Here is a 52,324-nt window from a genome sequence, read left to right as displayed (position 1 = left end):
GCTGCCCCCGCCGAAGTCGAGGCCGAGGCCGAGTGGAAAATCCACGTCCGCCCCCATGCCGAGGCCATGGGCAACGGCAGCGAGCCGGTGCTGCTGCTGCGCGAACTGGCGCGGCTGGGCGGGCGCTGCGTCGCGGTCGATTGCAGCCATGTCCCCGCGCTCGACCTGCTCGATGCCGCGCAGGGCTACCTCGGCTGGACCTTCGCCCTGCCCGCCGCCGTGAGCGAGGCCGAGGCCCAGGAAGTGTTCGATTTCATCGGCGACGACTGCGCCCTCGCCTTCGGTGCCGGCCAGCCGATCCCCGAGCCGCGCATAGCGGTCGTCGCTCCCCCGGTCGTGGCCGAGGCCGCGCCGGTCGTCTCGGAGACGGCGGCCCCGCGCGCCCCGGCAGCCGAAAGCCCGGCCGCCGCGCCCGCGCCGCCGGCAGCCGGACAGTCGATCCGTATCGACCTCGCCAAGCTCGACAAGCTGATCGATTCGGTGGGCGAACTGGTGATCGCCCAGGCGATGCTGGCCCAGCGGCTGACCAACGAGAACGTCACCGGCATCGACGAGATGGGCCTGCTCGAAACGCTGACCCGCGACATCCAGGAATGCGCCATGTCGATCCGCGCCCAGCCGATCGGCTCGGTGTTCAGCCGCGTGCCGCGCATCCTGCGCGAACTGGCGACGACGACCGGCAAACACACCCGCCTTGAAGTCTCGGGCGAATCGACCGAGCTGGACAAGACCGTGATCGAGAAGCTGGGCGAGCCGCTCACCCACCTGATCCGCAACGCGGTGGACCACGGGATCGAGAGCGCCGAGGAGCGCCTTGCCGCCGGCAAGCCCGCCGAGGGCACGGTGAGCCTTTCGGCCGAGCATCGTTCGGGCCGCATCCACATCCGCATCGCCGATGATGGCAAGGGGATCGACCAGGCCCGCGTGCTGGCCAAGGCGATCGAGAAGGGCATCGTCTCGCCCGACGCCCAGTTGAGCCGCGAAGAGATCGACCACCTGATCTTCGCGCCCGGCTTCTCCACCGCCCAGGCCGTGTCCAACATTTCCGGGCGCGGCGTGGGCATGGACGTGGTGCGCCAGGCGGTGAAGGACCTGGGCGGGCGGATCACGATCGAGAGCGAACAGGGCAAGGGCACGGCCTTCATCCTGACCCTGCCGCTGACGCTGGCCATCTCGGAAGGGATGATCATCAACATCGGCGATCAGGCGCTGGTCGTGCCGCTGGCCAACGTAGTGGAAAGCCTGCGCCCCGACGCGAGCGAGGTGAAGGGGCTGGGCCACGGGCAATCGATGCTCAACGTGCGCGGCAAGTTCATCCCGGTCGTGCCGCTGCACGATTTCTTCGGGGCGGGCGATGCGCCCGACGGCGCCCGGGAAGGCGTGCTGATCGTGGTCGAGACCGAGGCGGCGGGCAAGGCCGCGCTGCTGGTCGACGGGATTTCCGACCAGCGCCAGTTCGTGATCAAGAGCCTTGAGACGCATTACCGTTCGATGGAAGGCGTGGCCGGGGCGACGATCCTGGGCGATGGCCGAGTGGCGCTGATCCTCGATGTCGACAGTCTCGTGGCCGGGGCTGCCGCCTGCGCCCGCGCGCCGCTGCGGGATGCCGCCTGATGCTGGCAGAGACCTTCGATACCGGCGCGATGAGCGGGATCAGTCCGGGGATCTATTCCCCGGCCGATTTCGCCGCAATCAGCGGCATCGTCCATGAAACGGCCGGGATCGTCCTGCCGCCGACCAAGTCGATGCTGGTCTATTCCCGCCTCGCCCCGCTGGTGCGCGGCACCGGCACGGCGACCTTCGCCGCCTATGTCGAGCTGATCCGGCGCGACAAGCGCGAGCGGACCCGCGCGATCGAGGCCCTGACCACCAATCACACCTTCTTTTACCGCGAAGCTCATCATTTCGAGCATTTCACCGCCGAGGCGCGCCCCGAACTGGTCCGGATGGCCCGTGCCGGACAGCCGGTGCGGCTGTGGAGCGCGGGCTGTTCGAGCGGGGAGGAGACCTGGTCGCTGGTGCTGAGCCTGCTCGGGACCGACCGGGCCGAGGGCCGCCAGATCGCCCAGAGCGATACGCTGGTGCTGGCGACCGACCTTGCCAGCCACGTCCTCGCCAGGGCCGAGGCCGCGACCTATCCGGCGGGCGAGCTGGATGCCCTGCCCGCGCCGCTGCGCGAGGGCTGGGTGGAGCGCGCCGGAAGCGATGCCCGGATCGCCGCCGAAGCGCGCGGGCTCGTGCGCTTCCGCCTGCTCAACCTGCTGGGGCAATGGCCGCTGTCGCGCCCGTTCGACGCGATCTTCTGCCGCAACGTGATGATCTATTTCGACCTGCCGACCAAGGAGCGGCTGGTGAGCCGGCTGGCGGACCAGCTGAAGCCCGGCGGTTTCCTTTACATCGGCCATTCCGAGCGGGTCAGCGGCCCGGCCGAGCGCGACCTGGATCAGGTCGGCCCCACGATCTACCAGCGGAGAGCGGCATGAGCATTCGGATCGTCATCGTCGAGGATTCGCCGACCATGCGCGCGATCCTGATGTCGCGCCTCTCCAGCGAGCCCGACATCGAGGTGGTGGCGACGGCCGCCAACGCCGCCGAGGGCCGCGAGCTGATCCGCCAGTTCGATCCCGACGTGGTGACGCTCGACATCGAGATGCCGGGGATGAACGGGCTCGACTTCCTCGACAAGATCATGGCGCTGCGCCCGACCCCGGTGATCATCATTTCGGGGTCCACGCAGGAGGGCGCGGCGACCACGGCCGAGGCGCTCGCGCGCGGCGCGGTCTCCTGCTACGCCAAGGGCCAGGGCGCCAATGCCTTCGGCAGCGACGGCAAGCTGGCCGCGCTGATCCGCGAGGCGGCGCAGGTGACGTTCACCAAGCCCGTTTCGCGCGCTGCCACGCCGCCTGCCTCCAGCTCCGCCGCCCCGGCCCATACCGGCGCCGCGCCGAAGCTGGTCGCGATCGGGGCTTCGACCGGCGGGGTCGAGGCGCTCCATTCGGTGCTCTCCGCCTTTCCGGCGAATTGCCCTCCGACCGTGGTGGTCCAGCACGTCAACGCCCGCTTCGCCCCCTCGATCGCGCTGTCGCTCGACCGGGCCTGTGCGCCGCGCGTGCTGCTGGCCGAGCCGGACCTGCCGCTGCGCGCGGGCCACGTCTATCTCGCGCCCGGCGACGAACGCCACCTCACCGTGGGCGGCACGGGCGGGCAGTTTCATGCCCGCCTGCGCGCCGGCCCGCGCATCGCCGGGCACCTCCCCAGCGTGGACGCGCTGTTCTTTTCCGTGGCCGAGCGGATCGGCGCCGAGGCCGCGGGCATACTGTTGACCGGGATGGGCGCCGATGGGGCCGAGGGACTGCTCGCCCTGCACCGCGCCGGGGCCTTCACCATCGCCCAGGACGAGGCGAGCTGCACCGTGTTCGGAATGCCGCGCGCGGCGATCGCGCTCGGCGCGGCGCGGGTCGTGGCGCCGCTGGAGACGATTTCCTCGCAGCTGTTCCGGCTGGCGGCCTGACGATGGCGTCCGCTCCCTTCACCCCCGCGACGACGCGGATCACCGTGATGCAGGGCCAGGCCCGGGTCAGCGCGGGGCCGCGGGTGGAGCTTTCCACCGTGCTCGGCTCCTGCGTGGCCACCTGCCTGTTCGATCCCGAGGAGCAGGTTGGCGGGATGAACCATTTCCTGCTCGCAGAGCCGCCGGCGGGCGGCGCCGGGGTGGACGAGCATTACGGCGTCTACCTGATGGAACTGCTGATCAACGAGATGCTGGCCAATGGCGCGGCCAAGCACCGGCTGCGCGCCCATCTTTACGGCGGGGCCAACCTCTACCCCGGAATGGAGGCGATCGGGACGGCCAATGCCCTGTTCGCCCGCAACTTCCTCGCGCGTGAGCGGATCACGCTGGTGCGCGAGGACATGGGCGGCAATGCGGCGCGGCGCGTCGACTTCCGCCCCGCCTCGGGCATGGTCCGCTGCCGGACCGTGGCCAACACCCTTGCCCATGACGAACGGCCGAGCCTGCGCCCGGTCGTATCCTCGGGCGAGGTTGAACTGTTCTGACCCCTGACAGCACGATGAGCGAGACCATGACCAAAATGACCCGTATCCTGACCGTGGACGACAGCGCCTCGATGCGGGCGCTGCTCAACCATGCCCTTTCCACCAGCGGCTTCGACGTGGCCCAGGCCGACGATGGGCAGAGCGCCCTCGAATGGCTGCAGCTCAATGAGGTCGACGTGGTGATCACCGACATCAACATGCCCCGGCTCGACGGCTTCGGGCTGATCGAGGCGCTGCGCGGCGGCACCCGCCACCGCGACCGCCCGATCCTCGTCCTCACCACGGAAAGCTCGGACGAGAAGAAGAACCGCGCGCGCCAGATGGGCGCGACCGGGTGGATCGTGAAGCCGTTCGACGCGGCCAAGCTGGTCGCCGCCGTGCGCCGCGTGGCGCACTGAGACCCGACACATTCAGGAGAATGACCATGCTGCGCGAACTCATCACGTTCCAGGTCGAAGGGCAGATGTTCGCCCTCGACATCATGGCGATCCGCGAGATCCGGGCCTGGACCCCGGCAACCCGCCTGCCCCGCGTGCCGCACTACGTGGCCGGCGTGGTCAACCTGCGCGGCACTGTGCTGCCGGTGATCGACCTTGCCGCCCGGCTCGGGTGGAACGCGGTCGAGGCTACGCCGCGCCACGCGATCATCGTCACCCAGATCGGCAGCCGCCAGACCGGGCTGATCGTCGAATCGGTGAGCGACATCGTGACCATCGACCTCGACACCTTGCAGGCTCCGCCGACCACGGCCGAAAGCACGGTGGTGCCGTTCCTCTCCGGCCTCGCCGCGCTCGATGACCAGATGGTCATGGTGCTCGACCTTGCCGCGCTGGCCGATGGCGAAACCATGGCCGAGGCGGCCTGAATGTCGGCAATGATGCCGCCGCCCGACCCGGCCGCCAGCCTGCCGCTGGACAGGATCGAGCCGCACCTGCGCGAGGCCGCGCGAATCCTGACCGAGCTGGCGGCCGAGATCGAGGCGCTGGGCGCCCGCCTCTGTACCGATCCGGCCGTGATCGCGCGCCACCTCACCGAATTGCAGGCGATCGACCAGATCGCCCAGAAGCAGCAACAGCTGGCCGCCCTGCTGCTGGCCGACTGCCCGCACGCGGCGGTCGATGCGATGGGGATGGACGCAGTCAGGCAGAGGATCGGACAGACCCTCGGGCCGCGCCGGGTCTGACGGCGCGCGCCTCAGCCGCCGCTGAGCGAATAGCCGCGCACGAGGTGATCATAGACCGCTTCGTGCAGCGGGTTGTTGAACAGCAGGCCGACCCGGTCCTTTTCCGACCACAGCACCGAGGCGGGCAGGTTGGCCAGCGTCGGGAAGGAAATCAGCACGCGCTGTTCCTCGCGCAGGGTCCAGCCGCGCCATTCGAGCATGCAGCCAGCGAGCGACAGATCGAGCACTTCCACCCCGGTCAGTTCCACCCCGCCGGAGCGGACCTTCGCCATCAGCAGCGGGCTGTTGGCAGGCCAGGAAACCGCGGAGTGGACGAGCATGGGAAGTTCTCCTTGGGGGGCTCGGAGAGCCGGTTCGACTGCCCGCACAGAATTGAACGAACGGCGTTTGCAAAGGGCTGAAGGGCGCGGGTAACCGGGACTGAAGAGATAGGGTCAAGATGGCGTTAACACCGCCCTCCGGGCCTTGCGGGGGGCGCAAATCCGGGCTTTTCCGCGGCGGCCATCGTTGCGGGGCGGCGGCGCTGCCCGGTTGCAAAAGACGCGCCGGAAACCACCCAAGGGTGAGAGCAAAGAAATTAACCGGACTTGCCAACCATGTCGCGGCTGGCCGTGCCAGATCCCGAACTTGCCAGCCACGGCCGATTCCGCGCGCTGCGCGCCCGCCCGGGGCGCGTCAGGACGCAATTACATTGGTCAGTCCGTCAGGGACGGAATCAGCGCTTGACCTGACAGGCGATGCCGCTGGCCTTGAGCGAGGCGCACAGGGCATTGGCGGCGGCAAGGTCGCCCGCCACGGCCTGGAGGCGGTAGACCGTGCCGATATCGGCGCTGCCCTCGACCACCCGGTGCTTGACACCCTTGAGCGCCGCGTTGTTGCCGGACAGGCGCTGCCACCCGGCCTCGGCCGTGGCGAGCGAGGAATAGGCGCCAACCTGTACCCCGATCCCGGCAGGCTCGGCCGGGGCCGCGACGGCAGTTCCGGCATTGGCGCCCGCATTCAGCGAGGGTCCGGGAACGGGAACGGGCGCGGTGCCGTCACCCAGCTTGGGCGCAGGGCTCTTGCCCTCGGACACGACATAGGCCGAATCGCCGGTGCCAGCGTAGGTCTTGCCGCCCTGGTCCTGCGGCACGGTCTTGTAAGGCCCGGGGGACTTGATCACCCCGCCTTCGGCCACGACGTCTCCCGCCGGAGCGCGGAGCTTGAAGACCCATAGGGCGCCGCCGACGAGGCCAAGCAGGACCACCCCGAACAGGGCGAAGCGGATCAGCTTGCCGCTGTCGATTCCGCCGTCCTCGTCATCGTCGTCGGCCGATTCGAGCCAGGGCAGACGCTCGTCCTCGTCCAGCGCGAGGGCGGGCTGCGGCGCTGCGTCGAAGGCGTCCTCCGCCACGCGCTGGGCCTCGTCGCCCGGAAGATTCCCCTGATGCATCGTCGGTCCCTCAATACGCTGTGACAGCGCGCCGCCCGGTCACATTTCCTCGACGGCTTCGACTCCCAATAGCGCAAGGCCGTTTCGAAGTAGTTGCCCGATCTGCAAGGCAAGGAAAAGCCTCGCCCCGGTCAATGTTGCATCCGAAGCGACAATAAACCGCTTGTCCGGACGGTCGTTGCCGAGATTCCAGTAGGAGTGGAAAGCGGCGGCAAGGTCACCGAGGAAGAAGGCGACGCGGTGCGGCTCGCGCGCGGCGGCAGCGGCTTCGACCAGACGCGGGAACTGCGCGGCGAGCTTGACGAGGCCCTGTTCCTCGTCGCCCAGCAGGGCGAGATTGTCGGCCGAGGGGGTGAAGCCTTCCGCTTGGCCCTTGCGCAGCGAGGAGGCGATCCGGGCATTGGCGTACTGGACGTAGAATACCGGGTTGTCCTTGCTGGCCTCCACCACCTTGGCGAAGTCGAAGTCCATCTGCGCCTCGGGCTTGCGGGTCAGCATGGTGAAGCGCACCACGTCCTTGCCCACTTCGCGCACCACGTCGGCCAGCGTCACGAAAGTTCCGGCGCGCTTGGACATCTTGACCGGCTCGCCATCGCGCAGAAGCTGGACCATCTGCACCAGCTTGACCTCGAACGGCTTGGGCTTTCCGGGCTTTCCGTCTTGGCCCTCGGCCCCGGTCATGGCGGCGACGGCGGCCTTGATCCGCTTGACCGTGCCGGCATGGTCCGCGCCCCAGATGTCGACCAGCGCGTCGCATTCCTGCGCCTTCTGGAAGTGATAGGCGAGGTCGGCGCCGAAATAGGTCCAGGTTCCGTCCGACTTCCTGATCGGGCGGTCCTGATCGTCGCCGAATTTCGTCGAGCGGAACAGCGGCAGCTCGACCGGCTCCCAGTCTTCCGGGGTCTTGCCCTTGGGCGCCTCGAGAATGCCGTCGTAGACCAGATCGTGCGCGCGCAGCCACGCCTCGGCCTCGTCGACCTTACCCGAGGCCTGCAGCTCGGCCTCCGAGGCGAAGACCTCATGCTCGATCCCGAGCAGGGCGAGGTCCGAACGGATCATCTCCATCATCGCGGCGACAGCGCGGGTGCGGAACAGGACCAGCCATTCGCTTTCAGGCGCTGTGACGTACCTGTCGCCGAATTCGGCCGCGAGGGCCTGCCCGGCCGGCACGAGGTAGTCGCCCGGGTACAGCCCCTCGGGAATTGCGCCAACGGCCTCACCGAGGGCCTCGCGGTAGCGGATGTGGACCGAGCGGGCGAGGACCTGCACCTGCGCGCCGGCGTCGTTGACGTAGTATTCGCGGGTGACCTTGTGCCCGGCATATTCGAGCAGGGCGGCCAGCGCATCGCCGACCACGGCGCCGCGGCAGTGGCCCATGTGCATCGGCCCGGTCGGATTGGCCGAGACATATTCGACGTTGACCGTGGTGCCGCCGCCCATGGCCGAGCGGCCATAGTCTGCCCCGAGCGCGGCGATGGCGACCAGTTCGGCCAGCCATGCGGCGGGGGCGAGGCGCAGGTTGATGAAGCCCGGACCGGCGATCGATGCTTCGGTCACTTCGGGGATCTTCGCCAATTCGGCCACCACCGCCTCGGCCAGCGCGCGCGGGTTCATGCCCGCGGGCTTGGCAAGGACCATGGCCGCGTTGGTCGCCAGATCACCGTGCGAGGCATCGCGCGGCGGCTCGACCGTGACGGCGGCGCGGTTCAGCCCGGCCGGGAGGGTTCCGGCGGCAACGAGCGCATCGAGCGCATTGGCGATATGGTCCGCGAAGGCGGCGTGCAGGGTCTTGGTCTCGGACATGGCCGCGCGGTTAGCCGTTTTGGCCAACCGGGGAAAGCCCCAGAGAGAATGGTCGGCATCGGCCCGCTCCCCCGGCCCGACCACCTACGGTAAAATCTGGGTGGTTGGGCCGGGGGAGCGGGCCGGTGCCGCAAGCCCTTGGCGGATGCCAAGGGCGCACTCAACTTAACGCGTGGCGTTGTAGGCCAGTTGCTTGTCGTCCAGCTGGAAGCCGACCAGCACCTCGAAGGTCGCGCGGGCGACGGCGGCGCGAACGTCGGGCTGGCCGAGGGGATCGACCGCGGCATCGGAATCGCCGGCGCGGCGCTTGCGGGTGATGCGTTCGCGGATCTCGGCCGGGAGCGTGGCCTCTGCCTTGTCGATAAAGGCGCTGCCTTCGGCATGGGCCTGGGCGCGGGCCTGGCCGGCGGCGAAGTTGATCGTGACGCTGCCGACCCGCTTGGTGACGACGGCGCGGCCGCCGCGCATGACGGTGACGAAATAGGGCAGCGTGACCGAGCGCGCGGCCGAAGTGTCATTGCGGCGGGCGAGGACGTCGAAGCCGACCGTGGCCGAGACCTTTTCGGCCTGATCGTTGCAGGTTGAGCGCAGGTTGGTCATCGCCGCGACGAGATCGATCGCATTGGCGTCGGTCGAACCGGGGACGCTGAACAGGGTAATGTCGCCCGTATAGTCAGGGATGCCGACCGCCGGGCAGGCGCCGTGGACCGCCGTGATCCCCACCCCTTCATCGACCACGATATCGCCCTTGGTCTTGCAGCCGGCGAGCGCGAGCGCCCCGGCAGCGACGGTGGCAGCGGCGATCAGGCGAGTGCGAGAGGTCATCCTCGGTGGTTCCTTGGCATTTGCGTCTGGCTGCCGTGGCAGCAATTGCGTGTTGCTGCCCTAGCGGGGCGCGCCGGGAAGCGCTAGGGGGCTGACCATGAATGCCGCATTTCCGAACACCGATTCCGCGCCGGCTGCGCTGCGCCTGCTGATCGCCGCGCCACGGGGCTTCTGCGCCGGGGTCGACCGCGCGATCGAGATCGTCGAGCGGGCGCTGGCCCGGTTCGGCGCGCCGGTCTACGTGCGGCACGAGATCGTCCACAACCGCTACGTGGTCGACGGGCTCAAGGCCAAGGGCGCGGTTTTCGTGGAAGAGCTGGACCAGGTGCCCGACGGCGCCCCGGTGATCTTTTCCGCGCACGGCGTGCCCAAGTCGGTCCCCGAGGCGGCAACGACGCGCGGCCTTGCCTGGCTCGATGCCACCTGCCCGCTGGTGAGCAAGGTTCACCGCCAGGCCGAGCGCCAGATCGAGGCCGGGCGCCACATCCTGTTCATCGGCCACAAGGGCCATCCCGAGGTGATCGGGACCATGGGGCAGGTGCCGGATGGCACGATCAGCCTGATCGAGACCGAGGCGGACGTTGCCGCCCTCGCCTTCCCCGCCGATGCCCCGCTGGCCTATCTCACCCAGACCACGCTGTCGGTCGACGATACAGCGGCGATCATCGCGGCGCTCAAGGCCCGCTATCCCGAGATCGCCAGCCCCAAGGCCGAGGACATCTGCTATGCCACGTCCAACCGGCAAGCCGCGGTCAAGGCGATCGCCGGGCAGTGCCAGCTGGTGCTGGTGATCGGCGCGCCCAATTCTTCGAATTCGATGCGGCTGGTGGAAGTGGCCCAGCGCTGCGGCGCCGATGCGCGGCTGATCCAGCGCGCGGACGAGATCATGCCCGAGTGGATCGAGGGGGTCGCAACGCTCGGCCTTACCGCCGGGGCCTCGGCGCCCGAGGAGCTGGTGCGCGAAGTGGTGGCGCGAATCGCCGCGATCCGGCCGGTGGACGAGGAAACCGTGGTCACCGCCGAGGAGAACATGGTGTTCAAGTTGCCGCGCCAGCTGGTCGACTGAAGCAGGCAGGGGATTCAAGACGCATGGCGGTTTACACCCAGCTCGGCGCCGAGGAACTCGGCAGCCTGATCGGCGAATTCGACGTGGGCACGCTGCGTTCGGCCAAGGGCATTGCCGAGGGCGTGTCCAACTCCAACTGGCTGATCGAGACGACCGGGGCGCAGGGCCACGAGCAGCACTTCATCCTGACCGTCTATGAGGAACGGACAGAGGCGCGCGACCTGCCCTTCTTCCTCGGCCTGATGGACCACCTGGCCGATCACGGCTGCCCGGTACCGGCGACGATCCACGACCGCGCGGGTCAGGCCTTCCGCGAAGTGCGCGGCAAGGCCGTGGCCCTGATCGAATTCCTGCCCGGCGTTTCGGTGAGCGCACCGACCGCAGGCCAGGCGCGTGCCGTGGGCGGGGCGCTGGCGCGGATTCACCTTGCCGGCGCCGACTTCACGCTGGAGCGGGCCAACGGCATGGGCCCGGCGGCCTGGCAGGACCTGCTCGGCGGCTGCGGTCATGACGGGCTGGTCTCGATCGACCCGGCGCTGGCCGCCATCGTCGAGCGCGAACTGCCGGCGGTGATCGCGGCCTGGCCGGAGGATCTGCCGCGCGCGGTGATCCATGCCGACCTCTTCCCCGACAACGTGCTGATGCTGGGCGACGAGGTGAGCGGCCTGATCGACTTCTATTTCGCCTGCACCGACCTTGCCGCCTACGACGTGGCGGTGACTCACGCCGCATGGTGCTTCGATGCGACAGGATCGCGGTTCGATCCGGTGCTGTCGGCGGCCCTGCTCGAGGGCTATCAGGCGGTGCGGCCGCTGTCCGGCGCCGAACAGGCCGCCCTGCCCCTGCTGGCGCGCGGCGCGGCGCTGCGCTTCCTTGCCACCCGCGCCTATGACTGGCTCAACACGCCCGACGGGGCACTGGTGACGCGCAAGGACCCGATGGCCTTCGCCCGGCGGCTCGAATTCTATAGCGCCAACCCCGCCGTTTTCGCGTGAACACGGTCGAGATCTTCACCGACGGAGCCTGCAAGGGCAACCCCGGCCCCGGCGGCTGGGGCGCGATCCTGAGGACGGGCGAGCACGAGAAAGAACTCTCGGGCGGCGAGGCGCAGACCACCAACAACCGCATGGAATTGATGGGCGCGATCATGGCGCTGAAGGCGCTCAAGCGGCCGTGCAAGGTCAGCCTCCATACAGACAGCAAATACGTGATCGACGGGATCACGAGCTGGATCTTCGGCTGGCAGCGCAATGGCTGGAAGAATGCGGCGAAGAAGCCGGTGGCCAATGCCGAGCTGTGGCAGGAGCTGATCGAAGCGAAAAAGCCGCACCAGGTCGAGTGGATCTGGGTCAAGGGCCACGACGGCCATCCCGAGAACGAGCGGGCCGACAAGCTGGCCAGCGATGCCGCCCTCGCCCAAGGCGCGAAGCGGCGCGCCTGACGCCGGGCCCCGCGCAAACCGAAAGTTAACATTGCGCCGTTAAGACGCCGGGCATGTCGACGTTCACGATGTTGATGCTGGCCTTCACGGTAATGCTCGGCCTGACCGTGCTTGAAAAGCTGCGCCATGCCGGCCCGACCGACTGGCTGCGCAACCTGCAGGCCTTTGTCCTCGACTTCGGCATCTCCTACCTGGTCTATCGCTACTGGCCGCAGTGGGTGGGCGGATCGCTGATCAGCGCCGCTGCCCTGCCGTTCTGGCTGGGCCTACCGCTCTTCTTCCTCATTCGGGACTTTTCCGAGTGGCTGTTCCACTATGCCCAGCACAAGCTGCCGTGGCTGTGGGCGATGCATTCGCTGCACCATTCCGACCCGGAAATGACCGCGCTGACCACCAACCGCCACTTCTGGGGCGACCGGCTGGTCAAGTCGCTGACCGTCTGGCCGATGGCGACCATGTTCATCGACCACACCGACGCGATCCTGCAGACCTATATGGTCGTCTCGCTTTACCACTACTTCGTCCACGCCAACCTGAAGGTCGATTTCGGGCCCCTGTCGTGGCTGCTCAACAGCCCGGCCTACCACCGCCGCCACCACTCACGGCTGGTCGAACACTACGACACTAATTTCGCCGCGCTGTTCCCGATCTTCGACGTGATCTTCGGAACCTACCGCCGCCCCGACGGCTGGCCGCCCAGCGGGCTTGACGAGGGCCCGCCAAAGTCTTTCGCGGAGCTCGCCGCCTGGCCAGTCCGCGATCAGGCGAGGGCCATGATCCGGCGCTGGCGCGGCAAGGGCGCCGAGGCCCCCGCCGCGCAGGTCAGCGAGGCCTGAGACCCGACCATTCGCCGAGAAAGGCGAGGACATCGGCGCTTTCCTCGATCGCCTTGTTGGTCGGCTTGCCCGAGCCGTGGCCGGCGCGGGTCTCGACCCGGATCAGGTGCGGCTTCGGCCCGAGATCGGCCGCCTGCAGCGCGGCGGCATATTTGAAACTATGGCCGGGCACGACGCGGTCGTCGGTGTCGGCCGTGGTGACGAGGATCGCCGGATAGGTTTTGCCCGCGGCAATGTTGTGATAGGGCGAATAGGCGCGCAGCACACGGAAATCGCCTTCGCGCTCGGGATAGCCATAGTCGTCGACCCAGTAGCGCCCGGCGGTGAAGCGGTCGAAGCGCAGCATGTCCATCACGCCCACCTGGGGGTTGGCGGCGGCGAAGAGGTCGGGGCGCTGGTTGACCACCGCGCCCACCAGGAGCCCGCCGTTCGAGCCGCCCTGAATAACAAGGCCGCCCCCGGGCGTGACCCCCTCGCGCAGGAGATATTCCCCGCCGGCGATGAAATCGTCGAACACGTTCTGCTTGTTGGCCAGGCGCCCGGCATCGTGCCAGGCCTTGCCGAATTCACCGCCGCCGCGGATGTTGGCCATGGCGAAGGCCCCGCCCGCCTCGAGCCATGCCATGCGTGCCGCGGAAAAGCCCGGCGTGAGCGAGACGTCGAACCCGCCGTAGCCGTAAAGCAGGGTCGGCACGGCGCGGCCAGCCTCGGCGATATCCTTGCGGCGGACGAGGAACAGGGGGATCTCGGTCCCGTCCTTCGACTTGTAGAAGCGCTGCTCGACCGCGTAGTCCGCCGGGCGGAAGGTCAGCTTCGGCTCAGCGAAAATGGTCGTCTTGCCGCTGGCGAGGTTGAGCCGAAAGATCGTCGACGGACGGTTGAAGCTGGTGAAGGCGTAGAAGGTTTCCGGATCGCCCGGGCGGCCGCGAAAGCCGCTGGCCGTGCCGATCGTGCCAAGGGTAATCTGGCGGGCGGGCTTTCCTTTCAGATCGACGATCACCGCGCGGGTGCTGGCGTTGCGCAGGTAGTTGAGGATCAGCTTGGTGCCGACGATGGTCGCCTGCTCCAGCTTGTCCGCGCCTTGCGGCACGATCTCGGTCCAGCGGGATTCGGGTGTGGCGAGATCGATCGACACGAGCCGGTAGCGCGGAGCATCGGAATTGGTGACGAACCACATCCGGCTGCCCAGGCTCTCGACCGGCTGCCAGTCATGCTCGAAGCCGGAAACCAGGGTGCGGATCGGCCACCCCCCCTTCCTGCCGGCCTTCAGGTGCGCGGTGAGGTCTATCACCCGCACTTCGTTGCGGGCGTCGGTCCCGGTCGAGCTGGTGATGATCGCCCAGTGCCCGTCGGCTGTCACCTTGGCGTAGTGGCCAGTCTCGGGCTGATCGGGCGTGGCGAAGACCAGCTCATCGGCCGATTGCGCAGTGCCGAGACGGTGGAACCAGATCGCCTGGTTGTACGTCCGCTGCTGGAACGCCTGACCCTCGGCCGGCGGCGGGAAGCGCGAATAGAGGAAGCCTTCGGAACCGACCCATGAGAGGGCAGTGAACTTGGCCCAGCGCACCTCGTCGTCCATGGGCTTGCCGGTGGCGACGTCGAGGACCCTGAGCACCCGCCAGTCCGACCCGCCATCCTGCACCGAATAGAGCAGGAAGCGCCCGTCGTGCGAAGGCTTCCAGTCGTCGAGCGCGGTCGCCCCGTCCTTGGCCCAGCCATTGGGATCGAGCAGCAGGCGGCCCTTGCCCTTGAGGCTTTCGCGCACCCAGAGCTGCGCCTGGTTCTGCAGGCCTGAATTGCGCGTGTAGAAGTAGCGTTTTCCGCCCTTCATCGGCAGGCCGAACCGCTCATAATCCATGAGCTCGCGGATGCGTCCGGCAAACCAGCTGCGCGTCGGAAGCGTAGCGAGATAGCGCTGGGTCACCGCATTCTCGCGCGCGACCCAGTCAGCCACCTCGCCGTCAGTCCTGACGTCATTCTCGAGCCAGCGGTAGGGATCGGCGATCCTTTCGCCGAACAGGGTCTCGACCAGATCGTCGCGGCGGGTTTCGGGATAGGCCATCCGGGATTGAGAAAGGGACATCGGCACTCGGTCAGGCGCCTGCGCGGTAAGCGGCTCGGCAAGGAGGACAAGGTGCGCGGCAATCAGCGCACGGCGAAAGGGCGGCATCCGGGCTCCCGACATTATCTCGGAACATAGTGACAGCCCGCCGGGCCGGCGCAAGGGGTGGGGCGAGCATTTCCCTACCGGATGCTTCGCCTAAGCCGGTTCGAGCAGAACGGAAAAAGGCGGCTGCGTTGCCGCAACCGCCTTTCCCGTTTCCGTTCGGAAGAAGCCGATCAGGCCGCTTCGAATTCGTCTTCGTCAGCCGTGTAGACCGGGCCCGAATCCTGGCCCTTGGCCGAGGTGTCGCGATCGACCAGTTCGATCACGGCGATCGGCGCGGCGTCCGAAGCGCGGATACCGGCCTTGATGATGCGGGTGTAGCCACCGGCGCGATTGGCGTAGCGCGCGGCCAGGACGTCGAACAGCTTGGTAAGCTGGGCATCGTCGAGCAGGCGGGCGTGGGCCAGACGGCGGTTGGACAGGCCACCACGCTTGGCGAGCGTGATCAGCTTTTCGAGATAGGGACGCAGCTCGCGGGCCTTGGCGGTCGTCGTCGTGATCTGCTCGTGCTTGATCAGCGAGGCCGACATGTTGCGCAGGAGCGCAAGACGGTGGGACGAGGTACGCTGCAGCTTGCGGCCGCCGTGCTTGTGACGCATGTTCTTTCTCCGTTCGTTAGGGGCCCGTGTGAGGTAGCCCAGACCTGGCAGCTATCGGGGTGGCTGCCCGTTCACCCTTGCAGGAAGGGCGCCGATTGCCCGGCGCCCGTTCCGATCGTGTCAGCCGAGAAGTTCCTGTTCGAGCTTCTTGGCCATTTCCTCGATGTTCTCAGGCGGCCAGCCCGGGATGTCCATGCCGAGGCGCAGGCCCATCGAGCTCAGGACTTCCTTGATCTCGTTGAGCGACTTGCGGCCGAAGTTCGGCGTGCGGAGCATCTCGGCCTCGGTCTTCTGGACCAGGTCGCCGATGTAGATGATGTTGTCGTTCTTGAGGCAGTTGGCCGAACGCACCGACAGCTCGAGTTCGTCGACCTTCTTGAGGAGGTAACGGTTGAGCTGGTTGGTGTCGCCCTCTTCGGCCGGCGCAGCAGCCATGCCGATCATCGGCGAGGTGCCGACCGGGGTCACGTCCTCGAAGTGTACGAACAGCGAGAGCTGGTCCTGAAGGATGCGCGCGGCATAGGCCACGGCGTCTTCCGGGGTGACGGTGCCGTCAGTCTCGACCGTGAGGCTGAGCTTGTCGAAGTCAAGCTCCTGGCCGATACGGGCGTTGTCGACCTTGTAGGACACCTGGCGCACCGGCGAGTACAGCGAATCGACCGGGATAAGGCCGATCGGCGCGTCCACCGGACGGTTCGACACGGCCGGGACATAGCCCTTGCCGGTGTCGGCGGTGAGTTCCATGTTGAGCACCGCGCCCTCGTCGAGGTGGCAGATCACGAGGTCCTTGTTCATGACCTCGATGTCGCCGGTCACGGCGATGTCGCCGGCCTTGACCTCACCCGGGCCGACGGCCGAGAGTTGCAGACGCTTCGGGCCTTCGCCCTGCATCTTGAGCGCGATCTGCTTCACGTTGAGGACGATGTCGGTGATGTCCTCACGCACGCCGGCGAGCGAGCTGAACTCGTGCAGGACGGTGTCGATCTTGATCGAGGTGACCGCCGCACCCTGGAGCGACGAGAGCAGCACGCGGCGCAGGGCGTTGCCGAGCGTCAGACCGAAGCCGCGCTCGAGCGGTTCGGCGACGAAGGTGGCACGGCGCTTGGGGTCGTTCCCGGACTTGATTTCCAGGTTGTTGGGCTTCTTCAGTTCCTGCCAGTTCTTGATATTGACAGTCATGGACTTCCCCTAGGGTGTGTTCTGGCGGGAAAAGCCGCGCGCCCAGCTGTGGCCCGCGGCTTCTCGAAAAGTGCAGCGGCCGGGTGGCCGCCGCCATAACTCGATCAGACGCGGCGACGCTTGGAAGGCCGAACGCCGTTGTGCGGGATCGGGGTCACGTCGCGGATCGAGGTGATCGTGAAGCCAACGGCCTGGAGGGCGCGCAGGGCGCTCTCACGGCCCGAACCCGGCCCCTTCACTTCGACTTCGAGGGTGCGCACGCCGTGTTCGGCGGCCTTCTTGCCGGCGTCGTCAGCGGCGACCTGGGCGGCATAAGGAGTCGACTTGCGGCTGCCCTTGAAACCCATCATGCCGGCCGACGACCAAGAAATGGCGTTGCCTTGGGCATCGGTGATGGTGACCATGGTGTTGTTGAAGCTGGCGTTCACGTGAGCGATGCCGCTGGTGATGTTCTTGCGCTCGCGGCGCTTAATGCGCTGGGGTTCGCGTGCCATGATGAATATCCTGTCGAAAAGCGGGAGAAGGGAAAGACGGGCCCGATCAGGCCTCCAGTCTTACTTCTTCTTGCCGGCGATGGGCTTGGCCTTGCCCTTGCGGGTGCGGGCGTTGGTGTGCGTGCGCTGGCCGCGGACCGGCAGGCCCTTGCGGTGGCGCAGACCACGATAGCAGGCGAGGTCCATCAGGCGCTTGATGTTCATCGCCGTCTCGCGACGCAGGTCGCCCTCGACGGTGTATTCGGCGTCGATCGCCTCACGGATGTGCAGGACTTCCTGGTCCGACAGATCCTGGACGCGGCGCGTGTGGTCGATGCCCAGCTTGTCGGCGATGTCCTTGGCCGACTTGGGACCGATACCGTGAATGTAGGTCAGCGCGATGATCACGCGCTTGTTGGTGGGGATGTTGACCCCGGCAATACGAGCCACTTGTATTCTCCAAGCTCCACAGGGCCTTGGCCATAAGCCAGCCCTATCTCAACGCGGGTTTCACGGGGCGGAACGGCAAAAGGTCCGGTCGGTGCGCATGACTGCAATCACCTGCCGGACTTGACCCGTTTCTCCGAGTGAAGGGCGCGCTTAAGCCGATTCGGGGCGCATGTCAACGCCATCGCGGCCAAAAGCGGCCGGGCCGGGAGCAAGGTCCGCAGCGTCTGTCCCGTGGCTGCGCCCGGGTCTGGTCCTGCAATATACCAAGCCGGAGCGCTCGTCAAAGCCCGCCGGTTTCGGCGTACCCCTTGCCGCTGGAGGCTCATCGGCAGCGGCCGGGCGAACGGGCCCGGCCGGCGTCACGCTCAGGCCTCGAGGATCTTCTCGATCGCGGCGGTCACATGGTCCATCTCAGCCATGCCGTTGACCCGGGCGACGATGCCGCGCGTTTCGTAGATCGGCAGGATCGGCGCGGTCTTGGCCCGGTACTCGGCCATCCGGGTGCGCACCGTTTCTTCGTTGTCATCGGGGCGGCGCTTGAACTCGGTCCCGCCGCACTTGTCGCAAACGCCGACCTGGCGGGGCTGTTCGAACTTGTCGTGGTAACCCTTGCCGCAGGTGCCGCAGGTGAAGCGGCCCGTGATCCGTTCGACCAGTGCATCCTCGTCGACCGCCAGTTCAATGACGTGATCGAGCGCGCGGCCACGATCGGAAAGGATGACGTCGAGCGATTCGGCCTGGGCGGCGGTGCGCGGATAGCCATCGAAGATGGCGCCCTGCCCCGGCTTGAGGGCATCCAGTTCCTCGCCGATCAGGGCCGAGACGATCTCGTCCGAGACCAGTTCGCCGCGCTCCATCACCGCCTTTGCCTGAAGGCCCACGGGAGTTCCCGCCTTGACCGCGGCGCGCAGCATGTCGCCGGTCGAGAGCTGGCGCATGCCGTGCCGTTCAACCAGGCGCTGGGCCTGAGTGCCCTTGCCCGCACCCGGCGGTCCAAGCAGAATGATGTTCATCGAATCCAGCTCCCCACTGTTTTGCCCGACCGTGCCGCGCCCGCGCCCCGCGGGCAAGTGCGACTTAGGTCCGACAACCGCCTTAACGAAGGCGCCCCTTCAGCTTCGCCTTCTTGATCAGGTCGCCATACTGGTGCGCCAGCAGGTGCGACTGGATCTGGGTGATCGTGTCGACGGTGACGTTGACCACGATCAGCAGCGAGGTACCGCCCGCGAAGAAGAGGTGAATGCCCGTCTGTGCGATAACCCATTCGGGGATCACGCAGACGATGGTGATATAAGCCGCGCCGAGCACCGTGACCCGGGTCAGCACGTAATCGAGATAGGTCGCGGTGTTCTTGCCCGGACGGATGCCGGGGATGAAGCCGCCGTTCTTCTTGAGGTTGTCCGCCGTCTCTTCAGGGTTGAACACGACCGCAGTATAGAAGAACGAGAAGAAGATGATGCCCAGCGCATAGAGCACCATGTAGAGCGGCTTGCCGTGCGCCAGGTACTGGTTGAGCGAGATCACGAAGTTGCCGAGCGTGGTATCGGGCGAGACCGAATTTCCGGCAAACTGGGTGATCGTCAGCGGCAGCAGCAGCAGCGAGCTGGCGAAGATCGGCGGGATCACGCCGGCCGTGTTGAGCTTGAGCGGCAGGTGGCTGCGATCGGCCTGCATCATCCCGCGCTGGGTGGCGCGCTTGGGATACTGGATCAGCAGGCGCCGCGTGGCGCGCTCGCAGAAGCAGATGCCGAGGATCAGGGCGACCAGCAGGACCACGAGGCCAACGATGGTGAAGGCGCTGATCGAGCCCGACCGACCGCCCTCGAACAGGTTGGCGATGAAGGTCGGCATCTGGGCGACGATACCGGCCATGATGATGAGCGAGGTGCCGTTTCCGATCCCGCGCGAGGTGATCTGCTCACCCAGCCAGAGCAGGAACATGGTCCCACCGATCAGGGAGATGACCGCGCCGACGCGGAACAGCATTCCCGGGGCGACGACCGCCTGCAGACCGCTCGAAGCGCCGTAGGCCTCAAGCCCCGAGGCGACGAACCAGCCCTGCACCGCCGTCAGCAGCACGGCGCCGTAACGGGTGTACTGGTTGAGCTTCTTGCGACCGCTCTCGCCTTCCTTCTTCATCGCAGCGAGCGAGGGATGCAGCGAGGCGGCCAACTGGACCACGATCGAGGCCGTGATGTAGGGCATCACGCCGAGCGCGATCAGGCTCATGCGCTGCAGACCGCCACCCGAGAAGGTGTTGAACAGGTCGAGGATGCCGCCCTGGGTCTTGCTGTACAGCGTCTCCAGGATCAGCGGGTTCACGCCCGGCAGCGGCACGAAGCTGAGGAACCGGAAAACGATCAGCGCGCCGATCGTGAACCAGATCCGGCTCTTGAGCTCGGTGGCCTTGGAAAAGTTGGCGAGGCTGAGATTGCTCGCAATATTGTCGGCGCGTGATGCCATGGGACCGTTGTGCCTCGTGGGTGCCGGAGGGGACCGCTGCGGCCCATATAGGGCACGGTTCAGCAATGTCGAACCCGCCGCAGCGGATTCATCCCCGGCCCGCGCGATAGAGCGCCGGCCGGGGAGAATGGTCCGGATTACTTCGCGGCGCGCGCAGCCTTGTTGGCGTCGCGGCGGGCAGTCTTCTTTTCGTGCTCGCTCGGGCCGGCTTCCGGCACGGTCACGCTGCCGCCAGCCTTTTCGACCGCCTCGCGCGCACCCTTGCTGACGCCTTCGACCGCGAAGCTGGCCTTGGCCGAGAATTCACCCTTGCCGAGCAGGCGCACACCGTCCTTGCCGCCGCGAGCGAGGCCAGCGGCCTTCAGCGCCGTGTGGTCGATCGTCGCCGAGGCGTCGATCTTGCCGGCGTCGATCGCCTTCTGGATCAGGCCGAGGTTCACTTCGGCATAGTCCTTGGCGAAGATGTTGTTGAAGCCGCGCTTCGGGATACGCATGTGGAGCGGCATCTGGCCGCCCTCGAAGCCGTTGACCGAGACGCCCGAGCGCGCCTTGGCACCCTTCTGGCCGCGGCCGGCGGTCTTGCCCTTGCCGGAGCCGATGCCACGGCCGACACGCATACGGCCCTTGCGGGCGCCGTTGTTGTCGCGGATGTCATTCAGTTTCATGTCAGTGCACTCGCTTTCGCTTTGGTCGCGCTTGATGGAAGTGGCGGCCCTTAGGCGAAGACGGGGGCGCTGTCATCCCCTTTTGTCACCGCTACGCGGGCGGCATTCCGGCGGCTATCGACCCAGCGCGCGCGTCGCCGGTTGAGCGGCCGGTCATAGTAGCGGTGGATGGCCCAGCACAGCAAACTGGTAGCAAGACCGATGGCCACAAGGCCCGCGCTCCACGCCGCGCCCTCGGGCCAGGCAATGCCGCGCAGCAACAGTATGCCCGGCCAGTGCAGCATGTAGACGACGTAGGACTGGTCTGCCCATATTTGGTCCCGCGGCCCGCCCCTTCGGCCGACCGAGACGAGGGCCTGCGGCAGGACCAGCACGGCCAGCAGGATATTGAGTTGTGGCCACCACCCGCCCTCCTCCGAACCGAGCAGTAGCGTACGCCAGGGAGAGAGGCAGACTGCCGCGACGATCAGGACTGCGAGAGCCTGCAAGCCTTCGGCAAGGCGCGGCGACACCGTCCACTGGTGCCGCGCGGCGACCATTCCGATAACGAAGGGGACGAGGAAGCTGGTCAGGACCAGTTCGGGATAGACGGCAATGCCAAGGGTATAGACGACGAACGCCGCGAACAGCGCCGCGATCGCGCTGGTGCGCTGAACCAGCGGCACCAGTAGCGGCGCGACGAGATAGAACTGCATCTCGATGTCGAGCGACCAGGCGGGCCCGACCGGCCGGACCGGCATCTGGGCATAGCCCAGCACGAACAGCGTCGAGAACGCTTGCCTCAGCGGCATGGCCGCAACAGCCGACAGGCCGCCATGATCGACCAGCGCCATCACGGCAACGCACAGAACCGCCGCGATGACCATGATCGGGGCGACGCGCCACCACCGGCTGATCGCGAAGGTCAGGCACGGCTGGACGGTGTTGCAATAGCGGCGGCTCCAGACCTGATGCACCCAATAGCCAGACAGGGCGAAGAACACGAGCACCGGGGCCTTGCCGACCTCGATCCGGGTGACGTGGTGGAACACCACGACCAGCGCCAGCCACAGCCTCAACGCGCCGGGACTCGACGGCAGGATCAGGCGGCGCAAGTGTTCGAACATGCCACCACTCTAGGGAACTATGCTTAAGAATTGGTGCGCTGCGACGCGATCTTGCCGGAGGCCGGAAACGAAAAAGCCCCAGCCTTGCGGCCGGGGCTTGATCTCATTGCTCTGGCAACGCCTCGGTCAGTCGACCACGGCCACCATGTGCGGCAGCTTGGCGATGGCGCCACGCACTTCCGCGGTGTCCTCCAACTCGACCACGCGGTGCATCTTGCCGAGCCCCAGGCCGACCAGAATCTTCTTCTGGCTTTCAGGGCGACGGATCGGCGAACCGATCTGCTTGATCTTGATCTTGGCCATCTCAGATTACTCCGTGATCGCTTCGGCCGCGGCTTCCGCCTCGGCAACCGTGCCACCGGCGCGGCCGAGCAGGTCGGCGACCTTCTTGCCGCGACGCTGGGCGACCGACTTCGGCGAAGTCTGGTCGGTCAGGGCGTCGAAGGTGGCGCGGATCATGTTGTAGGGGTTCGAGGTGCCGACCGACTTGGTCACCACGTCGTGGACGCCCAGGCTCTCGAAGACGGCGCGCATCGGGCCGCCGGCGATGATGCCGGTACCGGCCGGAGCCGAACGCACGTTGACCTTGCCAGCGCCGAAGTGGCCCTTGCCGTCATGGTGCAGCGTGCGGCCTTCCTTGAGCGGAACGCGGATCATCTTCTTCTTGGCCGAAGCGGTCGCCTTGGTGATGGCTTCCGGCACTTCGCGGGCCTTGCCGTGGCCGAAGCCCACACGGCCCTTGCCGTCGCCGACCACGACCAGCGCGGCAAAGCCGAAGCGCTTGCCGCCCTTCACGGTCTTGGAGACGCGGTTGATGTGGACGAGCTTCTCGATCAGCTCTTCGCCACCTTCCTCGTCGTTGTTGCCACGGCCACGACGGTCGTCACGGCGGCCACGGCCACCACGCTCACCACCGCGGTCGTTGCCGCCACGGCCACGGCCACGGCCGCGACCTTCGCGCTGCTCGCCGCCTTCGGCACCGGTCGCCTCGACGGCGACGCCTTCAATGTTGGTTTCGTCTGCCATCGTCAGAACTCCAGCCCGCCTTCACGCGCGGCATCGGCCAGCGCCTTGACGCGGCCATGGAACAGGAAGCCGCCGCGATCGAACACGACAGCGGTCACGCCCTTGGCCTTGGCGGCCTCGGCCAGCGTCTTGCCGACCAGGGCAGCCGCGTCGCAGGTCGCGCCGGGGCCCTTCGAGCCCTTGGTCAGCGTCGAGGCCGAGGCAATGGTCTTGCCTTCGGCATCGTCGATGATCTGCGCGTAGATGTGACGGCCCGAGCGGTGCACCGAAAGCCGCGGACGGCCACCAGCGCGCGCCTTGAGCGCGGTGCGAACCCGCCGACGACGGCGGTCGAAGAGAGAGAGCTTCGCCATTACTTCTTCTTCCCTTCCTTGCGGAAGATGTACTCGCCGCGGTACTTGATGCCCTTGCCCTTGTAGGGTTCGGGCTTGCGCCAGCGACGGATTTCGGCGGCAACCTGGCCAACCTTCTGCTTGTCGATCCCGCTGATCTCGACCGTGGTGTTATCCGGGGTCTTGATCTCGATGCCTTCCGGCACCGCGTAATCCACGTCGTGGCTGTAGCCGAGCTGCAGCTTCAGGTTCTTGCCCTGCGCGTTGGCACGATAGCCGACGCCGGTGATTTCAAGAACCTTAGTGTAGCCCTGCGTCACGCCGGTGACGAGGTTGTCGACCAGGGTGCGCTGCATGCCCCAGAAAGCGCGGGCCTGCTTGGTGTCGTTGGCCGGCTTCACCAGGATGGCATCGCCATCCACGGTGTAGCTGATCTCGTCACGCAGGTTGAGGGTCAGGGTGCCCTTGGGGCCCTTCACCGTCAGGACGCCGTCCGCGATTGCGGCGCTGACGCCGCTCGGGATGGAGACCGGCTTCTTACCGATGCGGCTCATCAGAACACCTCCGCAAGCACTTCGCCGCCGACGTTCTGGGCGCGGGCTTCGGCATCCGAAAGCACGCCGCGGGGCGTCGAGACGATGGTGATGCCAAGACCGTTGCGCACAACCGGGAGTTCCTTGGAACCCGAGTAGACGCGGCGGCCCGGCTTGGAGACGCGGGCGACGTGCTTGATCGCAGGCTCGCCCTCGAAATACTTCAGCTCGATGCGCAGCTGCGGATGAGCGCCGGTGGCGTCCTCCGAATAGCCACGGATGTAGCCTTCACGCTGCAGCACTTCGAGTACGCGGGCGCGCAGCTTCGAAGCCGGCGAGAGGACGGAGTCCTTCTTCGCCTGCTGGCCGTTGCGGATGCGGGTGAGCATATCACCCAGGGGATCGGTCAGTGCCATCGCTTGATCCTTACCAGCTCGACTTGGTCACGCCCGGGATCATGCCCTTGTTGGCAAGATCACGGAGCTCGACGCGGCAAAGGCCGAACTTGCGATAGTAGCCGCGCGGGCGGCCGGTGGTGTTGCAGCGGTTACGCACGCGGGTGGGGTTCGCGTTGCGCGGCAGCTCCGCCAGCTTGAGGCGGGCGATAAGGCGCTCGGTTTCGTCGAGCGACTCGTCGTCGGCCTGGGCCTTGAGAGCGGCATACTTCGCCGCGAACTTCTGAACGAGCGCCTTGCGCTTCTCGTTCTTGTTGATCGAACTCAGTTTCGCCATGGACTTAAGCTCTCTTCCTAGTTCAGGCAGCCAGCGAGGCTTCGGCTTCAGCCGGGAAAGGGAAACCGAAGAGGCGCAGCAGCTCGCGCGCTTCCTCGTCGGTCTTGGCGGTGGTGGTGACGATGATGTCCATCCCACGCACCTTCTCGATCTGGTCGTAGCTGATCTCCGGGAAGATGATCTGCTCCTTCAGACCCATCGCGTAATTGCCGCGACCATCGAACGACTTCGGGTTCAGACCACGGAAGTCGCGGATGCGGGGCATGGCGATGGTGATCAGGCGATCGAGGAACTCGTACATGCGTTCGCGGCGCAGGGTAACCTTGCAGCCGATCGGCATGCCTTCACGCAGCTTGAACTGCGCGATCGACTTCTTCGCCTTGGTGATCACGGGCTTCTGGCCAGCGATCAGTTCCATCTCGGCAGCGGCGGTCTGGACCTTCTTCTTGTCCTGGCTCGCCTCGCCCACGCCCATGTTGAGCGTGATCTTCTCGATCTTCGGGATCTCGAGCGCGTTCTTGTAGCCGAACTTGGCCTGCATCGCGGCAGCGATCTCGGCGTCATACTTCGACTTCATGCGCGGCGTGTAGTTGTCAGCCATCGATGGCCTCCCCGGACTTGACGGCGACACGGACCTTCTTGCCATCGCGTTCCTCGAAACGAACGCGGGTAGGCTTGCCGTCCTTGTCGGCCACGGCAACCTTCGAGATCGCCATCGGCGCCTCGTGGCGATCGATACCGCCCTGGGGGTTGACCTGGGTCGGCTTGCGGTGACGGGCAATCACGTTGACGCCCGAGACGACGACCTTGCCGTCCTTGGGCAGAACCTGAAGGACAGTGCCGGTGCGGCCCTTGTCCTTGCCCGAGCGAACGACGACGCTGTCGCCCTTCTTGATCTTGGCGCTAGACATTACAGCACCTCCGGCGCGAGCGAGATGATCTTCATGAAGCCCTTGGCGCGCAGTTCGCGGACCACGGGGCCGAAGATACGCGTACCAATCGGCTCTTCGTTCTTGCCGATGAGCACGGCGGCGTTACCGTCGAAACGGATCACCGAACCGTCGGGACGACGGACGTCCTTGCGGGTACGGACGATCACGGCGCGGTGCACGTCGCCCTTCTTGACCTTGGCGCGCGGCTGCGCCTCCTTGATCGACACCACGATGATGTCGCCAACGCCAGCGGTACGACGCTTCGACCCGCCCAGCACCTTGATGCACTGGACGCGCTTGGCGCCGCTGTTGTCCGCGACGTCGAGGTTGGATTGCATCTGGATCATTGATCCGGTTCCTTCTTACCTGGCTTTCCGAGAATGTCCCGGGAGTTCCAAATTTTTACCCGACTGGCTCAGATTTCCGCTTCAAGAGCGGCCGTCTTGCCCGCGGTCACCCGCTCGATCACCTTCCAGCTCTTCAGCTTGGAGATCGGCGCGGTTTCCTCGATGCGGACGACTTCGCCGGTCTTGAAGGCGTTGTCCTCGTCATGGGCGTGATACTTCTTCGAACGGCGGATGATCTTCCCGTAGAGCGGGTGCTTCACCTTGCGTTCGACCTTCACGACCACGGTCTTGTCGGTCTTGTCGGAGACGATGGTCCCGATGAGAATACGCTTGGGCATCGTTAGCTCCTTACGCCTTGGCCGACTGAGAACGCTCAGTCTGCAGCGTCTTGATGCGGGCGATGTCACGGCGCACTTCCTTGATGCGCGCCGGACGTTCCAGCTGGTTGGTCGCAGCCTGGAAGCGGAGGTTGAATGCCTCCTTCTTCAGATCGGCGAGGTCAGCGGTCAGCTGATCGTCGGTCTTGGCGCGAAGATCTTCAATCTTGGCCATTATTCGCCTCCGAGGTGCGAGGTGTCGCCGAGGCGGGCGACAACCTTGGTCTTGATCGGCAGCTTCATCGCGGCGCGGCTGAACGCTTCCGCGGCGAGCGGGCCGGCAACGCCGTCGAGCTCGAACAGGATCCGACCCGGCTTGACGCGGGCGGCCCAGTATTCGATCGAACCCTTGCCCTTACCCTGACGGACTTCGGCAGGCTTCTTCGAAACCGGCACGTCCGGGAAGACGCGGATCCAGAGACGACCCTGGCGCTTGATGTGACGCGTGATCGCGCGGCGGGCCGCTTCGATCTGGCGGGCGGTGATGCGCTCGGGCTCCATCGCCTTCAGGCCGTAGGAGCCGAAGTTCAGGTCCGAACCACCCTTGGCCAAGCCATGGATGCGGCCCTTGAAGGCCTTGCGGAACTTGGTCTTTTTCGGTTGCAGCATGGCTTAGTTCCTGCGGTCATCGCGCGCCGGGCGCACGCCGGAGGTCTGGGCCTCCATCATCAGCCGTTCCTGGGCCATCGGATCGTGGCCGAGGATCTCGCCCTTGAAGATCCACACCTTGATGCCGATCACGCCATAGGTGGTCAGAGCCTCGGCTTCAGCGTAGTCGATATGGGCGCGCAGCGTGTGGAGCGGCACGCGGCCTTCACGGTACTGTTCGACCCGCGCGATCTCGGCGCCGCCGAGACGGCCGCCGCAGACGACCTTGATGCCTTCGGCACCCAGGCGCATCGCGGACTGCATCGCGCGCTTCATCGCACGGCGGAACGCCACGCGGCGAATGAGCTGGTCGGCGATGCCCTGGGCGACGAGCTTCGCGTCGACTTCCGGCTTGCGGATCTCGACGATGTTCAGCTTCACGTCGCTGCCGGTCATCTTGGCCAGCTGCGAACGCAGCTTCTCGATGTCGGCGCCCTTCTTGCCGATGATGACGCCCGGACGAGCGGCATAGATCGACACGCGGCACAGCTTGGCAGGACGCTCGATCACCACCTTCGAGATCGCCGCCTGCGGCAGGGTCTCGATGATGAACTTGCGGATTTTCAGATCCTCGGCGAGCAGCTTGCCGTAGCTCTTGCCCTCGGAGTACCAGCGGCTGTCCCAGGTCCGGTTGATCTGGAGGCGCAGGCCGATTGGGTTGGACTTGTGACCCATGGTTTAGGCCTCCCCAGCTTCTTCGGTGGTTTCACGAACGACAATCCGCAGCCGCGAGAACGGCTTGAGGATGCGGGTCGACTTGCCGCGACCACGGGTGTGGAAGCGCTTCATCGTGATCGACTTGCCCACCGAGGCCTCGGCGACGACGAGAGCGTCGACGTCGAGGTTGTGATTGTTTTCGGCATTGGCGATCGCCGAGGCGAGCACCTTGCGGGCATCGACAGCCATCGCCTTCTTCGAGAAGGCGAGGATGTTCAGAGCCTCTTCAGCCGACTTGCCGCGGATCAGACCCGCAACCAGGTTCAGCTTCTGGGCCGAACCACGGATTTGCGTGCCGACCGACAGCGCTTCGTTGTCGCCAACGCGACGAGGGGACTTCTGCTTGCCCATTACCGCTTGCCCTTCTTGTCGGCGGCGTGACCGGGGAAGCTGCGCGTCGGCGCAAATTCACCCAGCTTGTGGCCGACCATGTCCTCGTTGACAGCAACGGGGATGAACTTCTTGCCGTTGTAGACGTTGAACGTCAGGCCAACGAACTGGGGCAGGATCGTCGAACGCCGCGACCAGGTCTTGATCGGGCCAGCGCGCGAACCCGCGTCCTGCGCTACTTCGGCCTTCTTCAGCAGGTGCAGGTCGACGAAGGGGCCCTTCCAGATGGAACGTGCCATGGTCGATTACCTCTTCTTCTTCGCGTGGCGCGAGCGGATGATCATGCCGTCGGTCCGCTTGTTGTGGCGGGTACGGGCCCCCTTGGTCGGCTTGCCCCACGGGGTAACCGGATGACGGCCGCCCGAAGTGCGGCCTTCACCACCACCGTGCGGGTGGTCGACCGGGTTCTTGGCGACGCCGCGGGTCAGCGGACGCTTGCCCAGCCAACGGTTGCGACCGGCCTTCGCCAGGTTCTGGTTCTGGTTGTCGGGGTTCGACACCGCGCCAACCGTACCCATGCAATCGCCGCGCAGGTAGCGCTGCTCGCCCGAGTTCAGGCGAACGATGACCATGCCGCGGTCACGACCAACGACCTGCACGTAGGTGCCGGCCGAACGGGCGATCTGCCCGCCCTTGCCCGGCTTCATCTCCACGTTGTGGACGATGGTGCCGACCGGCATCTGCGACAGCAGCATCGCGTTGCCCGGCTTCACGTCGGTCTTTTCACCGGCGATCACCTGGTCGCCCACGGCCAGGCGCTGCGGTGCCAGGATGTAGGCCAGTTCACCGTCTTCGTACTTGACGAGAGCGATGAACGCGGTGCGGTTGGGGTCGTATTCCAGACGCTCGACGGTGGCCGACATGTCCCACTTGCGACGCTTGAAGTCGACGAAGCGGTACTTCTGCTTGTGGCCGCCGGCGATGCCGCGCGAGGTCACGTGACCCTTGTTGTTGCGGCCGCCGGTCTTGCGCTTACCTTCGGTCAGCGCCTTGACGGGCTTGCCCTTCCACAGGGACGACTTGTCGACCAGGATCAGGCCGCGACGGGCCGGGCTGGTCGGGTTATAGTTCTTGAGTGCCATGGTGCGCGCCTCAGATCCCGCTGGTCACGTCGATCGACTGGCCCGGGGCCAGGGTCACGACGGCCTTCTTGACGTCGGAACGGCGATAGGGCTTGCCCTTCCACCGCTTGGTCTTGCCCTTCTGGGTCAGGGTGTTCACGCCGACGACCTTTACGTCGAACAGCGCTTCGACCGCAGCCTTGATCTCGGGCTTGGTGGCCTTGTCGGCGACCTTGAAGACCACCGCGTTGTGCTCGGAGAGCAGCGTCGACTTCTCGGTGATGTGGGGAGCCACGATCACGTCGTAGTGACGCGTGTCGATTGCGTCCTTAGCCATTGAAACGCGCCTCCAGCTTCTCGACCGCGGCGCGCGTCAGCACCAGCGTATCATGCTTCAGGATGTCGTAGACGTTCGCGCCGACGGCCGGCAGGACGTTGATCCCGACGAGATTGCGCGCGGCCTTGGCGAAGTTGTCGTTCACGCCTTCGCCGTCGATCACGAGAACCTTCTTGCCGAAGCCCGACTTGGCGAGCTGGGCAGCGAGGGTCTTGGTCTTGCCGTCGAGATCGAGGCTGTCGACTACGAACAGACCGCTCTGCGCCTTCGACGACAGGGCCATCTTCAGACCGAGCGCGCGGACCTTCTTGTTCAGCGAGATGTTGAACTCGCGAACGCGCGGACCGTGAGCCTTGCCACCGCCGATGAAGATCGGGGCCTTGCGGTCGCCGTGACGGGCGGTACCGCCACCCTTCTGGCGGCCGAACTTCTTGCCGGTGCGGGCAACGTCCGAACGCTCGCGCGCCTTGCGGGCGATGCCGCGACGGTTCTCGAGCTGCCAGGTAACGACGCGGTGCAGAATGTCAGCGCGGGGCTCGACGCCGAACACGGCATCCGACAGTTCGATGTCGCCCTTGGCGGCCGAACCATCAAGATTGATGAGCTTGACCTTCACGACTTAGCCCTCCTGGCCTTCGGTGGCTTCGACAGCCGCGACTTCCGCCGGGGTGTCGGCAGCAGCCGAATCGTTGCTGTTGGCAGCCTGCTTCAGGCCGGCGGGGTAGGGAGCCTCGGCGTGGCGCGAGACCTTGACGGCGTCGCGGACGAGCAGCCAAGCATTCTTCGACCCCGGGACCGAGCCCTTGACGAAGATCAGGCCACGCTCGTCGTCGGTGCGAACGACTTCGAGGTTCTGCTGGGTACGCTGACGGTCACCCATGTGACCGGCCATCTTCTTGTTCTTGAAGACGCGGCCCGGATCCTGGCGATTACCGGTCGAACCGTGGGCACGGTGAGTGATGGAAACACCATGGGTGGCGCGCATACCGCCGAAACCCCAGCGCTTCATCGCACCGGCGAAACCCTTACCCTGGGTCTGGCCGGTGATGTCGACCAGCTGGCCAGCAACGAAGTGAGAGGCGGCGATGGTCGAGCCGACATCGAGCAGCGCGTCGTCGGCGACGCGGAACTCGGCGACTTCGGCCTTGAGCGAGACTTCAGCCTTGGCGAAGTGCTCACGCTGCGGCTTGGCAACGTTCTTCTGCTTGGCTTCGCCGGCACCCAGCTGCAGCGCGACGTAACCGTCACGGTCGGCAGTGCGAACCGAAACCACCTGGCAGTTCTCCAACGAAAGAACGGTAACCGGCACGTGCCGACCGTCTTCCTGGAAAAGGCGGGTCATCCCCACCTTCTTAGCGATCACGCCTGTGCGCATGATCCGTACTCCTCACAGAGGCCCAAGGGGACCATCCCCAGGGGCGTGATCGGCCCTATGTGTGAAGCGCGCCCCGTCCGGGCCGAAGTGCCACCATTTGCCCGAAGGCTCGCGGCAGCGAGACGGGGGACGCTTTCCCGGCCCTTACGATCCATTGGATCAGGCCGGAGGTATCCCAATGTCCGCGGTGGAGGACCACCGAATCGACCTAAGCCGAAGGATAGCGACTCGCATGACAAGTCGCGAAGCGCCGCCCTTAGCGGGCATTGCGCCGTTGCGCCACCCCTCATTTTCGAGGGGAAGCGCAGCTGGATCAGGCCAGCTTGATTTCGACGTTCACGCCGGCAGCCAGGTCGAGCTTCATCAGCGCATCGACGGTGGCAGCGTTGGGCTGCACGATGTCGAGCAGGCGCTTGTAGGTGCGCACCTCGAACTGCTCACGCGACTTCTTGTCGATGTGGGGGCCGCGGTTGACGCAGAACTTCTCGATCCGGGTCGGAAGCGGGATCGGCCCACGGATCAGGGCGCCGGTGCGGCGGGCGGTGTCGGCGATTTCGCCGGTCGCCTGGTCGAGCACGCGGTGGTCGAAAGCCTTGAGGCGAATGCGAATGTTCTGAGCGTCCATGATCCGTACACCGATGAGAAAGAGCAAAAACGAGTGGCCGGCAAACCCCAGGAAACCTTCAAGCCCGCCGAAACGAAGCGCGCCCCTACACCGGTGGAGGCAATTGATCAAGTCGGGAAACGGGTATTTTCCGGGACGGCAGGCGCAGCGGGCATGAATGCTCGGCGTCAGCGACGATCGTCATAGCCGCGCCCCGCAAGCAACGCGTGCCTGGATTGGCAACTCGAGGAAATCCGCAGCAATCAGAACCACACACGGCAGCCCGGCTCGAACCCATGCCATTGCGCAACACCGAGTCGAAAGAGCGCGCTACAAGCGGAGTGAACGCAGTCCCAAGCTCGGTTTGCGCTGGACCGCGAATCGGTGGGCTTGTCGGCGCCGCCCCCTGCCTTCGCGGGCTAACACAACGAAAAAGCCCGGCCTCCACGACGGGAGACCGGGCCAATTCTGTCCGTCAGGGCCGATAAGCCCCGACTTTCACCAATTACTTGGTGATCTTGGCGACGACGCCCGAACCGACGGTGCGGCCGCCTTCGCGGATAGCGAAGCGGAGACCTTCGTCCATGGCGATCGGCGCGATCAGCTTGACCGACAGGGTCACGTTGTCGCCCGGCATCACCATCTCGGTGCCTTCCGGCAGAATCACTTCGCCGGTCACGTCGGTGGTGCGGAAGTAGAACTGCGGGCGGTAGTTGGCGAAGAACGGCGTGTGACGGCCACCTTCGTCCTTCGACAGCACGTAGACCTCGGCCGAGAACTCGGTGTGCGGCTTGACCGAACCGGGCTTGCAGAGGACCTGGCCGCGCTCAACGTCTTCACGCTTCACGCCGCGCACGAGGGCACCGATGTTGTCGCCGGCTTCGCCCTGGTCGAGCAGCTTGCGGAACATTTCGACGCCGGTGACGGTGGTCTTCTGGGTGTCCTTCAGACCGACGATCTCGACTTCCTCGCCAACCTTGACGATGCCGGTCTCGACGCGGCCGGTCACGACGGTGCCGCGACCCGAGATCGAGAACACGTCTTCGACGGGCATCAGGAACGGCTTGTCGGTCGGACGCGGCGGCTGCGGAATGTACGAGTCGACGGCGGCCATCAGGGCCTGGATCGAGCTCTTGCCGATTTCGTCGTTGCGGCCTTCGAGGGCAGCAAGGGCCGAACCCTTGACGATCGGAATATCGTCGCCCGGGAAGTCGTACGAGGAGAGCAGTTCACGAACTTCGAGTTCGACGAGCTCGAGGATTTCCTCGTCGTCGACCTGGTCGACCTTGTTCATGTACACGACGAGCGCCGGCACGCCGACCTGACGGGCGAGCAGGATGTGCTCGCGGGTCTGCGGCATCGGACCGTCAGCGGCGTTCACGACGAGGATCGCGCCGTCCATCTGGGCGGCACCGGTGATCATGTTCTTCACATAGTCAGCGTGACCCGGGCAGTCGACGTGCGCGTAGTGGCGGTTCTCGGTCTCGTACTCGACGTGCGCGGTCGAGATGGTGATGCCGCGCTCGCGCTCTTCCGGAGCCTTGTCGATGTTCGCGTAGTCGGTGAACGTCGCGCCACCGGTTTCGGCGAGCACCTTGGTGATCGCGGCGGTCAGCGTGGTCTTGCCGTGGTCGACGTGACCGATGGTGCCGATGTTGCAGTGCGGCTTGGTCCGCTCAAACTTAGCCTTAGCCATTGCTCAAACCTTCTTCTCAAAAAATTGCAGATACTGCGGGGAAAGGACGGCACCCGCTGAATCAGGCGCCGCCCCTAATCCGAACCGTGGTCTTATGCAAGCTTCGCCTTAAGTTCGGTCGCGACGTTCGCCGGGACCTCGTCGTAGTGCGAGAACTGCATCGAGTACTGAGCCCGGCCCTGGGTGAACGAGCGCAGCTGATTCACGTAGCCGAACATGTTGGCCAGCGGGACCATGGCCTCGACCACCTGGGCATTGCCCCGGCTGTCGGTACCCTGGATCTGGCCACGGCGGGAGTTGATGTCGCCGATCACGTCACCCATGAACTCTTCCGGCGTCACGACCTCGACCTTCATGATCGGCTCGAGGACCTTGATGCCCGACTTCTGGGCGGCTTCGCGCATGGCGCCGCGAGCACAGATTTCGAAGGCCAGGGCCGACGAGTCGACGTCATGGTAGGCGCCGTCGTAGAGCAGGACTTCGAAGTCGATGATCGGGAAGCCGATCAGCGAGCCGGTCTCGGCGGTTTCGCGGAAGCCCTTCTCGATCGCGGGGATATATTCCTTCGGAATGTTACCGCCCTTGATCTCGTCCTTGAAGACGAAGCCCGAACCACGCTCGCCCGGCGTCACCTTGACCTTCACGCGGCCGAACTGGCCGGTGCCGCCCGACTGCTTCTTGTGGGTGTGGTCGAGGTCGATCGGCTTCGACAGGTATTCGCGGTAGGCCACCTGCGGCGCACCGACGTTGGCCTCGACCTTGAACTCGCGGCGCATGCGGTCGACGAGGATTTCGAGGTGAAGCTCGCCCATGCCCTTGATGATGGTCTGGCCCGATTCGTGATCGGTCGAAACGCGGAACGAGGGGTCCTCGGCCGAAAGACGGTTGAGCGCGAGGCCCATCTTTTCCTGGTCGGCCTTGGTCTTCGGTTCCACCGACAGCTCGATCACCGGCTCGGGGAATTCCATCCGCTCCAGAATGATCGGCTGCTTCTCCGAGCACAGCGTGTCGCCGGTGGTGGTCTCCTTCAGACCAGCCAAGGCCACAATGTCGCCGGCATAGGCGGTATCGATGTCTTCGCGGTTGTTGGAGTGCATCAGCAGCATGCGGCCGACCTTCTCCTTCTTGTTCTTCACCGAGTTCAGGTAGCTGCCCTTGACGAGCGTACCCGAGTAGATGCGGGTGAAGGTCAGCGAGCCGACGAAGGGGTCGTTCATGATCTTGAACGCGAGCGCCGAGAACGGAGCCTCGTCCGAGGTTGCACGAGTGTCCGGCTCGTCCGTATCCGGGTTGACGCCTTGGACGTCGGCAATGTCGAGCGGCGAAGGCAGGTAGTCGACCACGGCGTCGAGCAGGGCCTGGACGCCCTTGTTCTTGAACGCCGAGCCGCACAGCACCGGCACGAAGGCCTGGCTCAGCGTGCCCTTGCGGATCAGCTTCTTGAGGGTCGCCACGTCGGGCTCATTGCCCTCGAGATAGGCTTCCATCGCGTCGTCGTCCTGCTCGACGGCGAGCTCGACGAGCTGCGAGCGGTAGAGCTCGGCTTCGTCGGCCATGTCGGCGGGGATTTCTTCATAGAAGAATTCGGCGCCGAGCGATTCGTCCTTCCAGATGATCGCGCGCTTCTCGACCAGGTCGACCAGGCCCTTGAAATCGGCTTCCGCGCCGATCGGGAGATAGAGCACGGCCGGCTTGGCGCCGAGGCGGTCGATGATGGTCTGGACGCAGTACTTGAAGTTCGCGCCGGTGCGGTCGAGCTTGTTGATGAAGCACATCCGCGGCACGCCGTACTTGTCGGCCTGGCGCCACACGGTTTCCGACTGCGGCTCAACGCCGGCAACGCCGTCAAACGCGGCGACCGCACCGTCGAGCACGCGCAGCGAGCGTTCGACTTCGATGGTGAAGTCGACGTGGCCGGGGGTGTCGATGATGTTCAGGCGGTGATCGTTCCAGAAACAGGTCGTCGCGGCCGACGTGATCGTGATGCCGCGTTCCTGCTCCTGCTCCATCCAGTCCATGGTCGCGGCGCCGTCGTGGACTTCGCCGATCTTGTAGGACTTGCCGGTGTAGTAGAGGATGCGCTCGGTCGTCGTGGTCTTGCCAGCGTCGATGTGCGCCATGATGCCGAAATTGCGGTAACGCTCAAGCGGATGGCTGCGGGCCATGGGGAGTTCCTTGGGAGACATGGGGGGAGCCGATCAAGGCTCCCGCCCATATGGTTACGACTGTGACCGTTTGAAGACGGGCCAGCGCCAGCCGCGCCGTTTCCGGCACAGCCGCCCCGGCCCTGGCCCTTACCAGCGGTAGTGGCTGAACGCGCGGTTGGCGTCGGCCATGCGGTGGGTGTCTTCACGCTTCTTGACCGCGTTGCCGCGGTTGTTGGCAGCGTCGAGCAGCTCGGCCGAGAGGCGGGCCGACATGGTCGTTTCCGAGCGGTTGCGCGCGGCGGTGATCAGCCAGCGGATGGCGAGAGCCTGAGCGCGCTCCGGACGGACTTCGACCGGGACCTGGTAGGTCGCACCACCGACGCGGCGCGAGCGCACTTCGATCTGCGGCTTCACGTTGTTGAGCGCATCGTGGAAGAGCTGCAGCGGATCGGCCTTGGCGCGGGTCTGCATAGTATCCAGAGCGCCATAGACGATGCTTTCCGCGACGGACTTCTTACCATCGAGCATCAGGTTGTTCATGAACTTCGAGAGGACCTGATCTCCGAACTTCGGATCAGGCAGGATCTCCCGCTTTTCGGGACGACGACGACGAGACATCGCAAATTCCTTATCTTCTGGGCCAGCCAGCTGGCCACCTGGGGGCGCCGGTTTCAGGCGCCAACCCGGTTGACCTTACTTGGGACGCTTGGCGCCGTACTTCGAGCGGGACTGCTTGCGGTCCTTGACGCCCTGCGTATCGAGCACGCCGCGCAGGACGTGGTAGCGCACGCCCGGAAGGTCGCGCACACGGCCGCCGCGGATCAGCACAACCGAGTGCTCCTGCAGGTTGTGGCCTTCGCCCGGAATGTACGAGATGACTTCGCGCTGGTTGGTCAGGCGGATCTTCGCCACCTTGCGAAGCGCCGAGTTCGGCTTCTTCGGCGTGGTGGTGTAGACGCGGGTGCAAACGCCGCGCTTCTGCGGGTTCTGCTCCATCGCAGGGACCTTGCTCTTGGCCTTCTGCGGAACGCGACCCTTGCGGATCAGCTGGTTGATAGTGGGCATGTGAAGACTTCACCTGTGATTGGTGGCAACGCCAGGCCCAAGGTGAAGTGAATGCATCCCGCAGCGCGAGGCACCGGACAGGCCCGGGCCGGAAACGATGCGAGCCGAAAACGCTCCACCCGAGGCCCAAGGCCGCCGGGTTACTTTGACGGCTTGCCCGGGAAACCCGTGCTTGCCGGCAATGTTCAGCTCTTGCCACGAGAGGAGACCCATCGCGGAAGTGGGCGCCCTTATTTGGATTCGGCCGGGGGGTCAAGCGCGATGTGGCCGGCCTGCTGGTAGAACAGGCCAAGGAGATCGCCAATCCGGTCGGCCAGTGCGGACAGATCGGGATGGCCCGCCACGAATGGATGGCGGATCAGTTGAGCCTCCCAGAGTTCAGTCACGAGGAGCGTCCGATCAAGGACTTCCTGGGCAAGAAACGGGTCAGACGTCATAGGCTCCGGATGGGGCGGAAAATGCTCGATGCCAAGCCTCTTTCCTACATGGAACCAAATGGGTTAATTTCACGACCTTGAAAGGAGCAGGCAGTGGGCAAGGTGACCTGCGCTTCGGCGCGGCCGGGGCGGCGGACGAGCGCGGCGGCATTTCGCGGGGAGGCGGCCGAGGAGGGCGATCCCCTGCTGGACTTCGCGCCCTATCTGCACCGCGCGCCGCGCGGCAATTCGATCACCCCGGCGCGGCAGCGGGCCTTCATCGCCGAGCTGGCGGCCTGCGGCATCGTGACCCAGGCGGCGCGGAGCATCGGGGTCAGCCTGGAAGCGCTCTACAAGCTGCGCAACCGGGCCGGGGCGGAGGGCTTCGCGGCGGCGTGGGAGGCGGCGATCGACCGGGGCATGGCCCGGCTGGAAGACTGCGCGCTGGAGCGGGCGCTGGCCGGGGAGGAGCGGCCGGTGGTGCGCGGCGGCAAGGTGGTGACGACCTGGGTGCGCCACGACACGGCGCTATTGATGTTCCTGCTGCGCCAGCGGCGCGCCCGGCGCTATGACCGGGGCGGCGCCCTGCCCCAGCCTGGCGATCCGGTTTACGAGCGGCTGAAGGCGATGTGGCTGGAGGAGGAGCAGGCTTCGGTCGGGGAGGTGCAGGCTTCGCTGGAGGCCAAGCTGGCCGAGTTTCGGGAGCGGGTGACGGGGCGGCTGGAGGCGGAGCGTCTGGAGGCGGGGCGTCTGGATGGCGAGGTCGCTGGCCCGCCCCGCTGCGACTAACCCCGTTTAGGCGCAAGTCTCGCTGCCCCTCCCGCCTGCGGGAGGGGGTTTGGGTGGCGGGCTGCGGCCCGGTGCTCCATGGCCGCCAGTGGCAGGAATGGTCGGGCTTGCTGCCACCCCCGTCATCCCGGACTTGATCCGGGATCCCGCTCTTTCTCACCACCGTCGCTGAAGGCAGCGGGGCCCCGGATCAAGTCCGGGGCGACGCCTATTGAAGTGTCCACGATTGCGAGTGTGAGACTGGAAAGTTGGGGTTAGCTGCCGTTCAAAGTCGCTGTGGGGCTTACTAGCTTGCGTAACGCGTTTAAGAACTGGTCAGGCTTGTTAAGCCGTAGGCGCAGCGTTTTGCGGTCGACGCCATAAGTTACCGCCACATTGTTCCCCAAGATGCTTCTCGTTCGCTGAACTGCGCTGATGCTTTCAATAGGAATGGATCGCTCCAGACCGTATATTTCCGCCAAAAACATGAGATTAAATGGGAATTTTGGAACAACAGAAACACTGGCCGATGTAACCGCGACCATTAGGCAGTTGGAAGCGAAAGGTCCGGACGCCCACCGCTCAGCATATAAAACATCAGGCGGCAGCTTCGGGTAAATGGGCTTCCCTGCGCGGCGACGGTATATGATTGATATCCCGACCACCACAGCGATCCAGCCGAATGCGGCGAAAGGCATCCAAATTGGCGGTGCTTGATCCATATTTACATCTTGTGGACCGCCACTTGGGAGTCAATCTCCCGCCGGTGTGATTTTTCCAACGACAAATATGTTTGCGTGTCCTGACCGCCTGCTTTCGGCTGGAAATCCTGCGCAGCGGGCATTGGTCGTTCGCACCGTGCCGCGAGGGCCATGTCGGTGTCACACGCGTGTCATAATGCGGATGCATTGGCCCGCCATCCAACGGGTGCAGAAAGGCACGATGATGAAGAAGTTCGTGGTGATGAGCAGCGCGGTCGCAGCCTGCGCGCTGGTTTCGGCCTGTGGCGGCGCCGGCAGCGGTTCGCGCGACCAGATCCGCGCGGTGGGCAGCTCGACCGTCTATCCTTTCGCCAAGGCGGTGGCCGACCAGCTCGCCAAGTCGAGCCCGGACATCAAGAGCCCGATCATCGAATCGACCGGCACGGGCGCGGGGATGAAGCTGTTCTGCGCCGGCGTCGGCGCGCAGTATCCCGACATCGAGAATGCCTCGCGCCGGATCAAGAAGTCCGAGTTCGAGGAATGCGCCAAGAACGGCGTCGACAAGATCGCCGAGATCCAGGTCGGCCTTGACGGGATCGCCTTTGCCGAAGCGGCCAGCGGCCCCTCGGCCTTCGCGCTCACCCGCGAGGACATCTACAAGGCGCTCGCCGCCAATCCTTATGGCAAGCCGAACACGGCCAAGCTGTGGTCCGACGTCAACCCCAAGCTGCCCAAGGAACCGATCATGGTCTATGGGCCGCCGTCGACCTCGGGCACGCGCGATGCCATGAAGGAACTGATCATGGCCAAGGGCTGTGACGAGAACGCCGAGATGAAGGCGCTCAAGGACAGCGACGCCGAGAAGCACGACAAGATCTGCACCGAGGTGCGCGGCGACGGCGCCTATGTCGACATGGGTGAGAACGACAACCTGATCGTCCAGAAGCTGGAAGCCAACCCGGCCGCGGTCGGCATCTTCGGCTATTCCTATCTGGAAGAGAACGCCGACAAGCTGCGCGGCCTGACGATCAACGGCGTGGTCCCGACCTACCAGTCGATCTCGGACTTCTCCTACCCCGGCGCGCGCCCGCTCTACATCTACGTCAAGCTGGCTCACGTCGACGCGATCCGCGGCCTGAAGGAATTCGTAGCCGAGTGGACCAAGTCGTGGGGCAAGGACGGGCTGCTGGCCAAGGCCGGGATGGTCGTCTCGCCCGCCGACATCCAGGCCAAGAGCGCCGACATTGCGGCCAAGCTGACCGCGCTGGACCCGGCCGAGCTGAAGTAAACACCCTCGGGCGGCGAGCGGCCACAGGCCGCGCGGCAATCCAGGCCCCGGCGCAAAGCCGCCCTGGATTGCCGCGGGGCTTCGCCCCGCGCAATGACGGGTGTTCGAGATCGGGCCGACAAGGCTTCAGGACCACCGGCTTCGCTGCGGAGCCGGTGGTCTTTTCATTGACGCCCGCCGCGCGCGGCTGGCCGCACAGGCACGAAAAAGGCCGCCGGGGAGCGCTTCCCCGGCGGCCTTTTGCTGTTGGGTTGCTCCTGCGATCAGTAAGTCGCGGAGAGGCTCAGCATGGCGACGTGATCGTCGGTATCGGCGCCGGCGCGCACGAAAGTGTGCTGGTTGAGGTAGCCGGCCTCGAGCGAGATGTGCTTGGACAGCGGGGTCGAGACCGACAGCACGGTGCGCATCCGGTCCAGCCCGTCGGTCTTCTGGAACGAGGTGCGGCCAAGGTCGATGAACGGCTCGTTCGAGAGGTTGAGCGTGGTCTTGCCGTAGATCGGCAGCGAGGCCTTGATGTAGGGACGCAGGCGCCAGCCGGTGCCGACGGTGCCATCACGCCAACGCGTTTCCATCCGCATCCGTCCGCTCAGCTTCACCGGGCCAAGCGCGGCGAAGTTGTCGACCTGGACCTGCGAGCGCACGCGGTGTTCCATCGCGGTGAAGCTGCCGTGCGAATAGTTCGGATCGTGGGTGTAGCCGGCGGCGACGGTGACGTTCTTGACCTTGTAGCCGAGCAGGAGGTTGTTCTCGACCTCGTAGAGCCCCTTGGCGTCGCTTGTGCGCACGACGGTCTCGTTCGACACGCGCCACGGGCCGCCGAGCGCGACGGTGACGGCAACCGTGCCCCAGGCCTGGGTGTCATCGGCCATGGCCGGGGCGGAAAGGCCCACGGCGGCAAGGGGGACGAGGGCAATTGCGAGCTTCTTCATGGAGAAAGGGCCTCTGCGGCATTGTCGATGAGGCCCGTTATGACGCTTGTGTGACAGTTCAGAGACATTTCGGACATATTTATGACACCGGCCGGACATGATCCGGGGCCGGGGCGGCGCGCGGCCCTTTTCTTCGGGCACTTATCCGGGCAGGATGCGTTCAACGGGGGACAGTTTACGCATTCTGCCAAGGAAACGACCATGAAACGCTCTTCTTTCGCTCTCTCCTCGGTGACGGCTGCGGCCTTTGCCCTTGCCCTCGCCGGGGCCTCGACCAGCGCCGAGGCGCGCACCTGCAAGCGCCTGAACAAGACCGAAGGCGCGGCAATCGGCGCGGTCGGCGGTGCGGTGCTCGGCAATGTCCTGCTGGGCGGCGCGGGCGGCACGATCGTCGGCGCGGTGGGCGGCGGCGTGGCCGGGCACGAGATTGCCCGCAACAAGTACAACAAGAACTGCGGCCGGTATTATCGCAAGAAGCGCTAAGGCGCGGCCGGGGCAGCGACCAACGGAAAAGGGCGGCCGGGGCCGCCCTTTTTTGTGGGGATCAGTCCGCCGTCAGCGCCGCGACGAGGGCCTTGACCTTCTTCTGGCGCCACTGCGGCAGCGGGGCGACCAGCCAGTAGCCCCGGCGGCAGTCCTCCACCTCACCCAGGTCGGCGATCCGGCCGGCGGCGAGCCAGGCCTCGGCCAGCAAGTGCGGAACGCGGGCGCGGCCCAGGCCAGAGGCCGCGGCCGAGAGGGCCAGCCCGGCATCGCCGACGTGGACCGGCGGTTCTTCCGCGCCTTCGCCCTGCGGCGCCGGATCGCCGGGCCAGGCGATCCACGCCCCCTCACCCACGGTAACGCGGCGGGCGGGGCCGAGCGGGAGCCCTTCGAGTTCGCCCGGTCCCTCGGTCCAGCGCACGGCGAGATCGAGGTTGGCCTCGGTGAAATCGGACTGCTCGCCATCGACGAGGACGTAGCGCACCTCGGGATGGGCGGCGCGGAAGGCGGCGAGGCGCGGGGCGAGCCACGTGGCGAAGAAATCGCGCGGCGCGGCAATGGTATAGACGTGGCTGGCCTGACCGGCCTGCATCGCCTGGACCGCATCCTCGAAATGGAGGAAGCCGGTGCGCAGCGGTTCGAGCCCGGCGGAAGCCTCCTCGGTCAGTTCGAGGCCCTTGGAGGTGCGGCGGAACAGGACCACGCCGAGCAGGTCCTCGAGCGCGCGGATCTGCTGGCCGACGGCCGCCGGGGTCACCGCCAGCTCGTCCGCCGCGCGGGTGAACGAGAGGTGGCGCGCGGCGGCATCGAACACGCGCAGGGCATTGAGCGGCAGGTGGGTGCGCTTCATCTTGGCCCTGATCTAGTGCGCGGTTGCGGCAAGGTAAAGCAGGCTGGGCGTGCTACCCGCGCCGCCGCCCGCTTCAACCCGCCGTGGCGGGCGCGGCAAGGGGGAAGTAGGGGATCGCCACCTCGAAGCGCGAACCGTCGCCGCGCTGGAAGGTGTAGTGGCCCTCCATCGAACCGTGCGGGGTGTTGAGCGGGCAGCCCGAGACATAGTCATGGCTGTGGCCCGGCGTGATCAGCGGCTGTTCGCCGACGACGCCCTCCCCCTCGACGATCGAGACGAGGCCGTGGCCGTCGGTGATTCGCCAGTGGCGGGTGAGCAGGCGGATCGGCTGGTCCGAATCATTCTCGATCCGGATGTGATAGACCCAGAACCACTTGCCCGCATCGATCCGCGACTGTTCCGGCAGGAAATTCACCGCGACTCGCACGGTGACGTCCTCGGTCAGGGCAGCATGCTGGAACAGTTCCTTCATGAGGGACATAGCTACCCTTTCCGTGCCATCTGGAAAACCCACTTTGACGCCGGGCGGTTCCAATTCGGCGGGCAATTTTCGCTGCGGCCGTCCTTCAGGCGAGCACCCCGGCGGCCGGACAGGCCATCTCCCAGCGAAAGCCGCCGGGCGGATAGCTGGTCTCCACCCGCGCGCGCAGCTTGCCGCGCGGGACGTCGGTGATCAGGCGGCTGCCGAAACCGTGGACCACGGGCTCGGTTACCGGCGGCCCGCCGGATTCGGTCCAGCTCATCAATACCGCGCCGTCGGCGTCGCGCCCCCAGGCGATCCCGACCCGGCCCTCGGGAACGGAGAGGGCGCCATATTTCAGGGCATTGGTGGCCAGTTCGTGCAGGGTCATGCCGATCGTTTCCGCCGCGGTGGGGGTGACCGCGAGCGCCTCGCCGGTCCGGGTCACCTGAGCGATCGATTCGCCAAGGAAGCCGAGCTGGACCTCGATGAGTTCGGCCACCGGGATATTCGACCAGGCGCGCCGCACCAGCAGGTCCTGGTTGGCCGCGAGGCCGCCGATGCGCCGCTCCAGCCGCGCCACGAAATCGCCCTGCCCTGCCGCGTTGTTGGCCGAGCGGCGGGCCAGCGACTGGATCATCGCCAGCATGTTCTTGGAGCGGTGATTGACCTCGAGCATCAGCAGCTCGATCCGCTTCTCCGCCTCGCGCTGTTCGGTGATGTCGGTATTGGTGCCGAACCAGCAGTAGATCTGCCCGGTCGCCCCCCGCATCGGCACGGCGCGCGAGAGGAACCAGCGGTAGCGGCCATCCGAACCGCGCAGCGGGAACGTGTCCTCCCACTCGGTCCCGCTCTCCACGCAGCCGCGAAACTTCGCGGTCACCGCCTCGACGTGATCCGGGTGATGGACCGCCTGCCAGCCCCAGCCCTGCATCTGCTCGAAATCGGTGCCAGTATAGTCGTACCACCGCCGGTTGTACCAGGTGAGGGCGCCGTCGGGCCCGGCGATCCAGGCAAGTTGGGTGATATTGTCGGCCATCAGCCGGAAGCGGTTCTCGCTGTCGGCCAGTGCCTGCTTGACCCGGCGGCTTTCGGTGATGTCGCGCGCGATCTTGCTGGCGGCAACGACATGGCCGGCCTGATCATAAACCGGCGAGACGGTGACCGCGACGTGGACGTCGCTGCCGTCCTTGTGGCGCCGGACCGTGTCGAAGGTGGGAATGCGCTCGCCCGCCGAGATCGCGGCGAGGATGCGGTCTTCCTCCGCCTGGCGGTCGCAGGGGATCAGACAGCGGATCGACTGGCCGATCATTTCCTCGGCCGTATAGCCGAAGATCCGCTCGGCCGCCGCGTTCCAGCTCAGGACCGTGCTGTCGAGCGACTTGCCCACGATCGCATCGCTCGAGCATTCGACAATAGCGGCGAGCAGGGAGCCTGCGTCCATCAAGGGTTCCATTGCACGTGTCGACTTCTGAAGCTGGAATGACCGTCCGGTGCCGGTTTCACAACCGGAAATGCCCAACCCCGCAAATGGCTAACGCCGGCAATCGATTCAGGTTCCGCTCGGCTCGCCGCAGCACGGGACGACACCAGCGACCCGCCGCGACAATTTGCCCCTTGTTGTTGCAAACGCTTCGCATTAGCAGTTATGCCTCGTCAGCAAGGAGACCCCCATGGCCACCCGCCCCGCCCCCGCTTCCGCCCAGATCCCGGCCCTGCGCCGCACCAGCTCGCGCCGCGCCCTGCTCAACGCACCGCAGGGGGCGGCCGACCGCCTGACCCTGTTCGCGCTGCGGCGGATGGCGCTTGCCGGGCTGAACGACGCCGTGGCGGCCAATGCGATGTTCAACGGTTTCGGCATTGGCTTTCGCCGTCCGCTGGTCCTGCTGCGGGCGACCATGCTCGAACTGTCGGCAGGCGCGGCGCGGACCATCGCGCTGGCGCCGGGCTGTTGCCGCAAGATGACCGCGGACGAGGCGCGCATCCTCGCGGTCCTGCGCCATGCCCCGGCCGACGAGCCGCGCGCGCGGCGCCATCTTGCCCGGCTGACCGGAGCGGAGGAAAGCCCGCGCGTGCTGTGCACCGCGAGCGCCTATGGCTGGGCCTTGCGCGACCTCGGGCGGCCGCTGGGAAGCTGAGTTTTTTGTTTGGTGCGCCTCCTGCATCCGCAGGAGGCTTGCGGCACCGGCCCGCTCCCCCGGCCCAACCACCCACAGGGTACACTCAATGGGTGGTTGGGCCGGGGGAGCGGGCCGGTGCCGCGCAAGGGGAAAGCTCAGCTTGCCCCGATCCATGCACCAGACTCGCCGCAAGCCCTTGGCGGAGGCCAAGGGCGCACCGTAACTTAAAGCCCGGCGGCGGTGAGGGCCTGGTCGAGATCCTCGATCAGGTCGGCCGGGTCTTCGAGGCCGACGTTGAGGCGCAGCATCCCATCACCCACGCCCATCGCGGCGCGGCCTTCGGGGCCGACGTTGTGGTGGGTGGTCGTCGCCGGGTGGCACATCAGCGAGCGGGTATCGCCGATGTTGTTCGAGATATCGATCAGTTGCAGCGCATCGAGCAGGGCCCAGGCCTGAGCGCGCCCGCCATCGAGGATGATCGAGAAGATCGCGCCGGGCATGGTCATCTGCTTCTGCGCGAGGGCGAACTGCGGATGGCTTTCGAGGCCCGGGTGCATGATCTTCGGCACGCGGGTTTCGAGGAAGCGGCCGACCTCGAGCGCATTGGCGCTCTGCTGGCGCAGGCGCAGGTCCATCGTTTCCAGCCCCTTGAGCACGACCCAGGCGTTGAACGGCGCGAGGTTGGGCCCGGTGTTGCGCTGGAACGGGAGCAGCTTGTCGTTGATGAACTCGGCCGTGCCGCAGACCGCGCCAGCCATGACCCGGCCCTGTCCGTCCATGAACTTGGTGGCCGAATAGGCCACGACGTCGGCCCCGAAATCGAGCGGGCGCTGGATCACCGGCGAGCAGAACGCATTGTCGACCACGGTGACGATGCCGTGGGCCTTGGCCAGAGCGCTGACGAAGGCCATGTCGACGATTTCGAGCGTCGGGTTGGCCGGGGTCTCGTAGAAAAAGACCTTGGTGTTGGGCCGGATCGCGGCTTCCCAAGCGGCATTGTCGGTCGCGTCGATCACCGTGCCCTCGATCCCGAAGCGGGGCAGCAGCGAATCGACCAGCCAGCGGCACGAGCCAAAGGCTGCCTTGGCGGCGACGATGTGATCGCCGGCCGAGAGCTGGCAGAGCAGGGCGGCGGTCATCGCGGCCATGCCGGTGGCCTGGGTGCGGCAAGCCTCGGCCCCTTCCATCAGGGCGATGCGCTCTTCCAGCATGGCAACCGTGGGGTTCTGCAGGCGCGAATAGGTCATGCCCGGCTGTTCACCGGCGAAGCGAGCGGCGACGGTGGCCGCATCGTCGTAAGTGTAGCCCGAGGTGAGATAGAGGCTTTCGCTGGTCTCGCCGTGTTCCGAGCGCCAGGTGCCGCCGCGCAGGGCTTGCGTTGCGGGGCGCCAGTTGCGGGTGACGGTGCGATCGAGGCCGGTGGTCTTCTTCATGGGCCTGTCCCTTAGTTTCGGCGGCGCGCCGGGGCAAGCGCGCTTGCGCAAGGCCGCCCTCGCCCGCTATCCGCGCTGGCGATGCTGCGCGCCCACTTGAACCGAACCCTTCCCGGCCAGATCGGGCCCGGCCAGGCCGATAAGGACCCGATCGCGTGGTGCGGCCTGGTCGCCTTCGCCTTCCTCGCCCTGCTGTGGATCCGGCTGCACGTGCCTTCGCGGATCTATTTCGATGAGGTCCACTATGTGAAGGCGGCCAAGGTGCTGCTGACCCTGGCCAAGCCCCAGAACCCGGAGCATCCGCTGGTCGGCAAGGAGCTGATCGCGGCCGGGATCGCCCTGCTGGGCGATACGCCGCGGGCGTGGCGAACCTTTCCGGCGCTGTTCGGCAGCCTTGGCCTGTTCGCCTATAGCCGCGCGCTGTGGCTGGCGAGCGGGCGGACCTGGGCGACGGTGGCGGGGACCCTGCTGCTGGCGGGCAACTTCGCCTGGTTCGTGATGAGCCGGATCGCCATGCTCGACATGTTCATGGCGAGCTTCGTCATGCTGGCGATGTGGATGCTGGCGGGGGCCGTGCGGTTTCCGGGACAGGCGCGCTGGCGGTCGTTGCTCGCGGGGGTGTTCCTTGGCCTTGCGCTGGGGGCGAAGTGGAACGCGGTGGCGGCGGCGGCCCTGCCGGGGCTTGGCTTCCTGTGGCTGCGGGTAAGGCGGCATGGGCGGAAGTTCATGCTGGCGACCGAGGGTGCGCCGGTGCCGGGGATCAGCCTGGCCGAAGGGGCGCTGTGGCTCGGCACGGTGCCGCTGCTGGTCTATTTCCTGACCTTCCTGCCGACCTTCTTCTATGCCGAGCGGCCGGTGAATCCGCTGAAGCTGGTGGAATACCAAGGCTACATGCTGCGGTTGCAGGAATCGGTGAAGAAGCACCATCCCTACCAGTCGGTCTGGTGGGAATGGGTGATCGACAAGCGTTCGATCTGGTTCCTCTACCAGAACATCGACGGGGCCCAGCGCGGCGTGGTCATGCTGGGCAATCCGCTGGCGATGTGGGCGGGGCTGCCGGCGGTGGGCTGGGCGCTGTGGGCGGGTTTGAAGAAGGGCCGCAAGGACGCGCTGGCGGCTGCGCTGTTCTATGTCGCCTGCGTGACGATGTGGATCCGCAACGGCAAGCCGGTGCAGTTTTATTATCACTACCTGCTGCCGGGGGCTTACCTGATGGCCTGCCTTGCGCTGGCGCTGGATGAGATCGCACGGCGCAGGGACCGCTGGCGCTGGGTGGGGCCGGGGGTCGTGGCGCTGGCGCTGGTGCTGTTCGCGGTGTTCTTCCCGATCCTCTCGGCGGCGGCGCTGTGCTGCGGGCACAAGAGCTTCGAGTTCTGGATGTGGCTACCCAGCTGGCGGTGAGGCTGTTGGTCGCACCAGGGCCCGCCCCGCTGCGAACACCGCTGGCTGGCTCGCTGCCCCTCCCGCCTGAGGGAGGGGATCAGGCCCTCAGTACTTGCCCCAGACGAACTTGCTGCTCAGCGCGAAGTTCCAGACCGAGCCGAGGACGATGCCGATGATCACGGCGACGAAGTCGTGGAAGCCCATGGCTTTGAGCGCGGCGGCGGAGCCGACGTTGGTGAGCAGGCCGAGCGAGCAGGTCAGGGCGAACTTGGCCCAGCCGCGCAGCAGCGGGGTGAAGCCGCGCAGGCGCTTGTCGGAATAGGTCAGCTCGTTGTTGAGGACGAAGTTGAAGCTCATCGCCACGATGGCCGCCAGCGAATTGGCGACGTTGAAGGTGGTCTCGTTGGTCCAGTGGCCGTAGACGAAGCGTTCGCCGAAGACGAGGTGGAGCAGGAACCACAGCGCGCCGAGCTGGACCGCGACGCCCATCGCGCCGACCGTGCCGAACAGGGCGAAGCGGGTGGGGATGATGCGGCCGAGCCACTTGTCGTAAAGCCCGACGAGGAATTCGAAGACCACCGTGCGGTCAAGCTTCGATTCGCCTTCGGCGCGAGCGGCGAAGTTCATCGGAAATTCCTTGATCCGCAGCGGCGCGTCGACCGTGGCGAGGATGTCGAGCAGGATCTTGAAGCCGACGCCGGACAGGCGGTGGGCGTCCTTGCGCAGGGTTTCGGTGCGCAGCATGAAATAGCCGCTCATCGGGTCCGACAAAGTCACGCCGGTGACCTTGCGGGCGAGCTTGTTGGCCATGCCAGAAGCCTTGACCCGGTCGGGCCGGCCCCAGGCATCGGTGCTGGCGCCCTCGGCGAAGCGGCTGGCGTAGGACAGGTCGTGTTCGCCGCTTTCGATCGCGGCGAGCATGCCGGGCAGCAGCTCCGGATCGTGCTGGTGATCGGCGTCCATCACCGCGACGACGGGCGCGGCGGTGGCGCACATGCCCTCGATCGCGGCCGAGGAAAGCCCCCGGCGGCCGATGCGCTGGAGGATGCGGACGCGGCGGTCCTCGTTGGCGAGGACGCGGGCTTCATCGGCCGTGCCGTCGGGCGAGTTGTCGTCAACGACGATGACTTCCCACTCGATCCCGGTGAGCGCAGCGTCGAGCCGCTGGACCATCGTGCGCAGGTTGCCGCGTTCGTTGTAGGTCGGCAGGACGATGCCGAGCCGGATGTTCCCCCCGCTCATGGCTCAGAGCCTTTCGAGCACGGCATCGCCGATGGCGGCGGTGCCATAGGAGCCGCCGAGATCGCCGCCGAAAATGCCGTCAGCCAAGGCCTTGGCCACGGCAGCTTCGATCCGCGCGGCCTCAGCCTCAAGGCCGAACGAGTGGCGCAGCAGCATGGCGGCGGAGAGGATCGTGGCCATCGGGTTGGCAAGGCCCTTGCCGGCGATGTCGGGCGCCGAGCCGTGGATCGGCTCGTAGAGGCCCTTGGTTCCGACAGCCATGGAAGCCGAGGCGAGCAGGCCGATCGAGCCGACGCACATCGAGGCCTGATCGGAGAGAATGTCGCCGAACAGGTTGCCGGTGACGATCACGTCGAAAGCGCCGGGGTTCTTGACCAGCTGCATCGCCGCATTGTCGACATACATATGGCTGAGTTCGACGTCGGGGTATTCGGCGGCGACCTCGATCACCGTGTCGCGCCAGACCTGCGAGGTTTCGAGGACATTGGCCTTGTCGACCGAGCAGAGCTTTCCGTTACGCCCTTGCGCGGCCTTGAAGCCGACATGGGCGATGCGGCGCACTTCGGCGTCGGTGTAGCTCATCATGTCCCAGCCGCGGCGGCCGCCGCCGGGGAGATCGTCGATCCCCTTCTCGCCGAAATAGACGTCGCCGTTGAGTTCGCGCACGATCAGCAGATCGATCGCACCGGCGACTTCGGGGCGCAGGGCCGAGTGGCTTTCGAGGCCCGCGAAGACCCGCGCGGGGCGCAGGTTGGCGAAGAGGCCGAGTTCCTTGCGCAGGCCGAGGATCGCCTGTTCCGGCCGGAGGTGACGCTCCAGCCCGTCACACTCGAAATCGCCGACCGCGCCGAACAGGATGGCATCGGCGGCGCGGGCGATCTCCAGCGTCGCTTCGGGCAGCGGATGGCCGTGCTTGCGCCAGGCGGCGCCGCCGACATCGCCCTCGACCAGTTCGAGACCGGGCAGACCCAGCGCCTTGAGCACCCGCACCGCTTCCTGCGTGACTTCCGGACCGATCCCGTCGCCGGCGAAAACCGCAATCTTCATCTCGAACCCTGCCTGCTATTCCATCCTGCCGAGCCGCTCCCGCAGGAGGGCGCGCGCCGCCATAACATCGGATCGGCAGGTCGCAAGCGGATAGCGCGCCAGAGCAGGGCCGAGACGGTCCAACAGGGCCAAATTCGCCGAAAAATCGCCTCGCGGCGGGAAGGGCGGCGGGGCGCCGTAGCCGAGATCGCGCAGCAGCAGGGCCTCGTAGGACACCATGGCGGGGAGCCAGCCGCGTGCCGAGGGGGCATGGCACACCGCATCGAGCAGGGCCGACAGGGCCTCGTGCAGCGCCGGAAAGGGCTGGCGTTCGGGGAGCGCGGCGGCGGTGAGCGCAGTGGCCCAGTCAATCGCGGCGGCGGGCAGCGGTTCGGTGAGGAAGGGCGCGCGGCTGGCGGCGAGTTCGATCCGGGCGAAAGGCAGCTGGCTTTCCGAGCGGGCGCGCCATTCCGCGGCGACCGAATTGCCGGGGATCAGCACCGGGCGCAGCTGCCGCCCGCGCCCGCCGGCGACATAGGCCGCGACGAGGCCGGACTGCGCGGTGAGCAGGCGGACGATCACGGCCGTCTCGCCGTGGGGGCGGACGGCACAGACGATGGCTTCGCGCGAAGCCTCGGCATCATCCGGTTCGGTCGGCGTCATGCCCGCAGGTCTAGGCGCCCGGGCGGCGCGCGCAAGATGGTCAGGCCGCGGGCGATGCGCCCTCGCCCTTGCCCAGCCGCTCGCGCCGCTCGGCCTTGTCCCGCGTGATCAGCGGATTTTCGGCGCGGCCCATGGTCCAGTTGCGGCCGAAGCGCACCGTGGGATTGGGGGCGCACCAGATCTCACCGCTGTCATCGAGGGCCGTGACCCAGATCAGGTTATGCTCCTGCCCGTAGTCGATCAGGCCGAAGGCATAGCCCGGCCCCTTGCCGAGCACGTGCAGCGGGATGGCCGGGTTGAGTTGTGTAAACACAAGCAATTCCTTGCAAATTCCATCGCAAGGAAAGCGGAGATGGCACGCGTTGGTTCCCGCGCGGCGCGGCTCAGCCGCCGAGTTTCGCTTCCAGTTCGGCGATGCGGGCTTTCAGCTGTTCGGCTTCCTCGCGCGCCTTGGCGGCCATGTCGCGCACGGTCTCGAACTCCTCGCGGCTGACGAAATCGAGGCCGCCGAAGCTTTCCTTGAACCGCTCGCGCGCCGCTTCGGCCGCTTCGCGGCCCATGCCGGCAAAGGTGCCTGCCGCGCTGTTCACCAGCTTGGCGAGGTCTGCGAAAAGGGGGTTGTCGCTCTGCATGGGGCCTAGATGGCCTCTGCCTCGCTCCGGCGCAAGATCAGATCTGGACCCGGGTCACGGCATTGGCGGAGCTGTACCCGGCCGCCTCGGGGTTGGCCTCGATGAACTGCCAGTTGAGTAGGGTCGCAAAGCAGACCCAGGCGAGATAGGGCAGGAGCAACAGCGCCGCCTGGTAGCGCACCCGCCAGAAGGCGATGACCGTGAGCAGGACCGCGATGTCGAGCGCGGCGAGCACGTAGAGGGCCGCGCTCATCTTGTGCAGGCCGAAGAAGACCGGGGACCAGGCAAGGTTGACCAGCAATTGCAGGACGAACAGCGAAAGGGCGAGGCCCCGGCCCGAGGCGCCGCGCGCGGCGCCGATCATGGCGGCGGCAAGGCCCATCAGCAGGTAGAGCAGGCTCCACACGATGGGGAAGGTTTCCGGCGGGGGATAGAGCGCCGGCTTGGTGAGCGAATAGAACCACGGACTGTCAGCGACCGAGCCGCCGGCCTTGCCCGAGAGGAAGCCGAGCAGCATCACCAGCGGCACGAGCACCAACGCCCAGCGCAGGAAGGAAGCCCTGAGCTGACCGGACGACGCAAGCTGATTCATGCTACCTCACGCTAAGAAGAAAGACCGATTCGCTCTGCGCCCGCGTGGATATTGGCGGCGGTAGAGTCGACTGGCAATTCCTCCGCATCGGACCTGTCCGGAATGAACAGGCTTCCTGCCCATAGGGGCTAGGACGGAACGTCATTCAGCCCATGGCGGCCTGCAAATCCCGATTTCCCGTGCTTCCGGTGCTCACGTACTTTGAGTACGCTGCGCTCCGGGTCACGAAAAACCACGATTTTCGGATGCCCTGACCTGAATGTCGATCCGTCCCAACGCCAAAAATCAGCCGCGTTCGGCCGAGACGAGGAACTCGACATTGCCCTCGGGGCCCTTGATCGGGCTTTCGACGATGCCCTGGATGCGCCAGCCGGCGGCCTCCAGCCATGCGCGCACCTCGTCGCAGACGCGCTGGTGGAGCGCGGGATCGCGGACCACGCCGCCCTTGCCCACTTCGGCCCGGCCGACCTCGAACTGCGGCTTGATCAGGGCGACGAGCCGGCATTTGGGCGCGGCCAGCGCAAGCGGCACTTCCAGCACCTTGGCCAGGCCGATGAAGCTGGCGTCGCAGACCACCCAGCCGCACGGCGCGTCGATTTCGGCCGGGGTGAGGATGCGGGCGCTGGTCTGTTCGAGCACGGTGACGCGCGGGTCCTGCCGCAATTTCCACGCAAGCTGGTTCGTGCCGGAATCGACAGCGAAGACCCGCACGGCGCCGTGATGGAGCAGGACGTCGGTGAAGCCGCCGGTGGAGGAGCCGATGTCCATCGCGGTTGCCCCGGCGGGATCGAGGGCGAAATGTTCGAGCGCGTGGGCCAGCTTGATCCCGCCGCGCGAGACCCACGGATGATCGCGCCCGCGCACCTCGACCGGGGCATCGGCGGGGAGCGACTGGCCGGGCTTGGCCAGCTTGCTCTCGCCCGAGTAGACGAGCCCGGCGAGGACCAGGGCCTGGGCGCGGGTGCGGCTTTCGGCAAGGCCGCGATCGACCAGCAGCTGGTCGAGCCGGATCTTGCCGACCTTGGCCGACCCGGCTTTGCCAGCAGGAGACTTTTTCGCGGCAGGGTGAGCGGTGGGACGGTCGGTCATCGGCCTTGCGGGGTTGTGCAGGAGCGGCTGCTCATTCCATACCGGCCCGATGAAGGCAAATCGCGCGCTGGCCCCGGTCCTGTTCCTGTTCGTCGCCGCCTGCGGCGCCGTGCCCAAGGCGGCGCCGCCCCCGCCCCGGCCGGTGACCCCTGCCCCGCCGCCGCCCGCGCCGCCGCGGCCCGCGCC

Annotated in this window: 67 protein-coding genes (1 of these 67 cut by a window edge); 16 read left to right on the top strand and 51 right to left on the bottom strand. The window is 66.4% G+C overall.

The genetic code is table 11. The features are described 5' to 3' along the window. The 7 genes in view from H7F51_RS08730 to H7F51_RS08700 are tightly spaced (at most 26 nt apart) and all read left to right on the top strand, a layout consistent with a single transcriptional unit that may run on beyond the window. On the top strand, nt 1-1,614 hold the 3' portion of the coding sequence (locus tag H7F51_RS08730; protein ID WP_185663879.1) for a chemotaxis protein CheA. Its footprint begins 507 nt before the window's first position; the window shows 1,614 of its 2,121 coding nt (coding positions 508-2,121); the start codon falls outside the window, past its left edge; it ends in the stop codon at nt 1,612-1,614. Beyond that, nucleotides 1,614-2,483, top strand: a complete 870-nt coding sequence (locus tag H7F51_RS08725; protein ID WP_185663878.1) for a CheR family methyltransferase — start codon at nt 1,614-1,616, stop codon at nt 2,481-2,483. The genes H7F51_RS08730 and H7F51_RS08725 overlap by 1 nt, the downstream gene beginning before the upstream one ends. Then, the gene (gene cheB / locus H7F51_RS08720) at nt 2,480-3,511 is read left to right on the top strand and encodes a chemotaxis-specific protein-glutamate methyltransferase CheB (protein WP_185663877.1); all 1,032 of its coding nucleotides are present in this window, start codon (nt 2,480-2,482) and stop codon (nt 3,509-3,511) included. Before H7F51_RS08725 ends, cheB begins: the two co-directional genes overlap by 4 nt. 2 nt (nt 3,512-3,513) lie before the next feature. Next, a complete protein-coding gene (locus H7F51_RS08715; protein WP_185663876.1) occupies nt 3,514-4,056 on the top strand; it encodes a chemotaxis protein CheD in 543 nt (180 codons plus the stop codon). A 26-nt stretch (nt 4,057-4,082) separates the two neighbouring features. Continuing rightward, on the top strand, nt 4,083-4,454 hold the full coding sequence (locus tag H7F51_RS08710; RefSeq protein ID WP_185663875.1) for a response regulator: 372 nt from the start codon (nt 4,083-4,085) through the stop codon (nt 4,452-4,454). Nucleotides 4,455-4,480: 26 nt separating this feature from the next. Further along, the gene (locus H7F51_RS08705; RefSeq protein WP_185663874.1) at nt 4,481-4,921 is read left to right on the top strand and encodes a chemotaxis protein CheW; all 441 of its coding nucleotides are present in this window, start codon (nt 4,481-4,483) and stop codon (nt 4,919-4,921) included. Then, nucleotides 4,922-5,239 (top strand): hypothetical protein, encoded by a 318-nt coding sequence (locus tag H7F51_RS08700; protein WP_246448041.1) that lies wholly within the window; start codon nt 4,922-4,924, stop codon nt 5,237-5,239. It begins immediately after the preceding gene. Between the two features lie 11 nt (nt 5,240-5,250). Here H7F51_RS08700 and H7F51_RS08695 read toward each other — a convergent pair whose 3' ends face one another. The 4 genes from H7F51_RS08695 to H7F51_RS08680 form a co-directional block, all read right to left on the bottom strand. Beyond that, a complete protein-coding gene (locus H7F51_RS08695; protein WP_185663873.1) occupies nt 5,251-5,559 on the bottom strand; it encodes a PilZ domain-containing protein in 309 nt (102 codons plus the stop codon). Between the two features lie 395 nt (nt 5,560-5,954). Continuing rightward, nucleotides 5,955-6,671 carry an SPOR domain-containing protein gene (locus H7F51_RS08690; protein WP_185663872.1) on the bottom strand — a complete coding sequence of 239 codons (717 nt, stop codon included), beginning with the start codon at nt 6,669-6,671 and terminating at the stop codon, nt 5,955-5,957. A gap of 39 nt (nt 6,672-6,710) precedes the next feature. After that, nucleotides 6,711-8,474, bottom strand: a complete 1,764-nt coding sequence (gene argS, locus H7F51_RS08685) for an arginine--tRNA ligase (RefSeq protein ID WP_185663871.1) — start codon at nt 8,472-8,474, stop codon at nt 6,711-6,713. 165 nt (nt 8,475-8,639) lie between these two features. Then, nucleotides 8,640-9,299, bottom strand: a complete 660-nt coding sequence (locus H7F51_RS08680; RefSeq protein ID WP_185663870.1) for a hypothetical protein — start codon at nt 9,297-9,299, stop codon at nt 8,640-8,642. 97 nt (nt 9,300-9,396) lie between these two features. On the opposite strand from H7F51_RS08680, the gene ispH reads away from it, so the two are divergent. The 4 genes from ispH to H7F51_RS08660 are packed head-to-tail and all read left to right on the top strand — an operon-like array spanning nt 9,397 to nt 12,642. Beyond that, the gene (gene ispH, locus H7F51_RS08675) at nt 9,397-10,365 is read left to right on the top strand and encodes a 4-hydroxy-3-methylbut-2-enyl diphosphate reductase (protein ID WP_185663869.1); all 969 of its coding nucleotides are present in this window, start codon (nt 9,397-9,399) and stop codon (nt 10,363-10,365) included. A 23-nt stretch (nt 10,366-10,388) separates the two neighbouring features. Continuing rightward, nucleotides 10,389-11,360, top strand: a complete 972-nt coding sequence (gene thrB, locus H7F51_RS08670; RefSeq protein WP_185663868.1) for a homoserine kinase — start codon at nt 10,389-10,391, stop codon at nt 11,358-11,360. Further along, nucleotides 11,357-11,806 carry a ribonuclease HI gene (rnhA, locus tag H7F51_RS08665; protein ID WP_185663867.1) on the top strand — a complete coding sequence of 150 codons (450 nt, stop codon included), beginning with the start codon at nt 11,357-11,359 and terminating at the stop codon, nt 11,804-11,806. Before thrB ends, rnhA begins: the two co-directional genes overlap by 4 nt. Nucleotides 11,807-11,859: 53 nt before the next feature. Further along, nucleotides 11,860-12,642 (top strand): sterol desaturase family protein, encoded by a 783-nt coding sequence (locus H7F51_RS08660; protein WP_185663866.1) that lies wholly within the window; start codon nt 11,860-11,862, stop codon nt 12,640-12,642. Here the strand turns inward: H7F51_RS08660 and H7F51_RS08655 are convergent. From H7F51_RS08655 to H7F51_RS08490, 34 genes are all read right to left on the bottom strand, one after another. Then, nucleotides 12,629-14,812 (bottom strand): prolyl oligopeptidase family serine peptidase, encoded by a 2,184-nt coding sequence (locus tag H7F51_RS08655; protein ID WP_185663865.1) that lies wholly within the window; start codon nt 14,810-14,812, stop codon nt 12,629-12,631. The genes H7F51_RS08660 and H7F51_RS08655 overlap by 14 nt on opposite strands. A 170-nt stretch (nt 14,813-14,982) precedes the next feature. Continuing rightward, nucleotides 14,983-15,408: a 50S ribosomal protein L17 gene (gene rplQ / locus H7F51_RS08650; protein ID WP_185663864.1), complete on the bottom strand. Its 426-nt coding sequence runs from the start codon at nt 15,406-15,408 to the stop codon at nt 14,983-14,985. 120 nt (nt 15,409-15,528) lie between these two features. After that, on the bottom strand, nt 15,529-16,587 hold the full coding sequence (locus H7F51_RS08645; RefSeq protein WP_185663863.1) for a DNA-directed RNA polymerase subunit alpha: 1,059 nt from the start codon (nt 16,585-16,587) through the stop codon (nt 15,529-15,531). A 104-nt stretch (nt 16,588-16,691) separates the two neighbouring features. Further along, a complete protein-coding gene (gene rpsK / locus H7F51_RS08640) occupies nt 16,692-17,081 on the bottom strand; it encodes a 30S ribosomal protein S11 (RefSeq protein WP_007011846.1) in 390 nt (129 codons plus the stop codon). Between the two features lie 60 nt (nt 17,082-17,141). Beyond that, nucleotides 17,142-17,510 carry a 30S ribosomal protein S13 gene (gene rpsM / locus H7F51_RS08635; RefSeq protein ID WP_185663862.1) on the bottom strand — a complete coding sequence of 123 codons (369 nt, stop codon included), beginning with the start codon at nt 17,508-17,510 and terminating at the stop codon, nt 17,142-17,144. A gap of 365 nt (nt 17,511-17,875) precedes the next feature. Further along, nucleotides 17,876-18,523, bottom strand: coding sequence for an adenylate kinase (locus tag H7F51_RS08630; protein ID WP_185663861.1), 648 nt, complete (start codon nt 18,521-18,523; stop codon nt 17,876-17,878). Between the two features lie 82 nt (nt 18,524-18,605). Then, nucleotides 18,606-19,973 (bottom strand): preprotein translocase subunit SecY, encoded by a 1,368-nt coding sequence (secY, locus tag H7F51_RS08625; RefSeq protein WP_185663860.1) that lies wholly within the window; start codon nt 19,971-19,973, stop codon nt 18,606-18,608. Between the two features lie 137 nt (nt 19,974-20,110). Further along, nucleotides 20,111-20,638: a 50S ribosomal protein L15 gene (gene rplO, locus H7F51_RS08620; protein ID WP_185663859.1), complete on the bottom strand. Its 528-nt coding sequence runs from the start codon at nt 20,636-20,638 to the stop codon at nt 20,111-20,113. 50 nt (nt 20,639-20,688) lie between these two features. Beyond that, on the bottom strand, nt 20,689-21,744 hold the full coding sequence (locus tag H7F51_RS08615; RefSeq protein ID WP_185663858.1) for an acyltransferase family protein: 1,056 nt from the start codon (nt 21,742-21,744) through the stop codon (nt 20,689-20,691). Nucleotides 21,745-21,870: 126 nt separating this feature from the next. Continuing rightward, a complete protein-coding gene (rpmD, locus tag H7F51_RS08610) occupies nt 21,871-22,047 on the bottom strand; it encodes a 50S ribosomal protein L30 (RefSeq protein ID WP_185663857.1) in 177 nt (58 codons plus the stop codon). A 6-nt stretch (nt 22,048-22,053) separates the two neighbouring features. Next, the gene (rpsE, locus tag H7F51_RS08605; protein ID WP_185663856.1) at nt 22,054-22,770 is read right to left on the bottom strand and encodes a 30S ribosomal protein S5; all 717 of its coding nucleotides are present in this window, start codon (nt 22,768-22,770) and stop codon (nt 22,054-22,056) included. A 2-nt stretch (nt 22,771-22,772) separates the two neighbouring features. Beyond that, complete coding sequence (rplR, locus tag H7F51_RS08600) at nt 22,773-23,123, bottom strand: 50S ribosomal protein L18 (protein ID WP_185663855.1); 351 nt, start codon at nt 23,121-23,123, stop codon at nt 22,773-22,775. Next, on the bottom strand, nt 23,123-23,656 hold the full coding sequence (gene rplF / locus H7F51_RS08595; protein ID WP_185663854.1) for a 50S ribosomal protein L6: 534 nt from the start codon (nt 23,654-23,656) through the stop codon (nt 23,123-23,125). Before rplF ends, rplR begins: the two co-directional genes overlap by 1 nt. Next, nucleotides 23,656-24,051, bottom strand: a complete 396-nt coding sequence (gene rpsH, locus H7F51_RS08590) for a 30S ribosomal protein S8 (protein ID WP_185663853.1) — start codon at nt 24,049-24,051, stop codon at nt 23,656-23,658. Before rpsH ends, rplF begins: the two co-directional genes overlap by 1 nt. A 10-nt stretch (nt 24,052-24,061) precedes the next feature. After that, nucleotides 24,062-24,367, bottom strand: a complete 306-nt coding sequence (rpsN, locus tag H7F51_RS08585) for a 30S ribosomal protein S14 (RefSeq protein ID WP_185663852.1) — start codon at nt 24,365-24,367, stop codon at nt 24,062-24,064. A gap of 22 nt (nt 24,368-24,389) precedes the next feature. Beyond that, nucleotides 24,390-24,968, bottom strand: coding sequence for a 50S ribosomal protein L5 (rplE, locus tag H7F51_RS08580; RefSeq protein ID WP_185663851.1), 579 nt, complete (start codon nt 24,966-24,968; stop codon nt 24,390-24,392). Then, complete coding sequence (gene rplX / locus H7F51_RS08575) at nt 24,961-25,278, bottom strand: 50S ribosomal protein L24 (protein WP_185663850.1); 318 nt, start codon at nt 25,276-25,278, stop codon at nt 24,961-24,963. The genes rplE and rplX overlap by 8 nt, the downstream gene beginning before the upstream one ends. After that, nucleotides 25,278-25,646: a 50S ribosomal protein L14 gene (gene rplN / locus H7F51_RS08570; RefSeq protein ID WP_185663849.1), complete on the bottom strand. Its 369-nt coding sequence runs from the start codon at nt 25,644-25,646 to the stop codon at nt 25,278-25,280. The genes rplX and rplN overlap by 1 nt, the downstream gene beginning before the upstream one ends. A gap of 68 nt (nt 25,647-25,714) precedes the next feature. Beyond that, a complete protein-coding gene (rpsQ, locus tag H7F51_RS08565; protein WP_185663848.1) occupies nt 25,715-25,984 on the bottom strand; it encodes a 30S ribosomal protein S17 in 270 nt (89 codons plus the stop codon). A 10-nt stretch (nt 25,985-25,994) separates the two neighbouring features. Beyond that, nucleotides 25,995-26,198: a 50S ribosomal protein L29 gene (gene rpmC / locus H7F51_RS08560; RefSeq protein ID WP_185663847.1), complete on the bottom strand. Its 204-nt coding sequence runs from the start codon at nt 26,196-26,198 to the stop codon at nt 25,995-25,997. After that, nucleotides 26,198-26,632: a 50S ribosomal protein L16 gene (gene rplP, locus H7F51_RS08555; protein ID WP_185663846.1), complete on the bottom strand. Its 435-nt coding sequence runs from the start codon at nt 26,630-26,632 to the stop codon at nt 26,198-26,200. The genes rpmC and rplP overlap by 1 nt, the downstream gene beginning before the upstream one ends. A gap of 3 nt (nt 26,633-26,635) precedes the next feature. Beyond that, the gene (gene rpsC, locus H7F51_RS08550; protein WP_185663845.1) at nt 26,636-27,346 is read right to left on the bottom strand and encodes a 30S ribosomal protein S3; all 711 of its coding nucleotides are present in this window, start codon (nt 27,344-27,346) and stop codon (nt 26,636-26,638) included. Nucleotides 27,347-27,349: 3 nt separating this feature from the next. Beyond that, nucleotides 27,350-27,739 (bottom strand): 50S ribosomal protein L22, encoded by a 390-nt coding sequence (gene rplV, locus H7F51_RS08545; protein WP_185663844.1) that lies wholly within the window; start codon nt 27,737-27,739, stop codon nt 27,350-27,352. Beyond that, nucleotides 27,739-28,017, bottom strand: a complete 279-nt coding sequence (gene rpsS, locus H7F51_RS08540; RefSeq protein ID WP_185663843.1) for a 30S ribosomal protein S19 — start codon at nt 28,015-28,017, stop codon at nt 27,739-27,741. Before rpsS ends, rplV begins: the two co-directional genes overlap by 1 nt. Before the next feature lie 6 nt (nt 28,018-28,023). Next, the gene (gene rplB, locus H7F51_RS08535; RefSeq protein WP_185663842.1) at nt 28,024-28,860 is read right to left on the bottom strand and encodes a 50S ribosomal protein L2; all 837 of its coding nucleotides are present in this window, start codon (nt 28,858-28,860) and stop codon (nt 28,024-28,026) included. Between the two features lie 10 nt (nt 28,861-28,870). Beyond that, nucleotides 28,871-29,176 carry a 50S ribosomal protein L23 gene (locus H7F51_RS08530; RefSeq protein WP_185663841.1) on the bottom strand — a complete coding sequence of 102 codons (306 nt, stop codon included), beginning with the start codon at nt 29,174-29,176 and terminating at the stop codon, nt 28,871-28,873. Further along, nucleotides 29,169-29,792: a 50S ribosomal protein L4 gene (gene rplD, locus H7F51_RS08525; protein ID WP_185663840.1), complete on the bottom strand. Its 624-nt coding sequence runs from the start codon at nt 29,790-29,792 to the stop codon at nt 29,169-29,171. The genes H7F51_RS08530 and rplD overlap by 8 nt, the downstream gene beginning before the upstream one ends. Nucleotides 29,793-29,795: 3 nt before the next feature. Beyond that, on the bottom strand, nt 29,796-30,551 hold the full coding sequence (rplC, locus tag H7F51_RS08520; protein WP_185663839.1) for a 50S ribosomal protein L3: 756 nt from the start codon (nt 30,549-30,551) through the stop codon (nt 29,796-29,798). A gap of 313 nt (nt 30,552-30,864) precedes the next feature. Next, on the bottom strand, nt 30,865-31,176 hold the full coding sequence (rpsJ, locus tag H7F51_RS08515) for a 30S ribosomal protein S10 (protein ID WP_185663838.1): 312 nt from the start codon (nt 31,174-31,176) through the stop codon (nt 30,865-30,867). Nucleotides 31,177-31,660: 484 nt separating this feature from the next. Further along, nucleotides 31,661-32,851: an elongation factor Tu gene (tuf, locus tag H7F51_RS08510; protein WP_185663837.1), complete on the bottom strand. Its 1,191-nt coding sequence runs from the start codon at nt 32,849-32,851 to the stop codon at nt 31,661-31,663. Nucleotides 32,852-32,943: 92 nt separating this feature from the next. Beyond that, entirely contained in the window at nt 32,944-35,016 is a 2,073-nt protein-coding gene (gene fusA, locus H7F51_RS08505; protein ID WP_185663836.1) for an elongation factor G, read from the bottom strand. A gap of 129 nt (nt 35,017-35,145) precedes the next feature. Further along, complete coding sequence (gene rpsG / locus H7F51_RS08500; RefSeq protein WP_185663835.1) at nt 35,146-35,616, bottom strand: 30S ribosomal protein S7; 471 nt, start codon at nt 35,614-35,616, stop codon at nt 35,146-35,148. A gap of 75 nt (nt 35,617-35,691) precedes the next feature. Next, entirely contained in the window at nt 35,692-36,063 is a 372-nt protein-coding gene (gene rpsL / locus H7F51_RS08495; protein WP_124809405.1) for a 30S ribosomal protein S12, read from the bottom strand. 230 nt (nt 36,064-36,293) lie between these two features. After that, complete coding sequence (locus H7F51_RS08490; RefSeq protein ID WP_185663834.1) at nt 36,294-36,449, bottom strand: hypothetical protein; 156 nt, start codon at nt 36,447-36,449, stop codon at nt 36,294-36,296. 144 nt (nt 36,450-36,593) lie between these two features. Here H7F51_RS08490 and H7F51_RS08485 point away from each other — a divergent pair, with 144 nt between their 5' ends. Next, entirely contained in the window at nt 36,594-37,268 is a 675-nt protein-coding gene (locus H7F51_RS08485; RefSeq protein ID WP_185663833.1) for a hypothetical protein, read from the top strand. 254 nt (nt 37,269-37,522) lie between these two features. Here H7F51_RS08485 and H7F51_RS08480 read toward each other — a convergent pair whose 3' ends face one another. Beyond that, entirely contained in the window at nt 37,523-37,969 is a 447-nt protein-coding gene (locus tag H7F51_RS08480) for a hypothetical protein (RefSeq protein ID WP_185663832.1), read from the bottom strand. A 223-nt stretch (nt 37,970-38,192) separates the two neighbouring features. Here H7F51_RS08480 and H7F51_RS08475 point away from each other — a divergent pair, with 223 nt between their 5' ends. After that, the gene (locus H7F51_RS08475) at nt 38,193-39,236 is read left to right on the top strand and encodes a substrate-binding domain-containing protein (RefSeq protein WP_185663831.1); all 1,044 of its coding nucleotides are present in this window, start codon (nt 38,193-38,195) and stop codon (nt 39,234-39,236) included. 263 nt (nt 39,237-39,499) lie between these two features. Here the strand turns inward: H7F51_RS08475 and H7F51_RS08470 are convergent, their stop codons facing one another. Continuing rightward, nucleotides 39,500-40,165 (bottom strand): DUF2490 domain-containing protein, encoded by a 666-nt coding sequence (locus tag H7F51_RS08470; protein ID WP_185663830.1) that lies wholly within the window; start codon nt 40,163-40,165, stop codon nt 39,500-39,502. Between the two features lie 201 nt (nt 40,166-40,366). On the opposite strand from H7F51_RS08470, the gene H7F51_RS08465 reads away from it, so the two are divergent. After that, on the top strand, nt 40,367-40,648 hold the full coding sequence (locus H7F51_RS08465) for a glycine zipper 2TM domain-containing protein (RefSeq protein ID WP_185663829.1): 282 nt from the start codon (nt 40,367-40,369) through the stop codon (nt 40,646-40,648). A 61-nt stretch (nt 40,649-40,709) separates the two neighbouring features. Here the strand turns inward: H7F51_RS08465 and H7F51_RS08460 are convergent, their stop codons facing one another. The 3 genes from H7F51_RS08460 to H7F51_RS08450 all read right to left on the bottom strand — a co-directional run bounded on the left by H7F51_RS08460 (nt 40,710) and on the right by H7F51_RS08450 (nt 43,402). Beyond that, entirely contained in the window at nt 40,710-41,498 is a 789-nt protein-coding gene (locus H7F51_RS08460; RefSeq protein WP_185663828.1) for a LysR family transcriptional regulator, read from the bottom strand. A gap of 73 nt (nt 41,499-41,571) precedes the next feature. Then, nucleotides 41,572-41,970 (bottom strand): Co2+/Mg2+ efflux protein ApaG, encoded by a 399-nt coding sequence (gene apaG / locus H7F51_RS08455; RefSeq protein WP_185664084.1) that lies wholly within the window; start codon nt 41,968-41,970, stop codon nt 41,572-41,574. A gap of 94 nt (nt 41,971-42,064) precedes the next feature. Then, entirely contained in the window at nt 42,065-43,402 is a 1,338-nt protein-coding gene (locus tag H7F51_RS08450) for a PAS domain S-box protein (protein WP_185663827.1), read from the bottom strand. 229 nt (nt 43,403-43,631) lie between these two features. Between H7F51_RS08450 and H7F51_RS08445 the strand changes: the two genes are divergently transcribed. Continuing rightward, nucleotides 43,632-44,096: a DUF6628 family protein gene (locus tag H7F51_RS08445; RefSeq protein WP_185663826.1), complete on the top strand. Its 465-nt coding sequence runs from the start codon at nt 43,632-43,634 to the stop codon at nt 44,094-44,096. 206 nt (nt 44,097-44,302) lie between these two features. Here the strand turns inward: H7F51_RS08445 and H7F51_RS08440 are convergent, their stop codons facing one another. Next, complete coding sequence (locus H7F51_RS08440) at nt 44,303-45,511, bottom strand: trans-sulfuration enzyme family protein (protein WP_185663825.1); 1,209 nt, start codon at nt 45,509-45,511, stop codon at nt 44,303-44,305. A 96-nt stretch (nt 45,512-45,607) separates the two neighbouring features. On the opposite strand from H7F51_RS08440, the gene H7F51_RS08435 reads away from it, so the two are divergent. After that, nucleotides 45,608-46,912, top strand: coding sequence for a phospholipid carrier-dependent glycosyltransferase (locus H7F51_RS08435; RefSeq protein WP_246448040.1), 1,305 nt, complete (start codon nt 45,608-45,610; stop codon nt 46,910-46,912). A gap of 87 nt (nt 46,913-46,999) precedes the next feature. Here the strand turns inward: H7F51_RS08435 and H7F51_RS08430 are convergent, their stop codons facing one another. From H7F51_RS08430 to H7F51_RS08400, 7 genes are all read right to left on the bottom strand, one after another. Further along, nucleotides 47,000-48,136 (bottom strand): glycosyltransferase, encoded by a 1,137-nt coding sequence (locus H7F51_RS08430; RefSeq protein WP_185663823.1) that lies wholly within the window; start codon nt 48,134-48,136, stop codon nt 47,000-47,002. 3 nt (nt 48,137-48,139) lie between these two features. After that, nucleotides 48,140-49,183 (bottom strand): 3-isopropylmalate dehydrogenase, encoded by a 1,044-nt coding sequence (gene leuB, locus H7F51_RS08425; protein ID WP_185663822.1) that lies wholly within the window; start codon nt 49,181-49,183, stop codon nt 48,140-48,142. A 15-nt stretch (nt 49,184-49,198) separates the two neighbouring features. Next, complete coding sequence (gene recO / locus H7F51_RS08420; protein WP_185663821.1) at nt 49,199-49,825, bottom strand: DNA repair protein RecO; 627 nt, start codon at nt 49,823-49,825, stop codon at nt 49,199-49,201. 40 nt (nt 49,826-49,865) lie between these two features. After that, on the bottom strand, nt 49,866-50,138 hold the full coding sequence (locus H7F51_RS08415; protein ID WP_185663820.1) for a hypothetical protein: 273 nt from the start codon (nt 50,136-50,138) through the stop codon (nt 49,866-49,868). A gap of 70 nt (nt 50,139-50,208) precedes the next feature. After that, a complete protein-coding gene (locus tag H7F51_RS08410) occupies nt 50,209-50,457 on the bottom strand; it encodes an accessory factor UbiK family protein (RefSeq protein WP_185663819.1) in 249 nt (82 codons plus the stop codon). A 37-nt stretch (nt 50,458-50,494) separates the two neighbouring features. Then, nucleotides 50,495-51,049 carry a TspO/MBR family protein gene (locus H7F51_RS08405; protein ID WP_185663818.1) on the bottom strand — a complete coding sequence of 185 codons (555 nt, stop codon included), beginning with the start codon at nt 51,047-51,049 and terminating at the stop codon, nt 50,495-50,497. A gap of 285 nt (nt 51,050-51,334) precedes the next feature. After that, nucleotides 51,335-52,138: a TlyA family rRNA (cytidine-2'-O)-methyltransferase gene (locus H7F51_RS08400; protein WP_185664083.1), complete on the bottom strand. Its 804-nt coding sequence runs from the start codon at nt 52,136-52,138 to the stop codon at nt 51,335-51,337. Nucleotides 52,139-52,324: the final 186 nt, after the last annotated feature.

It is taken from the genome of Novosphingobium flavum (assembly GCF_014230315.1).
GTDB classification, from domain to species: domain Bacteria; phylum Pseudomonadota; class Alphaproteobacteria; order Sphingomonadales; family Sphingomonadaceae; genus Novosphingobium; species Novosphingobium flavum.
The sequence above is the reverse complement of the archived record's forward strand: the minus strand, read 5'-3'. Positions and strand labels throughout refer to the sequence as shown.

Bases quoted from the DNA above. Each gene is read 5' to 3' on its own strand.
- rpsE (WP_185663856.1), bottom strand. From the start codon at position 22,770: ATGGCAGACGAAACCAACATTGAAGGCGTCGCCGTCGAGGCGACCGGT.
- rpsK (WP_007011846.1), bottom strand. From the start codon at position 17,081: ATGGCACGCGAACCCCAGCGCATTAAGCGCCGCGAGCGCAAGAACATC.
- rplE (WP_185663851.1), bottom strand. From the start codon at position 24,968: ATGGCTGACAACTACACGCCGCGCATGAAGTCGAAGTATGACGCCGAG.
- rplB (WP_185663842.1), bottom strand. From the start codon at position 28,860: ATGGCACTCAAGAACTATAACCCGACCAGCCCGGCCCGTCGCGGCCTG.
- H7F51_RS08615 (WP_185663858.1), bottom strand. From the start codon at position 21,744: ATGTTCGAACACTTGCGCCGCCTGATCCTGCCGTCGAGTCCCGGCGCG.
- apaG (WP_185664084.1), bottom strand. From the start codon at position 41,970: ATGAAGGAACTGTTCCAGCATGCTGCCCTGACCGAGGACGTCACCGTG.
- H7F51_RS08700 (WP_246448041.1), top strand. From the start codon at position 4,922: ATGTCGGCAATGATGCCGCCGCCCGACCCGGCCGCCAGCCTGCCGCTG.
- rpsQ (WP_185663848.1), bottom strand. From the start codon at position 25,984: ATGCCCAAGCGTATTCTCATCGGGACCATCGTCTCCGACAAGACCGAC.
- H7F51_RS08480 (WP_185663832.1), bottom strand. From the start codon at position 37,969: ATGGATCAAGCACCGCCAATTTGGATGCCTTTCGCCGCATTCGGCTGG.
- rpsC (WP_185663845.1), bottom strand. From the start codon at position 27,346: ATGGGTCACAAGTCCAACCCAATCGGCCTGCGCCTCCAGATCAACCGG.
- leuB (WP_185663822.1), bottom strand. From the start codon at position 49,183: ATGAAGATTGCGGTTTTCGCCGGCGACGGGATCGGTCCGGAAGTCACG.
- H7F51_RS08660 (WP_185663866.1), top strand. From the start codon at position 11,860: ATGTCGACGTTCACGATGTTGATGCTGGCCTTCACGGTAATGCTCGGC.
- rplF (WP_185663854.1), bottom strand. From the start codon at position 23,656: ATGAGCCGCATCGGTAAGAAGCCGGTCTCCATCCCGAGCGGCGTCAGC.
- H7F51_RS08530 (WP_185663841.1), bottom strand. From the start codon at position 29,176: ATGGCTAAGGACGCAATCGACACGCGTCACTACGACGTGATCGTGGCT.
- H7F51_RS08465 (WP_185663829.1), top strand. From the start codon at position 40,367: ATGAAACGCTCTTCTTTCGCTCTCTCCTCGGTGACGGCTGCGGCCTTT.
- H7F51_RS08440 (WP_185663825.1), bottom strand. From the start codon at position 45,511: ATGAAGAAGACCACCGGCCTCGATCGCACCGTCACCCGCAACTGGCGC.
- rpsG (WP_185663835.1), bottom strand. From the start codon at position 35,616: ATGTCTCGTCGTCGTCGTCCCGAAAAGCGGGAGATCCTGCCTGATCCG.
- H7F51_RS08405 (WP_185663818.1), bottom strand. From the start codon at position 51,049: ATGAATCAGCTTGCGTCGTCCGGTCAGCTCAGGGCTTCCTTCCTGCGC.
- rpsS (WP_185663843.1), bottom strand. From the start codon at position 28,017: ATGGCACGTTCCATCTGGAAGGGCCCCTTCGTCGACCTGCACCTGCTG.
- rpmC (WP_185663847.1), bottom strand. From the start codon at position 26,198: ATGGCCAAGATTGAAGATCTTCGCGCCAAGACCGACGATCAGCTGACC.
- H7F51_RS08630 (WP_185663861.1), bottom strand. From the start codon at position 18,523: ATGAACATCATTCTGCTTGGACCGCCGGGTGCGGGCAAGGGCACTCAG.
- rplO (WP_185663859.1), bottom strand. From the start codon at position 20,638: ATGAAACTGAATGACATCCGCGACAACAACGGCGCCCGCAAGGGCCGT.
- rplP (WP_185663846.1), bottom strand. From the start codon at position 26,632: ATGCTGCAACCGAAAAAGACCAAGTTCCGCAAGGCCTTCAAGGGCCGC.
- H7F51_RS08710 (WP_185663875.1), top strand. From the start codon at position 4,083: ATGACCAAAATGACCCGTATCCTGACCGTGGACGACAGCGCCTCGATG.
- H7F51_RS08655 (WP_185663865.1), bottom strand. From the start codon at position 14,812: ATGCCGCCCTTTCGCCGTGCGCTGATTGCCGCGCACCTTGTCCTCCTT.
- H7F51_RS08430 (WP_185663823.1), bottom strand. From the start codon at position 48,136: ATGAGCGGGGGGAACATCCGGCTCGGCATCGTCCTGCCGACCTACAAC.
- ispH (WP_185663869.1), top strand. From the start codon at position 9,397: ATGAATGCCGCATTTCCGAACACCGATTCCGCGCCGGCTGCGCTGCGC.
- H7F51_RS08645 (WP_185663863.1), bottom strand. From the start codon at position 16,587: ATGACTGTCAATATCAAGAACTGGCAGGAACTGAAGAAGCCCAACAAC.
- H7F51_RS08460 (WP_185663828.1), bottom strand. From the start codon at position 41,498: ATGAAGCGCACCCACCTGCCGCTCAATGCCCTGCGCGTGTTCGATGCC.
- rpsH (WP_185663853.1), bottom strand. From the start codon at position 24,051: ATGGCACTGACCGATCCCCTGGGTGATATGCTCACCCGCATCCGCAAC.
- rpmD (WP_185663857.1), bottom strand. From the start codon at position 22,047: ATGGCCAAGATCAAGATCAAGCAGATCGGTTCGCCGATCCGTCGCCCT.
- H7F51_RS08695 (WP_185663873.1), bottom strand. From the start codon at position 5,559: ATGCTCGTCCACTCCGCGGTTTCCTGGCCTGCCAACAGCCCGCTGCTG.
- rplX (WP_185663850.1), bottom strand. From the start codon at position 25,278: ATGTCTAGCGCCAAGATCAAGAAGGGCGACAGCGTCGTCGTTCGCTCG.
- H7F51_RS08725 (WP_185663878.1), top strand. From the start codon at position 1,614: ATGCTGGCAGAGACCTTCGATACCGGCGCGATGAGCGGGATCAGTCCG.
- H7F51_RS08705 (WP_185663874.1), top strand. From the start codon at position 4,481: ATGCTGCGCGAACTCATCACGTTCCAGGTCGAAGGGCAGATGTTCGCC.
- rplQ (WP_185663864.1), bottom strand. From the start codon at position 15,408: ATGCGTCACAAGCACGGCGGCCGCAAGCTGCAGCGTACCTCGTCCCAC.
- secY (WP_185663860.1), bottom strand. From the start codon at position 19,973: ATGGCATCACGCGCCGACAATATTGCGAGCAATCTCAGCCTCGCCAAC.
- rpsN (WP_185663852.1), bottom strand. From the start codon at position 24,367: ATGGCGAAACTGAGTTCGATCAACAAGAACGAGAAGCGCAAGGCGCTC.
- tuf (WP_185663837.1), bottom strand. From the start codon at position 32,851: ATGGCTAAGGCTAAGTTTGAGCGGACCAAGCCGCACTGCAACATCGGC.
- H7F51_RS08400 (WP_185664083.1), bottom strand. From the start codon at position 52,138: ATGACCGACCGTCCCACCGCTCACCCTGCCGCGAAAAAGTCTCCTGCT.
- cheB (WP_185663877.1), top strand. From the start codon at position 2,480: ATGAGCATTCGGATCGTCATCGTCGAGGATTCGCCGACCATGCGCGCG.
- rplV (WP_185663844.1), bottom strand. From the start codon at position 27,739: ATGGGCAAGCAGAAGTCCCCTCGTCGCGTTGGCGACAACGAAGCGCTG.
- rplC (WP_185663839.1), bottom strand. From the start codon at position 30,551: ATGCGCACAGGCGTGATCGCTAAGAAGGTGGGGATGACCCGCCTTTTC.
- H7F51_RS08475 (WP_185663831.1), top strand. From the start codon at position 38,193: ATGAAGAAGTTCGTGGTGATGAGCAGCGCGGTCGCAGCCTGCGCGCTG.
- H7F51_RS08715 (WP_185663876.1), top strand. From the start codon at position 3,514: ATGGCGTCCGCTCCCTTCACCCCCGCGACGACGCGGATCACCGTGATG.
- thrB (WP_185663868.1), top strand. From the start codon at position 10,389: ATGGCGGTTTACACCCAGCTCGGCGCCGAGGAACTCGGCAGCCTGATC.
- H7F51_RS08470 (WP_185663830.1), bottom strand. From the start codon at position 40,165: ATGAAGAAGCTCGCAATTGCCCTCGTCCCCCTTGCCGCCGTGGGCCTT.
- rpsL (WP_124809405.1), bottom strand. From the start codon at position 36,063: ATGCCCACTATCAACCAGCTGATCCGCAAGGGTCGCGTTCCGCAGAAG.
- H7F51_RS08680 (WP_185663870.1), bottom strand. From the start codon at position 9,299: ATGACCTCTCGCACTCGCCTGATCGCCGCTGCCACCGTCGCTGCCGGG.
- rplN (WP_185663849.1), bottom strand. From the start codon at position 25,646: ATGATCCAGATGCAATCCAACCTCGACGTCGCGGACAACAGCGGCGCC.
- H7F51_RS08690 (WP_185663872.1), bottom strand. From the start codon at position 6,671: ATGCATCAGGGGAATCTTCCGGGCGACGAGGCCCAGCGCGTGGCGGAG.
- H7F51_RS08445 (WP_185663826.1), top strand. From the start codon at position 43,632: ATGGCCACCCGCCCCGCCCCCGCTTCCGCCCAGATCCCGGCCCTGCGC.
- fusA (WP_185663836.1), bottom strand. From the start codon at position 35,016: ATGGCCCGCAGCCATCCGCTTGAGCGTTACCGCAATTTCGGCATCATG.
- rplR (WP_185663855.1), bottom strand. From the start codon at position 23,123: ATGGCGAAGCTCTCTCTCTTCGACCGCCGTCGTCGGCGGGTTCGCACC.
- H7F51_RS08410 (WP_185663819.1), bottom strand. From the start codon at position 50,457: ATGCAGAGCGACAACCCCCTTTTCGCAGACCTCGCCAAGCTGGTGAAC.
- argS (WP_185663871.1), bottom strand. From the start codon at position 8,474: ATGTCCGAGACCAAGACCCTGCACGCCGCCTTCGCGGACCATATCGCC.
- rpsJ (WP_185663838.1), bottom strand. From the start codon at position 31,176: ATGGACGCTCAGAACATTCGCATTCGCCTCAAGGCTTTCGACCACCGC.
- H7F51_RS08450 (WP_185663827.1), bottom strand. From the start codon at position 43,402: ATGGACGCAGGCTCCCTGCTCGCCGCTATTGTCGAATGCTCGAGCGAT.
- recO (WP_185663821.1), bottom strand. From the start codon at position 49,825: ATGACGCCGACCGAACCGGATGATGCCGAGGCTTCGCGCGAAGCCATC.